Genomic DNA, 56,218 nt, shown 5'->3' on the forward strand with positions numbered 1-56,218 from the left:
GGCGAATTAGTCGCTAGGCGTAGACCCGAAACCGAGTGATCTAGCCATGGGCAGGTTGAAGGTTGAGTAACATCAACTGGAGGACCGAACCGAAATCTGTTGAAAAAGATTCGGATGACTTGTGGCTGGGGGTGAAAGGCCAATCAAACTCGGAGATAGCTGGTTCTCCCCGAAAGCTATTTAGGTAGCGCCTCGGACGAACGCCTACGGGGGTAGAGCACTGTTTGGGCTAGGGGGTCATCTCGACTTACCAACCCCATGCAAACTCCGAATACCGTAGAGTGATATCCGGGAGACACACGGCGGGTGCTAACGTCCGTCGTGAAGAGGGAAACAACCCAGACCGCCAGCTAAGGCCCCCAAGTCCATGTTAAGTGGGAAACGATGTGGGAAGGCACAGACAGCTAGGAGGTTGGCTTAGAAGCAGCCACCCTTTAAAGAAAGCGTAATAGCTCACTAGTCGAGTCGGCCTGCGCGGAAGATGTAACGGGGCTCAAACATGGCGCCGAAGCTGCGGATTCATCCAATGGATGAGTGGTAGGGGAGCGTTCTGTAAGCTGATGAAGGTGGATCGAGAGGTCTGCTGGAGGTATCAGAAGTGCGAATGCTGACATGAGTAACGATAATGCGGGTGAAAAACCCGCACGCCGGAAGACCAAGGGTTCCTGCGCAACGCTAATCGGCGCAGGGTGAGTCGGCCCCTAAGGCGAGACCGAAAGGTGTAGTCGATGGGAAATCGGTTAAAATTCCGATACTTTGTATTGCTGCGATGGGGGGACGGAGAAGGCTAGGTCAGCCTGGGATTGGTAGTCCAGGTTTAAGCCTGTAGGCAGTGTGTTTAGGCAAATCCGGACACACAATGCTGAGGGGTGATGACGAACTCTCTTTAAGAGAGTGAAGTGATTGATGCCCAGCTTCCAGGAAAAGCCTCTAAGCTTCAGGCAATACGAAACCGTACCCCAAACCGACACAGGTGGTCAGGTAGAGAATACCAAGGCGCTTGAGAGAACTCGGGTGAAGGAACTAGGCAAAATGGTGCCGTAACTTCGGGAGAAGGCACGCCGTCATGTACGTGAAGGCCCTGCGGCTGGAGCGGAAGGCGGTCGAAGATACCAGGCCCCTGCGACTGTTTATTAAAAACACAGCACTCTGCAAACACGAAAGTGGACGTATAGGGTGTGACGCCTGCCCGGTGCCGGAAGGTTAATTGATGGGGTTAGCGTAAGCGAAGCTCTTGATCGAAGCCCCGGTAAACGGCGGCCGTAACTATAACGGTCCTAAGGTAGCGAAATTCCTTGTCGGGTAAGTTCCGACCTGCACGAATGGCGTAACGATGGGGGCGCTGTCTCCACCCGAGACTCAGTGAAATTGAAATCGCTGTGAAGATGCAGTGTATCCGCGGCTAGACGGAAAGACCCCGTGAACCTTTACTATAGCTTCACAGTGGACTTTGAACCTGCTTGTGTAGGATAGGTGGGAGGCTTTGAAGCGAGGACGCCAGTTCTCGTGGAGCCATCCTTGAAATACCACCCTGGCATGTTTGAGGTTCTAACTCTGACTGGTAATCCCGGTCGAGGACACTGTGTGGTGGGTAGTTTGACTGGGGCGGTCTCCTCCAAAAGAGTAACGGAGGAGCACGAAGGTGCGCTAAGTACGGTCGGACATCGTACGGTTAGTGTAAAGGCAAAAGCGCGCTTAACTGCGAGACAAACACGTCGAGCAGGTACGAAAGTAGGTCTTAGTGATCCGGTGGTTCTGTATGGAAGGGCCATCGCTCAACGGATAAAAGGTACTCCGGGGATAACAGGCTGATACCGCCCAAGAGTTCACATCGACGGCGGTGTTTGGCACCTCGATGTCGGCTCATCACATCCTGGGGCTGAAGCCGGTCCCAAGGGTATGGCTGTTCGCCATTTAAAGTGGTACGCGAGCTGGGTTTAGAACGTCGTGAGACAGTTCGGTCCCTATCTGCCGTGGACGTTGGAGATTTGAGGAGAGTTGCTCCTAGTACGAGAGGACCGGAGTGAACGAACCGCTGGTGTTCGGGTTGTGATGCCAATCGCATTGCCCGGTAGCTATGTTCGGACGGGATAACCGCTGAAAGCATCTAAGCGGGAAGCCCCCTTCAAGATAAGATCTCCCTGAGGACTTGATCCTCCTAAAGGGCCCTTGTAGACCACGAGGTTGATAGGCTGGGTGTGTAAGCGCTGCGAGGCGTTGAGCTAACCAGTACTAATTGCCCGAGAGGCTTGACCATATAACACCGAAGTAATTTACCGGTATTGATTGAGTATAACTGCTTATCCAAGTTAAAGGTCTTCTGACCAAGCGCCAACTAGACAAGCTAGAACTAAGACAAAGCTTAACGGTTTTGCCTGATGATCATAGCGGACTGGAACCACCTGATCCCATTCCGAACTCAGAAGTGAAACAGTCCAGCGCCGATGGTAGTGTGGATTCCCATGCAAGAGTAGGTCGTCGTCAGGCTCTTAATACGAAGAACCCGTCCTCGTGACGGGTTTTTTTATGCCTGGAGTTTATGCCCAGGCCAGGCGTCAGAGCCCCTCTTACTATTCCCGTAGAGCGCTTCATCTACCACAAACAAACCCTTCAAGCTCAGTGAAAGTCCCTTGATCGCGACTCCAGTTCCTCCAGGTGCGGCGTCAGGTCCGTCAAACGATGGGCGATGACGTGCGCTACGCTCCCTTCGTCATCCTTATCGATCTCTCCGTATACCATTAGCTGTCGCGCTTTGATGAGGACGTCCATCTGCGCCATCGCTGTTTTTTTCCAAGCAATGATATTGATTGAGCCCGTTTCATCTTCCAGCGTGATAAAAGTTACTCCTGTCGAGGTTTTTGGGCGTTGCCTGTTAATGACCACGCCTGCTACATAGGTCTTGAGGCCTGCTTTTTGTGTAGTCACTTCAGCTGCCTCTATGGATCTATGGGCTGTGCAACTGGCTAGAGCGTGAGTGATATGTCTGCCCAGTGAAATTGGCGCGCGCGACGCCTCCATGATTTAGTGGTTTTGGCCTAATGGGAACTTTGTCATAATCGAAAGCTTCCTTTTTAAAAGGGAGGCTGGGAAAAGGCTTTGTGTATGAATGAGAAATTAGTCGAAATTCTTTCTGATGGAGAGTTTCATTCCGGCGTCGAGCTGGGTGAGCTTTTGGGAGTTACGCGGACTGCAGTGTGGAAGCATGTCTCGCAATTGGCGGCTTATGGTTTAAAGGTTGAATCAATTAAAGGGAAAGGGTACCGGCTTGAGCGTCCTTTGTGCCTGCTTGATGGGGTGCGGCTGCGTAATGACATAGAGGTGCGCTGGAAGGGCAAGTTGCGCGAGTTTAGCGTGGCGCATTCTGTAGGCTCCACTAACGCCGAGCTTCTTGCAAGTAGCAAGGATCTGCCTGTTGGTCTTTATGATATTCTGCTTGCTGAGAGGCAAACTGCGGGGAGGGGAAGAAGGGGTAGGGCATGGGTTAGTCCGTTTGCTCAAAATATTTATATGAGTGTGGCCGTCAGGCTCCCAGGTGGGTTTTCGGTTCTAAATGGTTTGAGTCTTGCGATTGGGGCGGCTGTTGCAGACGCTATAAAAGCTATATGCAACATACAGGTTTCCCTCAAGTGGCCAAATGATGTCTGGTATTCGGAGAGAAAATTGGCGGGTCTATTATTGGAGGTGCAGGGGGAGCAGGAAGGGCCCGTGCATGTGATCATTGGCTTGGGGGTTAATGTGCTTATGGAGTTGGAGGCAGGGAGTGCTATTGATCAGCCTTGGACGGCTTTGTCCGAAGCGTGTGAGGTAAAAGTGGAGAGGAATCAGCTATGCGTGGCTCTAGTTGACTCCATCTTGTCTTGTCTTGAATCTTATAAATCTGAGGGCTTTTCTGGTTTGAAAGGGTTGTGGGATAAGTATGATCTGCTTAAGGGGCGGAAGGTTATGGTCTCGAGCGGAGATCAGTGCTGGGGGGGCGAGTATATTGGTGTTTCCGATGAGGGGTATGCTCTTGTTCGGGGAGAAGATGGGTTGGTCAAATCTCTTGCCGGAGGGGAAATTACAGTTAGGCCGGTTGCATGAGGGAGCTTGATCTTGACGCGGGAAACTCAGGGTTAAAATGGCGTCTCGTTGAGTCGGGTCGAGTAGTTGCTCGCGGGAGTGTTGTCTATGGCGCAACTTCTATAAAGTGGAGCGTTCCTATCGAGGGGGTCGATAGAGCTCTTGTTAGTAGCGTTGCATCTGAAGAGGTTAACGACTCGCTGCGAAAACTCCTTAATGGAATTGCAAATGTATTCTGGGCGAAAACGACTTCTTCATATGGCTCGTTGGTTAACGCTTATGCGGATTATGCCTCGTTGGGGGTTGATCGGTGGTTGGCTTTAATTGCCGCTTATAGTAAGTATCCCGAAGATCTATGTGTTATTGATTGTGGTACGGCAGTAACAGTGGATTATGTGGATAGATTTGGGGTGCACAAAGGGGGCTACATTGTGCCTGGGGCTGCGCTAATGTTGCGGTCTTTAAACATGAATACGGCGGCGCTTAAAGGGAGCTATGGGTATGACTCTGAGCTCGTTCCAGGCTCCTCCACCAGGGAGTGTATTGAGAGGGGGGTGTTTTACATGCAGAAAGCATTTGTTTTAAGTATCGCTCGCAGTTGTGTTGAAAGTCGAATGGTTTGTACTGGTGGGGGTGTGAGGGCTTTACTAGAAAATGATGAGGCTTATACCTATATCGAAGACTTGGTTTTGGATGGGTTGCGAATCGTTGGTAATGGTGTTCCTGTGAATTGACTGGGGTTGAACCTGTGCGCTGGATCTTTATTTCTCTGCTTATGCTCAATGGGCTTGTTTTTGCTGTTCAATGGCTAGAACTGCAAAAACGAGAAGGGTTGGAAGAGGCTCGTAATAGGGTTGCATTATCTGAAACTGATGCCAACCGTTTAACTTTGCTTAGTGAAGTCGATGTGAAAGAGGAAAGGGCTGTCGTTGATCTCGGTATAGAAAAGAGGTCCGAAACCCTGGCTTCAAAGGACGAGAAATTTTGTCTCTTGATGGGGCCTTTCGAAGAGGATGCTCAGGCCCAAGGCTTAAGAATGGCTTTGGCAAAAAGGAGTGTTGAGTCTGTCGTATTTCCAAAGAATATTAGTTTGGCGCCTGAGTATTGGGTCTATTTAGAGCCAATGGAGAGTCGTAAAACGGCGATAATAAAGCTAAGGGAGCTTCAGGTGAGGAAGATTGATAGCTATTTGATTAGCCAGGGTGAGCTGAGAAATGGTATTTCTTTGGGTTTGTTCAAAAATGTGGACTCGGCAAACCGCTTGTTAAAGCAGAGAATCAGTGAGGGCTATGATGCTAAGATCAAGGAAGTCCCAAAGGAAAGGCTTGAGTATTGGGTGGCTACAAAAGATGAAGCGAACCTTCAAACAGTGGCGAGGGTGGATAGGGTTTTGAATGAAAGAAACTTAAACACAAATAAGAGACAAATTTTTTGTAAAAGTATTGCATCGGGTGTGGAACTTCCGTAGTATAGCGGCCTCGCGAAACAGGCGAGATGTAGAGCTGGTGTAGCTCAGTTGGTAGAGCAGCTGACTTGTAATCAGCAGGTCGGGGGTTCGATTCCGTCCACCAGCTCCATTTTTTTAGGGTTTCACCTTGTGGTGGGTGAGCCTGGTCTGGGAGGGGTTCCCGAGTGGCCAAAGGGATCAGACTGTAAATCTGACGCGCAAGCTTCGCTGGTTCGAATCCAGCCCCCTCCACCACTTATTCAAGTGCGGGCATCGTATAGTGGCTATTACCTCAGCCTTCCAAGCTGATGACGCGGGTTCGATTCCCGCTGCCCGCTCCACGCTTTGTGGTTTTGGTTTTGCTCATGTAGCTCAGTCGGTAGAGCACATCCTTGGTAAGGATGAGGTCACCGGTTCAATTCCGGTCATGAGCTCCACTAATTAATTCACTGAAGTCTCGGCTGCTGCATTTCTTTAGGGGATGGTCAAATGGCAAAAGAAAAGTTTGAGCGTAGTAAGCCTCACGTAAACGTAGGCACCATTGGTCACGTTGACCACGGTAAGACTACTTTGACAGCGGCCTTGACCCGCGTATGTTCTGAAGTTTGGGGTGGTCAGGCGGTGGCGTTTGACGGTATCGATAATGCTCCAGAAGAAAAGGCGCGTGGTATCACTATCGCGACTTCTCACGTTGAGTACGAATCCCCCATTCGTCACTATGCGCACGTTGATTGCCCTGGGCACGCTGACTATGTGAAGAACATGATCACTGGTGCGGCTCAGATGGATGGCGCTATATTGGTATGTTCCGCAGCTGACGGCCCTATGCCTCAGACTCGTGAGCACATCCTGTTGGCGCGCCAGGTTGGCGTTCCATATATCGTTGTGTTCCTGAATAAAGCGGACATGGTTGACGACGAAGAGTTGTTGGAACTGGTTGAGATGGAAGTTCGCGACCTGCTGAGCCAGTATGAGTTCCCAGGTGACGATACTCCAATCATCGTTGGTTCCGCGTTGTTGGCGCTGGAAGGTAAAGATGATAATGGCATGGGCACCAGTGCTGTTAAGAAGCTCGTTGAAACTCTGGATGCGTACATCCCAGAGCCTGAGCGTGCAATTGATAAGCCGTTCCTGATGCCGATTGAGGACGTATTCTCTATCTCTGGTCGCGGTACAGTTGTAACTGGTCGTGTAGAGCGTGGCATTATCAAAGTTGGTGAGGAAGTTGAGATTGTTGGTATCAAGGATACCACGAAGACTACCTGTACTGGCGTTGAGATGTTCCGTAAGCTGCTGGACGAAGGTCGCGCTGGTGAGAACGTTGGCGTATTGTTGCGCGGCACCAAGCGTGATGACGTAGAGCGTGGTCAAGTATTGGCTAAGCCAGGAACTATTACTCCGCATACCGTTTTTGAGTCAGAAGTATACGTGCTGAGCAAAGACGAGGGTGGCCGTCACACTCCTTTCTTCAAAGGTTATCGTCCTCAGTTCTACTTCCGTACAACGGATGTGACTGGTGCGTGCGAATTGCCAGAAGGCGTAGAGATGGTTATGCCTGGCGACAACGTAAAAATGAAAGTCAGCCTGATCGCTCCAATCGCGATGGAAGAAGGTTTGCGCTTCGCGATTCGTGAAGGCGGCCGTACAGTTGGCGCTGGTGTTGTTGCTAAAATTTTCGAGTAACCTTTTTTAAGGTAGGCCAGTAGCTCAATTGGCAGAGCGGCGGTCTCCAAAACCGCAGGTTGGGGGTTCGATTCCCTCCTGGCCTGCCACCTTAAATTTTGGGTTTGGGTGGTTATGTCTTCAAACGTAGAGAAAAGCTCTGGAGCTTTCGATAAGCTGAAGTGGCTGCTTGTTGTTGCTTTGGTTGCCGTAGGGGTTGTTGGTAACTCCTTTTACGCTGATCAGTCACTTCTTTATCGAGTGCTTGCTCTTGTTGCTTTGGCTCTAGTTGCGGGCTTTGTGGCTGTGCAAACGGAGAAAGGTAAGTCCTTTTTGGTTTTGCTAAAAGAAGCTCGAGTGGAGATAAGGAAGGTGGTTTGGCCAACCAGGCCCGAGTTGACTCAGACGACCTTGATAGTGGTTGTCTTTGTCCTTGTAGTAGCGTTGCTGCTATGGGTCATTGATTCCCTGATCAGCTGGCTTGTGTCAGGCTTAATAGGGTAGGAGAAGGCCTTTGTCTAAGCGATGGTTTGTTGTTCAAGCCTATTCCGGCTTCGAGAAGCATGTTATGCGCTCCCTTAAGGAGCGCATAGTGCTTAAAGGAATGGAGGATCAGTTTGGAGAGATCTTAGTTCCTACAGAAGAAGTTGTAGAGATGAAAGAGGGTAAGAAGCGCAAGAGTGAACGCAAATTCTACCCTGGATATGTGCTTGTTCAAATGGAAATGAATGACGATACTTGGCACTTGGTTAAGTCTACGTCTCGTGTGCTTGGTTTTATAGGTGGAACTCCTGATAAGCCTGCGCCAATAAGCGATAAAGAAGCTGAGGCAATTCTTCGTCGAGTTGAAAGTGGCGCTGATAAGCCTAAGCCAAAAACATTGTTTGAAGCTGGTGAAGTGGTTCGTGTCATTGATGGTCCTTTCGCAGATTTTAATGGCGTGGTTGAAGAAGTGGACTACGAAAAGAGTCGGGTGAAAGTGGCGGTTCTTATTTTTGGCCGTTCGACGCCAGTTGACCTGGAGTTTAGTCAGGTCGAAAAAGATTAATGTTCGCATGACGACTGCTCGCTTCGCCTTAGGTGGGGCGAGCTTTTTGTGTCTGTTCGGGGAGCACTAAGTGCGTTAAACCCATTAGGAGGAAAAATGGCTAAGAAAGTTAATGCCTATATTAAGTTGCAAGTAAAAGCCGGTCAGGCTAATCCAAGTCCCCCTGTTGGTCCTGCGTTAGGTCAGCATGGTGTAAACATCATGGAATTTTGTAAGGCGTTCAACGCCAAGACGCAAAATCTTGAGCCTGGTTTGCCGACTCCAGTTGTAATTACCGTTTATAGTGATCGTAGCTTTACGTTTATTACGAAAACTCCACCTGCTTCAGTGTTGCTTAGAAAAGCTGCTGGTATTAAGAGCGGTTCTGGCCGTCCGAATACAGAAAAGGTAGGTACAGTAAATCGTGCGCAATTAGAAGAAATTGCGAATGTTAAAATGCCTGATTTGTCTGCGGGTAGCCTCGACGCTGCTGTTCGAACTATCGCTGGCACAGCTAGAAGCATGGGTCTGAACGTAGAGGAGTAAAACGTGGCTAAGTTGACTAAGCGCCAAAAGGCGATTCGTGAAAAAGTACAAGCTGGTAAGGCGTACAGTGTAGAAGAGGCGGTAACCCTTTTAGCTGAGCTGTCCGGTTCTGTGAAATTTAAAGAATCTATTGATGTATCTGTGAACCTTGGTGTGGATGCTCGCAAATCAGACCAAGTAGTCCGTAGCTCTACTGTACTGCCAAACGGGACAGGGAAAACTGTTCGCGTTGCGGTCTTCACTCAAGGTGCAAATGCGGATAAAGCAAAAGCAGCTGGTGCTGATATCGTCGGTATGGACGATTTGGCTGAAGAAGTAAAGAAAGGCAACTTGGATTTTGATGTTGTGATCGCAACGCCGGACGCTATGCGTGTTGTTGGTCAGTTGGGTCAGATTTTGGGGCCTCGCGGTCTTATGCCTAACCCTAAAGTAGGCACTGTAACTGCTGATGTTGAAGCGGCAGTTAATAATGCTAAAGCGGGCCAGATTCGTTACAGAACAGACAAAAACGGCATCATCCATGCTCCTTTAGGTAATGTTGAGTTCTCTGCGGAGCACATCAAGCAGAACTTGGAAGCTTTGATTGCTGACCTGAAGAAAATTAAGCCTTCTTCAGCGAAAGGCGTTTACCTCAAGAAGGTAACTCTTTCATCAACAATGGGCCCAGGTCTGTTGATTGATCAGAATAGCTTGGCTGTATAAATATGAAGATTTTGGTGGTCTTTCGGCATAAGCCGTAGGCTGTCCAAGACCGCAGGCTTTTCCCGGCGTAAGCCGGGAAAATTAAAAGTTCCTGCGCAGACGGCTGATAGTAGTTTTCCTGCTTAAAAGCCGTAAACGTCTCAGTGAGACATAGTACGACTAACCGGCTTGGCCGGTACACATAGGAGAAATCCGGTGGCAATTAGACTCGAAGACAAGAAAGCGATTGTCGCTGAAGTCAATGAGACTGCCAGTAAGGCCTTGTCATTGGTGATTGCCGACTATAGAGGCGTAACCTCAAATAAGATGTCTGAACTGCGCGCTAAAGCTCGTGCAGAAAGCGTTTCTTTGAGGGTTGTGCGTAACACTCTGGCTCGCCGTGCTGTTGACGGCACCGAGTACGAGTGCGCGCGCGAAGCTTTTGTTGGCCCCACAATCTTGGCGTTTTCTATGGAAGATCCAGGAGCAGCAGCTCGTTTGCTCAAGGATTATGCAAAAGAAAACGACAAGTTTGAAATCAAGGCTCTTGCTGTTGGTGGTGAGATGCTTGGCGCTGATCAGATCGATCGTCTGGCCAAACTCCCGACAAGGGATCAGGCTCTGGCGATGTTGATGAGCGTAATGCAAGCACCTGTCACCAAGCTTGCACGTACACTAAACGAAATTCCTTCGAAAGTGACTCGTGCGGTTGCTGCAGTTCGCGACAAGAAGCAAGACGCGGCATAACGGTTTTTTATTTTTGGCTTTTAGGAGATTTTAGAAATGGCTCTGTCAAAAGACGATATCCTTAATGCAATCGCAGAAATGAGCGTAATGGACGTAGTTGCGCTTGTTGAAGCAATGGAAGAAAAATTCGGCGTTTCCGCTGCAGCAGCAATTGCAGTAGCTCCTGCTGCTGCTGGTGAAGTAGCAGCAGTTGAAGAAAAAACCGAATTTGACGTAGTTCTGCAGTCTGCAGGCGAAAAGAAAGTGAACGTGATCAAAGTGGTTCGCGGTATCACTGGTCTGGGCCTGAAAGAAGCTAAAGATCTGGTTGACGGCGCGCCTTCAACTGTTAAAGAAGCTCTTTCCAAAGACGACGCAGAAAAAGCTAAGAAAGAACTTGAAGAAGCCGGCGCTACGGTTGAACTCAAGTAAAACTTTGCTAGCTTTAGGCTATTAAAGAAGAATTCGGCTGGCGTTTATTCAACGTCAGCCGTTTTCCGTTGTGCAAGCTATAACTTTGCGACCAAAATTTCGCACGAACCGTAATAAGCATTTGCGGTTGTCGAACTCCTTCGAGCACACCAGAGTCAGTTTGAAGAAAGCTGGGGAATATCGATGACATACTCCTATACCGAGAAAAAACGAATTCGTAAAGACTTCGGAAAGCTTCCAGCAGTAATGGACGTTCCGTACCTCCTGTCCATACAGCTAGACTCCTATCATGATTTTTTACAGCAAGACGTAGCAGTCGAAGACCGGCAGGAAGTCGGCTTGCATGCTGCGTTCAAGTCGGTATTTCCAATTGTCAGCTTTTCGGGAAATGCGGCCCTAGAATATGTGAGTTACCGGCTGGGCCAGCCCGTATTTGATGTAGCTGAATGTCAGCTGCGCGGCGTTACTTATGCAGCGCCCCTAAGAGTTAAAGTTCGCTTGATTATCTACGATAAAGAGTCGTCCACCAAGGCGATTAAAGATATCAAGGAACAAGAAGTGTATATGGGAGAAGTTCCGTTGATGACTGAAAACGGGACTTTTGTTATCAATGGAACTGAGCGTGTCATCGTATCTCAGCTCCATAGATCCCCTGGCGTATTTTTTGACCACGATAAAGGCAAGACTCATTCTTCCGGTAAATTGCTTTACTCAGCGCGCATCATTCCTTATCGCGGCTCTTGGCTTGACTTTGAGTTCGATCCGAAGGACTGCGTGTTCGTTCGTATTGACCGTCGCAGGAAGCTGCCAGCGACAATCCTGCTGCGCGCACTGGGATATGCGGCTGACGAAATGCTCGAAATGTTCTTCGAGAACAGCCTATTTGAAGTAGAAGGCGGCGAATATTTCCTGGATTTGGTTCCTAGCCGTTTGCGCGGCGATATCGCTATCTTTGAAATTAAAGATGACGAAGGCAACCTTATCGTAGAAGAAGGGCGTAGGGTTACGGCCAGACATATTCGGCAAATGGAGAAGGCGGGCCTGAAGCGTCTGCGTGTTCCAAGCTCCTATCTATTAGGCAAAGTTACTGCAACTAATATTGCTGACCCGTCAACTGGGGAAGTTATTGTTGAGTGTAATACTGAGATTACTGACGACGTTATCGAGAAGATTGAAAAAGCGGGCATTAAGAGAATTGAGACGCTTTATACCAACGACTTGGATTGTGGTCCCTTCGTTTCTGATACTTTGAGAATCGATGCGACGCGTTCTCAGTTAGAGGCCTTGGTCGAAATCTATCGCATGATGCGTCCGGGGGAGCCGCCGACGAAAGAGTCTGCGGAAAATCTATTCAACAACCTTTTCTTTTCCGAAGAGCGCTATGACCTGTCCGCTGTTGGACGCATGAAGTTTAACCGTCGGTTGGGGCGTGAGGAAACTGAGGGGCTGGGTGTTCTGAGCCATTCCGACATTATTGATGTTTTGAGAACATTGATAGATATTCGTAATGGCAAAGGCGTTGTGGATGACATCGACCACCTCGGTAATCGTCGTGTTCGTTCCGTTGGCGAGATGGCTGAGAATCAGTTCCGTGTAGGGTTGGTTCGCGTTGAGCGTGCGGTGAAAGAGCGTCTGAGCATGGCTGAGTCTGAAGGGCTTATGCCTCAAGACCTGATCAACGCCAAGCCAGTTGCTGCAGCAGTAAAAGAGTTTTTCGGGTCCAGTCAGTTGTCTCAGTTTATGGATCAGAATAACCCTCTGTCTGAAGTGACGCATAAGCGTCGCGTCTCTGCGTTGGGGCCTGGTGGTTTGACACGCGAACGTGCTGGCTTTGAAGTGCGCGACGTACACCCGACTCACTATGGTCGTGTTTGTCCTATCGAGACGCCTGAAGGTCCAAACATCGGTTTGATCAACTCACTGGCGACATACGCCCGCACAAATACCTACGGCTTCTTGGAAAGCCCGTATCGTAAGGTTGTGGATGGCTTGGTGACTGACGATATTGAGTATCTGTCAGCTATTGAAGAGAGCGACTATGTCATTGCTCAGGCAAGCGCGGCAGTTGACGAAAACGGTCGCTTGATTGACGAGTTGGTAACTGTTCGTCATAAGAACGAGTTTACCGTAATGCCGCCTGAAAAAGTGACGCTGATGGATGTATCCCCCCGTCAGGTTGTATCTGTAGCTGCGTCTCTGATCCCGTTCTTGGAGCACGATGATGCTAACCGAGCATTGATGGGATCGAACATGCAGCGACAGGCTGTTCCTACGCTGAAGGCGGAAAAGCCTCTGGTTGGTACAGGTATGGAGCGTTATGTGGCCCAGGACTCCGGCGTGTGCGTGGTTGCGCGGCGCGGTGGGGTTGTTGTTAGCGTTGACGCTGCTCGTATTGTTGTTCGCGTGAGCGATGATGAAACTGAGGCCGGTGATGCTGGGGTTGATATCTACAACCTTACTAAGTACCAGCGCTCCAACCAGAATACCTGTATAAACCAGCGTTCCCTGGTGATGGAAGGTGACGAAGTTGCACGTGGTGATGTACTTGCCGATGGCCCATCTGTTGATTTGGGTGAGTTGGCTCTGGGGCAAAACATGCGTATCGCGTTTATGCCTTGGAATGGTTACAACTTCGAGGACTCCATCCTTGTTTCTGAGCGAGTCGTACAGGAAGACCGGTTCACCACGATTCATATCCAGGAACTAACATGCGTTGCAAGGGATACCAAGCTAGGGCCAGAAGAAGTCACGGCGGATATTCCCAATGTGGGCGAAAGCGCACTGGCGAAGCTGGACGATTCTGGAATTATCTATATTGGCGCGGAGGTTGAGCCGGGCGACATCCTGGTCGGCAAGGTAACGCCTAAAGGTGAAACCCAGTTGACTCCTGAAGAGAAACTGCTGCGCGCTATCTTCGGTGAGAAAGCGTCTGATGTGAAGGATACTTCCCTGCGTGTATCGACTGGTATGCGTGGAACAGTTATCGATGTGCAAGTCTTCACTCGCGATGGTGTTGAAAAAGATCAGCGCGCGAAGGAGATCGAGCAAACTGAACTGAATAAGTTCCGTAAAGACCTTAACGATGAATATAAAATTGTTGAGGGCGCAACATTCGAGCGCTTGCGGTCGGCATTACTGGGGCAATCGGTAATCGGCGGCCCTGGATTAAAGAAAGGCGACACGCTGACAGAAGTTCACTTCAACGCATTCGAGAAAGAGGAATGGTTCAAGCTGAACATGGCTGACGAGCAACTGAATGAACTGCTTGAAAAGGCGGAAGGGCAGTTGCAAGAGCGTCGCAAGAGTATCGAAGACCGCTATGAAGATAAGAAGCGCAAGCTGCAGTCAGGTGATGACTTGGCTCCGGGCGTTTTAAAAATCGTCAAGGTCTATGTTGCCGTAAAACGCCGTATCCAGCCAGGTGACAAAATGGCGGGAAGACACGGAAACAAAGGTGTTATCTCCGCGATCAAGCCAGTTGAAGATATGCCTTACGACGAGCAAGGCAATCCGGTCGACATCGTATTGAACCCGCTGGGCGTACCGTCCCGTATGAACGTGGGACAGGTTCTCGAAACTCACTTGGGTGCTGCGGCGAAGGGACTTGGCGACAAGATAAACCGTATGCTGGCGGAGCAAAAGCAGGCTGCGGAAATTCGTAAGTTCTTGCACGAGATCTATAACGGAATCGGCGGACGTAACGAAGATTTAGACTCATTGTCTGACTCTGAGGTTCTAGTGTTGGCGGCCAACCTGAAGAAAGGCGTGCCGATGGCTACACCGGTTTTCGACGGCGCCAAAGAGAAAGAGATCAAGGAGATGCTACGTCTTGCGGATATGGACGACAGCGGGCAGGTTTGGCTGTACGACGGTCGTACCGGCGAGCGCTTTGAACGTCAGGTAACTGTAGGTTACATGTACATGCTGAAGTTGAATCACTTGGTTGACGACAAAATGCATGCTCGTTCTACCGGCTCTTACAGTTTGGTTACGCAGCAGCCGTTGGGCGGTAAAGCTCAATTCGGTGGACAAAGGTTCGGGGAAATGGAGGTCTGGGCTCTGGAAGCATATGGTGCAGCGTACACGTTGCAGGAAATGCTTACTGTTAAATCCGATGACGTTAATGGTCGTACGAAGATGTACAAAAACATCGTAGACGGCGATCACCGTATGGAGCCGGGTATGCCAGAGTCCTTTAACGTATTGGTTAAAGAGATTCGCTCTTTGGGTATCGATATCGAGCTCGAGGCCAATTAATACGCGGCGTTAACCTTCACAAACATCCGCAACCAAAGAATGGGGCGGATGTTTGCTGCGAACCGAATTAACTAGGGGGCGAGAAGATCGCTTCTATTGATCAGTCAGAGGCCTTAGCCAATGAAAGATTTGCTGAACTTACTTAAAAACCAGAACTACGCTCACGAGTTTGACTCGATTCGTATTTCCTTGGCGTCGCCTGATATGATCCGTTCATGGTCATTTGGTGAAGTCAAAAAGCCTGAAACCATTAACTACAGAACTTTCAAGCCGGAAAGGGACGGCCTCTTCTGCGCCAAAATTTTCGGCCCAATCAAAGATTATGAATGTCTTTGTGGAAAATATAAGCGTCTCAAGCATAGAGGCGTTATTTGTGAGAAGTGCGGCGTAGAAGTTGCTCCGGCCAATGTTCGTCGTGAGCGTATGGGGCATATTGAATTGGCCTCGCCAGTTGCGCATATCTGGTTTTTGAAATCTCTTCCTTCGCGTATCGGCTTGCTGTTGGATATGACTCTGCGTGATATCGAACGCGTTTTGTATTTCGAGTCATTCATCGTCATTGATCCAGGCATGACTACCCTTGAAAAAGGGCAGCTGCTTTCTGATGAGCAGTATTACGAAGCTTTGGAAGAGTTCGGAGATGAATTTGACGCACGCATGGGCGCCGAAGCAATCCAAGGACTGCTGGCTGATTTGGAGTTAGAGGACGAAATTGAGCGTCTTCGTGAAGAAATTCCAAATACTAACTCCGAGACTAAAATCAAAAAGCTATCCAAGCGTTTGAAGCTTATGGAGGCTTTTGCTGAGTCCGGAAACCATCCGGAATGGATGATCCTGACTGTATTGCCAGTTCTGCCTCCTGATCTGCGTCCATTGGTGCCTCTTGACGGTGGTCGATTCGCTACAAGTGACTTGAATGATCTGTATCGTCGTGTCATCAACCGAAATAACCGTTTGAAGCGCCTATTAGAGCTGAATGCTCCAGACATCATCGTACGTAACGAGAAGCGAATGTTGCAGGAGTCTGTGGACGCACTGCTGGATAACGGTCGTCGCGGTCGTGCGATTACCGGTTCCAATAAGCGTCCGCTGAAGTCTTTGGCTGACATGATCAAAGGTAAGCAGGGCCGTTTCCGTCAGAACCTTCTTGGTAAGCGGGTTGATTACTCGGGTCGCTCCGTAATCGTCGTAGGGCCAACTTTGCGTCTGCATCAGTGTGGTTTGCCCAAGAAGATGGCGCTGGAGCTATTTAAGCCGTTTATTTTCTCCAAGCTTGAGCATCGTGGTTTGGCTACAACGATTAAAGCAGCCAAGAAGATGGTCGAGCGTGAAGAGGCTGTGGTTTGGGATATTCTGGACGAGGTTATCCGGGAACACCCTGTTATGTTGAACCGTGCGCCAACTCTTCACCGGTTGGGTATTCAAGCGTTCGAACCTGTTCTGATCGAAGGTAAAGCGATACAGTTGCATCCGTTAGTGTGTACAGCATATAACGCTGACTTTGACGGTGACCAGATGGCTGTACACGTTCCTCTGACGTTGGAAGCTCAGTTGGAAGCGCGTGCGTTGATGATGTCTACAAACAACATCCTTTCGCCTGCTAACGGGGATCCTATTATTGTTCCTTCGCAGGACGTTGTTCTTGGTCTCTACTTTATGACCAGGGAGCGAATTAATGCCAAGGGCGAGGGGATGGTGTTCTCCGATATTAAGGAGGTCCAGCGCGCCTACGGAGCTAAGAAGGTTGACCTCCAGGCGAAGGTCAAAGTTCGAATTCGCGACGTAGTCATCGACGAAGAGCGCAACAAGACTGTCACTGTGTCTGTACTTGATACGACTGTTGGTCGAGCGTTGCTATTTGATATTTTCCCTGAAGGTCTCGCGTTCTCGCTGGTTAACCAGAACATGACGAAAAAGGCGATTTCACGTTTGATTAACGCCTGCTACCGTCGAGTTGGTCTAAAGGAAACGGTCATTTTTGCTGACCAGATAATGTATACCGGCTTTTATTACGCGACTCTCTCGGGAGCATCAATTGGTGTGAACGACTTCGTTATTCCTGATGAGAAGGCGAAGATTATTGACGCTGCGGAAAATGAAGTTAAAGAGATTGAATCGCAGTTTGCTTCCGGTCTGCTAACTCAGGGCGAGAAGTACAACAAGGTTATCGATATTTGGTCGCGCGCCAACGATAAAGTCTCCAAAGCGATGATGGATCGTCTTGGGAAAGAAAAAGTCGTTAATAAGGACGGTAAAGAAGTCGATCAGGATTCCTTTAACTCCGTTTACATCATGGCTGACTCTGGCGCGCGGGGTTCTGCGGCTCAGATTCGTCAGTTGGCTGGTATGCGTGGCCTGATGGCGAAGCCCGATGGATCTATCATCGAGACGCCTATTACGGCTAACTTCCGGGAAGGTCTGAACGTTCTCCAGTACTTTATATCTACGCACGGGGCGCGGAAGGGGCTGGCGGATACAGCATTGAAAACTGCTAACTCTGGATACTTGACTCGTCGTCTGGTTGATGTCGCCCAAGATTTGGTTGTAACTGATTTGGATTGCGGTACTTCCGAAGGTCTGCTGGTTACTCCTCATATTGAAGGGGGGGATGTTGTTGTTCCTCTGGGCGATCGAGTGCTGGGGCGTGTCACAGCAAGCGATGTGTACTCCGCATCCGACAACCAGAATGTTGTTGTTCCAGCGGGAACATTGCTTGACGAGACGACTGTAGAAACGCTTGAAAAGGCTGGTGTTGACGAGATTTTGGTTCGCTCTCCTATTACTTGTGAAACCAAATATGGCGTCTGTGCAAGCTGTTATGGTCGTGATCTGGCGCGTGGCCACTTGGTTAACGTCGGTGAAGCTATTGGTGTAATCGCTGCCCAGTCCATCGGTGAGCCTGGAACTCAGCTGACGATGCGTACTTTCCACATCGGTGGTGCGGCATCGAGAGCTTCTGCAGTCGATAACATTCAAGTTAAGCATGGCGGAACTGTCCGTTTGCATAACCTTAAGCACATCGAGAGAAAGAATGGCAATCTGGTTGTTGTCTCTCGATCATCAGCTTTGGCGATTGCAGACGAAGCCGGTCGGGAAAGGGAGTGGTATAAACTTCCTTACGGCGTTGAGCTGAGCGTGAAGCAAGGACAGCAGGTTGCGGCAGGCGAAATCGTCGCCAAATGGGACCCGCATACGCACCCGATTATCACAGAGGTTGGTGGTAAAGCGATCTTTGTTGGCGTTGAAGAGGGTATTACTGTTAAGACCCAGACAGATGAAATTACAGGTCTGTCGAACATTGAGGTAATGGATCCGAAGGATCGCCCGGCTTCTGGAAAAGATATTCGTCCGATGCTGCAATTGCTGGATGCTAATGGCAAAGAGATGAAGTTCCCAGGTACTGATACGCCAGTACAGTACTTCCTGCCTCCAAACTCACTTTTCAGTTTGAAGAATGGGGATACTGTTGAAGTTGGTGATGTAATTGCGAGGATTCCGCAAGAGTCATCTAAGACACGGGACATTACAGGTGGTCTGCCACGAGTTGCCGACTTATTCGAGGCTCGTAAGCCTAAAGAGCCATCTATTCTTGCTGAAATTTCAGGGATCGTTTCGTTTGGTAAAGAAACGAAAGGGAAGAAACGTCTTGTTATTACGCCAACCGATAATACTGATCCGTTTGAGATTTTGATTCCTAAATGGCGTCAGCTAAACGTATTCGAAGGTGAGAGCGTAGAAAGAGGAGAGGTTATCTCAGACGGCCCATCTAATCCGCACGACATCTTAAGATTGTTGGGGGTTGGTGAGCTGGCCAAGTACATCATTAACGAAATTCAAGACGTATACCGTCTCCAAGGCGTTGTTATAAACGACAAGCATATTGAAGTTATCGTGCGCCAAATGATTCGTAAGGTTGATGTATTGAGCTCTGGGGATACCACTCTCATTAAAGGAGACCAGGTTGAGCTGGTAAAAGTCCTGGAGGAAAACGAGAAAGCGGAAGAAGAAACGAAGATGCCTGCGCGTTACGAGCGAGTATTGCTGGGTATAACTAAAGCATCTTTGGCGACAGAAAGCTTCATTTCCGCAGCATCGTTCCAGGAAACTACTCGCGTTTTGACCGAGGCGGCTGTAACTGGCAAGCAGGATCACTTGCGTGGTTTGAAAGAAAACGTGGTTGTAGGGCGACTGATTCCTGCTGGAACGGGTTCGGCTTACCACCAAGAGAGAAAACGCAAACGTATGCAGAAGGAAGGCGGCGTTAGCGCGGCAGATGTTGTTCAGGCGTTGAGCGCAGAACTGAATAAATAATCTGCAAGGTCGAAGGTGGCTGGTGGTTTTTTAGCCTTGGTCGCCTTGACTCGTTGATTGGGCGTCAGTACACTTGGCGCCCTTATTAGTTGGGCACTAAATATCTATCTGTTGTTAACGGAGTAAGCTTGAATGGCAACCATTAACCAATTGGTACGCAAGCCTAGAAGCCGTAAGGTCGCAAAAAGCGACGTTCCTGCGCTTCAAGGTTGTCCGCAGCGTCGCGGCGTATGTACCCGTGTATATACGACTACCCCTAAAAAGCCGAACTCAGCTTTGCGGAAAGTATGTCGTGTTCGTTTGACGAATGGCTATGAAGTAACCTCCTATATTGGTGGTGAAGGTCATAACCTGCAAGAGCATAGCGTTGTGTTGATTCGCGGAGGCCGGGTAAAAGACTTGCCAGGCGTACGCTATCACACTGTACGTGGAACTTTGGATACTGCTGGCGTAAACGATCGTAGACAAGGTCGTTCAAAATACGGCGCCAAGCGTCCGAAGTCTTGATAATAGTTGTTGGATAAGAGTAAGGCTGGCTGACTTTGAGTTATGTCAGATTTACCTGAAGACCTTTTTTATTTTTGAGGGCTTATCATGCCAAGAAGAAGAGTCGCTGCGAAGCGTGAAATCCTGCCGGACCCTAAGTTCGGAAGTAAGAAGCTGGCTAAATTTATCAACCATGTGATGGAAAGTGGTAAGAAGTCAGTGGCGGAGCGTATTGTTTATGGTGCTCTGGATATTGTGTCCAACAAAGCCAAAAAAGAGCCGATTGAAACATTTGAGCTTGCTCTGGAAAACATCCAACCTCTGGTAGAGGTTAAATCCCGTCGTGTAGGTGGCGCCACCTACCAAGTGCCCGTAGAAGTTCGTCCATCTCGTCAAATGGCGCTGTCTATGCGTTGGTTGGTTGAGTACTCCCGTAAGCGTGGTGAGAAGTCCATGGCTGCGCGCCTAGCGGCAGAGATGCTGGAGGCTGCTGAAGGTCGTGGGGCTGCTGTCAAGAAGCGTGAAGACGTCCATCGTATGGCGGAAGCTAACAAGGCTTTCTCCCATTACCGTTTTTAATATTTGGAGTAATTAATCGTGGCACGTAAAACTCCCATAGAGCGCTACCGTAATATCGGTATCTGTGCTCACGTTGATGCAGGTAAAACCACGACAACGGAGCGTGTTCTGTTTTATACCGGTCTTTCTCATAAGATTGGTGAGGTGCACGACGGCGCAGCAACAATGGACTGGATGGAGCAGGAGCAAGAGCGCGGTATTACTATTACTTCCGCGGCGACGACTTGTTTCTGGGCTGGTATGCAGCAGCAGTTTGATCAGCACCGCGTCAATATCATCGATACTCCTGGGCACGTTGACTTTACAATTGAAGTTGAGCGCTCGCTGCGTGTTTTAGACGGCGCAGTGGTTGTGCTTTGTGGCTCTTCCGGTGTTCAGCCGCAAACAGAGACTGTATGGCGTCAGGCTAACAAATACGAAGTTCCTCGCATGGTGTTCGTTAATAAAATGGACCGTGCAGGCGCTAACTTTGAGCGTGTTGTTAAGCAGTTGAAAGATCGATTGGGTGCTACCCCCGTTCCTCTTCAGATGACTATTGGTGCTGAAGACGAGTTTAAAGGTGTGGTTGACCTGGTCAAGATGAAGTCGATCATCTGGAACGAAGCCGATCAAGGTATGACCTTTGAATACCAGGATATTCCGGCTGACCTTCAGGAGAAGTGCGCTAAGCTTCGTGAGCAATTAGTTGAGGCTGCTGCTGAAGCTAATGACGACTACATGAATAAGTATCTGGAAGAAGGCGAGTTAACTGAGGAAGAAATCAAAGCTGGCATCCGTGCTCGCACCTTGGCTAACGAAATAGTTCCTGTATTGGGCGGTTCCGCATTCAAGAACAAGGGTGTTCAGGCGGTGCTTGACGCTGTTATTGAATATCTGCCTTCGCCAACAGAAGTCAAGGCGATCGAAGGTATACTGGATGACGGAGAAACTGTCGCGGTACGCAAGTCTGACGATAATGAGCCGTTTTCAGCGCTGGCGTTTAAGATTGCTACGGACCCATTCGTTGGAACGCTTACCTTTATTCGCGTTTACTCAGGTGTTCTGGAGTCAGGCACGGGTGTTTATAACCCGGTTAAGAGTAAGAAAGAGCGGATCGGTCGGATGGTGCAAATGCACTCAAACAACCGTGAAGAGATCAAGGAGGTTCGCGCTGGCGACATCGCGGCGATGATTGGTCTTAAAGATGTTACAACTGGTGATACATTGTGTGATCCGGATAACATCATTACTCTGGAGCGTATGGAATTCCCGGATCCGGTTATTTCTGTTGCAGTAGAGCCTAAGTCTAAGGCGGATCAAGAGAAAATGGGTATTGCTCTGGGCAAGTTGGCTCAGGAGGATCCATCTTTCCGTGTTAAGACTGATGAGGAGACTGGTCAGACTATTATCTCAGGAATGGGTGAGTTGCACCTTGATATTATCGTTGACCGTATGCGTCGCGAGTTCAAGGTTGAGGCGAATATTGGTAAGCCTCAAGTCGCATACCGCGAGGCTATTCGCAATACCTGTGAAATCGAAGGTAAGTTTGTTCGTCAGTCCGGTGGTCGTGGTCAGTATGGTCACGTCTGGATCAAGTTTGAGCCGCGCGCAGAAGGCGAGGGGCTGGAATTTGTGAATGAGATTGTGGGTGGTGTGGTTCCGAAGGAGTATATTCCCGCAATTCAAAAGGGTATCGAAGAGCAGATGCAAAACGGTATTCTGGCTGGCTATCCTTTGTTGGCTTTGAAGGCGACTGTTTTTGATGGATCCTACCACGACGTTGACTCTAACGAGATGGCGTTCAAAATTGCCGCCAGCATGGCTACCAAGCAGCTTGCAGGCAAGGGTGGTGCCGTACTGCTTGAGCCTATTATGAAGGTTGAGGTGGTCACTCCTGAAGAAAATATGGGTGACGTAGTGGGTGATTTGAACCGACGTCGCGGCTTGATTCAGGGTATGGATGAAAGCGTGTCTGGTAAGGTTGTGAATGCAGAGGTGCCTTTGGCTGAGATGTTTGGCTACGCCACTGATCTGCGCTCAGCAACTCAGGGTCGTGCAACATATACGATGGAGTTCGCTCAGTATGCGGAAGCTCCAAACAATGTTGCTGAAGCTATTATTAGCGCACGTAGCAAATAGTTTAATCATTCGTAGTTGAAACTTTTTAGAATAGTGATTTAGAGAGGAACTAACTGTGGCAAAAGAAAAGTTTGAACGCAGCAAGCCGCACGTAAACGTAGGCACCATTGGTCACGTTGACCACGGTAAGACTACTTTGACAGCGGCCTTGACCCGCGTATGTTCTGAAGTTTGGGGTGGTCAGGCGGTAGCGTTTGACGGTATCGATAATGCTCCAGAAGAAAAGGCGCGTGGTATTACTATCGCGACTTCTCACGTTGAGTACGAATCCCCTATTCGTCACTATGCGCACGTTGATTGCCCTGGGCACGCTGACTATGTGAAGAACATGATCACTGGTGCGGCTCAGATGGACGGCGCTATATTGGTATGTTCCGCGGCTGACGGCCCTATGCCTCAGACTCGTGAGCACATCCTGTTGGCGCGCCAGGTTGGCGTTCCATATATCGTTGTGTTCCTGAATAAAGCGGACATGGTTGACGACGAAGAGTTGTTGGAACTGGTTGAGATGGAAGTTCGCGACCTGCTGAGCCAGTACGAGTTCCCAGGTGACGATACTCCAATCATCGTTGGCTCCGCGTTGTTGGCGCTGGAAGGTAAAGATGATAATGGCATGGGCACCAGTGCTGTTAAGAAGCTGGTTGAAACTCTGGATGCGTACATCCCAGAGCCTGAGCGTGCAATTGATAAGCCGTTCCTGATGCCGATTGAAGACGTATTCTCTATCTCTGGTCGCGGTACAGTTGTAACTGGTCGTGTAGAGCGTGGCATTATCAAAGTTGGCGAGGAAGTTGAGATTGTTGGTATCAAGGATACCACGAAGACTACCTGTACTGGCGTTGAGATGTTCCGTAAGCTGCTGGACGAAGGTCGCGCTGGTGAGAACGTTGGCGTATTGTTGCGCGGCACCAAGCGTGATGACGTAGAGCGTGGTCAAGTATTGGCTAAGCCAGGAACTATTACTCCGCACACCGTTTTTGAGTCAGAAGTATACGTGCTGAGCAAAGACGAGGGTGGCCGTCACACTCCTTTCTTCAAAGGTTATCGTCCTCAGTTCTACTTCCGTACAACGGATGTAACTGGTGCGTGCGAATTGCCAGAAGGCGTAGAGATGGTTATGCCTGGCGACAACGTAAAAATGAAAGTCAGCCTGATCGCTCCAATCGCGATGGAAGAAGGTTTGCGCTTCGCGATTCGTGAAGGCGGCCGTACAGTTGGCGCTGGTGTTGTTGCTAAAATTTTCGAGTAAGACTAGCCAGTCATAAGGTAAAGGGGGAGTTTGCTCCCCCTTTTTTATTGAGCTGTTTAAAAAGTGCTCTTGACAGGAAATGGCCAGCTGCTTAAAATGCGGCTCCTTTTTGTAGGGTATGGCTGTCTTCCGTCGTTGGATTCGGAGTAAATAAATGCAAGGCCAGAAAATTAGAATCAGGCTAAAAGCGTTCGACTATCGTTTGATCGATCAGTCAACGCAAGAGATTGTTGATACGGCAAAACGTACCGGTGCGCAAGTTCGCGGGCCTATTCCTTTGCCAACCAAAAAAGAACGCTTTACGGTGTTAATCTCCCCGCACGTAAATAAAGATGCGCGCGATCAGTATGAGATTCGCACACATAAGCGTTTGTTGGATATTGTTGAGCCTACAGAAAAAACTGTAGACGCACTGATGAAGCTGGATCTTGCTGCGGGCGTTGATGTCCAAATTAGCTTAGGCTAAGCAAGATTGACGCATAATGCGTCGCTTCATTGGTGTAACACTTTTGTATGTGGCCATAGAGGGTGAAAGCCCCGTGCACTAAGAGGTGAAAAATGGCGATTGGTTTGGTCGGCCGTAAGGCTGGCATGACTCGTTTGTTTGAAGATGACGGCGCAGCCGTCCCGGTCACTGTGATTCAGGTCGAGAAAAACGTCATTGCTCAAGTTAAAAGCCTTGAGGTTGATGGTTATCGGGCAATTCAAGTGGCTTCTGGTTCAGTTAAAGCGTCGCGTGTAAATAAGCCCATGGCGGGTCATTTTGCTAAAGCTGGCGTTGAAGCTGGGCGTGTTGTTTGTGAATTTACTTTGGACGCCACTGACTCTGCTGAGTACAAGGTTGGCGACGAAGTCCCCGTCACTATCTTTGAAGTCGGACAAAAAGTTGATGTGTCCGGGCGTTCAAAGGGTAAAGGTTTTGCTGGCGTTATCAAGCGCTGGAACTTCTCTACTCAAGATGCCACTCACGGTAACTCTCTTTCTCATCGCGCTCCTGGCTCTATTGGTCAGAACCAGTCTCCTGGACGAGTGTTCAAAGGCAAGAAAATGGCTGGCCAGATGGGAAATAAAAACGTCACTGTGCAGACTCTGAAAATTGTAAGAGTCGACGAAGAGAAAGGTTTGCTTCTGATTAAGGGCGCAGTTCCTGGAGCGACCGGCGCAGACGTGGTTATCAAGCCCGCGGTTAAAGCATAAGAGGGGTGAGAGATGGAGTTAACGATTAATGGTGCGGGTAAAGGTACTGTTTCAGTATCTGACGTGGCCTTTGCAAGAGATTTTAACGAAGCTCTGGTTCACCAAGTAGTTACCGCTTATTTGGCTGGTGGCCGTCAGGGTTCAAAAGCCCAGAAGACGCGTTCCCAAGTGAGCGGCGGTGGAAAGAAACCATGGCGTCAAAAAGGTAGTGGTCGTGCTCGAGCGGGTACTATCCGTAGCCCTATCTGGAGAGGCGGCGGCAAGACTTTCGCAGCTACGCCGCTGGATCACTCTCAGAAAGTGAACAAAAAGATGTACCGCGCAGCAATGCAGTCAATTCTGTCTGAGCTTGTTAGGCAGGAGCGTTTGGTTGTTGTTGAAGAAATGGCGGTAGAAGCTCCAAAGACCAAGCAATTCAATGCGAAGTTGAAGGATCTTGGGCTGGAGAATGTATTAATAGTAGCGGATGCGGTTGATCAAAACCTGTATTTGGCTTCCCGTAACATTCCGCATGTCGATGTGTGTGACGCTGTTGCTATTAACCCTGTCAGCCTTATCGCGCATGACAAGGTTCTGGTTACTGTCTCTGCGCTTAAGAAAATTGAGGAGATGTTGGGATGAACCAAGAAAGGCTCTATAAGGTTTTGCTTGGGCCCCATATTTCGGAAAAGGCCACATTGTTAGCGGAAATCAACAATCAAGTGGTCTTCCGTGTGGCGGCCGATGCCAAAAAGCCCGAGATTAAAAAAGCGATTGAAGCTTTGTTTGATGTTAAGGTTGAGTCGGTACAGGTTGTGAATATCAAGGGCAAAACTAAACGTACCGCACGAGGTATGGGTAAGCGCAACGATATTCGTAAGGCATATGTTCGTCTTGCCTCCGGTCAATCTATCGATTTTGTAGATGTCGAGTAAGGGGGGAGCGAAAATGCCAGTTGTTAAAACTAAACCAACATCTCCCGGTCGTAGACATGTAGTGGCTGTTACGAATCCGTCACTGCATAAAGGCGCTCCTTTGGCGTCGTTGACTGAGAAAAAACGTAAGAACGGCGGACGAAACAACGCGGGTCGAATCACTGTGCGCCATCAAGGCGGCGGCCATAAGCAGTTGTATCGTGTTATCGATTTTAAACGCACTAAAGATGGCATTCCTGCTGTTGTTGAGCGCTTGGAGTATGACCCCAACCGTACCGCGCATATCGCACTGTTAAAATATGCCGACGGAGAGCGTCGTTACATTATTGCTCCTAAGGGCGTATCCGTAGGTGACGCAATCGCTTCCGGGCAAGAGGCTCCGATTCGTGTGGGAAGCTGTCTGCCCCTGAGAAATATTCCTGTAGGTTCTGTCGTTCATTGTATCGAAATGAAGCCAGGCAAAGGCGCCCAGATTGCTAGAAGCGCAGGCGCGTCGGCCCAGGTCGTTGCTCGTGAAGGCGCTTATGCAACAATCCGTTTGCGTTCTGGTGAGATGCGTAAGGTGCTTGTTGAGTGTCGCGCTACGTTGGGCGAAGTATCCAATAGCGAGAACAATCTGCGTGTATATGGAAAAGCTGGCGCCAAACGCTGGCGTGGAGTAAGACCTACCGTTCGTGGTACTGCGATGAACCCAGTTGATCACCCGCATGGTGGTGGTGAAGGGCGTAACTTCGGTAAGCACCCGGTTACTCCTTGGGGTGTTCCTACGAAGGGTTACAAAACTCGTAAGAACAAGCGTACAGACAAAATGATTGTGCGTCGTCGCAAAGCTAAGTAAGGGGGTCTCTCGTGCCACGTTCCTTAAAGAAAGGTCCATTTATTGATCTTCACCTTCTCAAGAAAGTGGAGACAGCGGTAGAAGTCAAAGACAAGAAGCCAATTAAAACTTGGTCTCGTCGTTCCACCATTTTTCCGGAAATGGTTGGCTTAACTATCGCAGTTCATAACGGTCGTCAACATGTTCCTGTCTATGTGACTGAAGACATGGTCGGCCATAAACTGGGTGAATTTGCAGCCACACGTACTTATCGCGGACACGCTGCAGACAAGAAAGCTAAACGGTAAGAGGGTATAGAGATGGAAGTAGCGGCAAAATTATTTGGTGCTCGCTTATCTGCTCAGAAAGCTCGTTTAGTTGCAGATCAGGTGCGCGGTAAGCGGGTTGAAGAAGCGTTGGACATATTGACCTTTAGTCCCAAAAAGGCTTCTAGCATTATCAAGAAGGTGCTGGAGTCAGCTATCGCCAATGCTGAGCATAATGAAGGGCTGGATGTTGATGAGCTGAAGGTGGCCACTATCTGCGTAGACGAAGGTCCTACAATGAAGCGGATTAAGCCTAGAGCGAAAGGTCGGGCGGATCGCATTTTCAAGCGGACTTGCCATATCACCGTCAAGGTAGCCGAAGAGTAGGAGATAGCAGATGGGTCAAAAGGTTAATCCAGTCGGTATTCGACTGGGGATTGTTAAAGATCACAATTCAGTCTGGTACGCAGACAAAAAGAACTATTCAGATCATTTGCTGACTGATATCAAGGTTCGCGAGTTTCTGATGAAGAGGCTTGAGAAAGCTTCCGTGAGCAAAGTCGTCATTGAGCGTCCACCTCAGAACGCCAAAATTACTATTCATACTGCTCGTCCGGGTATTGTGATCGGTAAGAAAGGTGAAGACGTTGATAGACTGCGCCAGGAAGTGGGCGAGTTGATGAAAGTGCCCGTGCACATCAACATAGAAGAGATTCGTAAGCCTGATTTGGATGCTAAGCTGGTTGCTGCCGGTGTCGCCGGCCAATTGGAGCGTCGCGTTATGTTCCGTCGTGCGATGAAGCGCGCAGTTCAGAATGCGATGCGTCAAGGCGCCAAAGGTATCAAAATTCAAGTTGGCGGCCGTTTGGGCGGTGCAGAAATTGCTCGTACCGAATGGTACCGTGAAGGTCGCGTGCCTTTGCACACTCTGCGTGCGGATATCGACTACGCTACGCACGAAGCGCATACCACTTACGGTGTGATTGGTGTGAAGGTTTGGATCTTTAAGGGCGAAATCCTGGGTGGTATCGAACAGGTTCGCGCTGAAAAGAAAGCAGCTAAAAAGAAAAGTTCTAAGTAGGGGGCAGTGAAATGTTGCAACCTAAGCGTACGAAATTCCGTAAAGTCCACAAAGGCCGCAACACTGGCTTGGCGCAACGCGGAAACAAAGTAAGTTTTGGTGAATTTGGTTTAAAAGCGACTGGACGTGGACGCATAACTGCCCGACAAATCGAAGCAGCGCGTCGTACTATGACTCGTCGTATTAAGCGTGGTGGTAAGATCTGGATTCGTATATTCCCGGATAAGCCGATTACCAAGAAACCTCTAGAAGTCCGTATGGGTAAAGGTAAAGGTCCAGTTGAATACTGGGTGGCGGAAATTGAGCCAGGCCGTATGCTGTACGAAATGGAAGGGGTAAGTGAGGAATTGGCCCGCGAGGCGTTTGCGCTTGCAGCGGCTAAACTTCCTGTCGCAACTACTTTTGTGACAAGAACGGTGATGTAAATGAAAGCTGCAGAATTGAGAAACAAAACTCAGGAAGAGCTCAGTAATGAACTGATCTCTTTGTTGAAAGAGCAATTCAACTTGCGGATGCGCAAGGCGACGGGCCAATTAAATCAAGTCCATCTTCTGCGTAAAGTGCGTCGCGACATTGCTCGTGTCAAGACAGTCTTAAATCAGAAGGCAGGTGAGTGATATGACCGCGAACGAGAAAAGCGTGCGCACTGAGACCGGCAAGGTCGTCAGTGACAAAATGGACAAGTCTATAGTGGTCCTGGTAGAGCGTCGCGTGAAGCATCCCCTGTACGGCAAGTATGTTAAGCGCTCAAGCAAGCTTCATGCTCATGACGAGAACAATGAGTGTCGCATTGGCGATACCGTTCAGGTTCAAGAGTCTCGTCCTCTTTCCAAGACTAAGTCGTGGAAGCTTGTGAACATTGTTGAGCGGGCCGAAAAAGTCTAGTCAAGCAAAGCTGTTAGGTGGAGATAACCGATGATTCAGACGCAAACCGTGCTTGACGTGGCCGACAACAGCGGAGCCCGTCGAGTAATGTGTATTAAAGTGCTGGGTGGTTCACATCGTCGTTACGCAAGTATCGGCGACGTGATTAAAGTTTCTGTTAAAGAAGCGATTCCCCGCGGAAAGGTAAAGAAAGGTCAGGTTCTTAAAGCTGTCGTAGTGCGTACCCGAAAGGGCGTGCGTAGACAGGATGGTTCCTTGATTCGTTTTGATGGCAATGCCGCTGTTCTTTTGAACAACCAGGAACAGCCCATCGGTACTCGTATTTTCGGACCGGTGACTCGGGAACTGCGTGGCGAGAAATTTATGAAAATTATCTCGCTGGCCCCGGAAGTGCTATAGGAGTCAGACCAAATATGAACAAGATCAGAAAAGGCGACGAAGTTGTCGTCATAGCAGGCAGAGATAAAGGGAAGCGCGGTAAAGTAAATCGCGTCCAGAAAGACGGTAAGCTGGTTGTCAGCGGCGTCAATATGGTTAAGCGTCATACCAAGCCAAACCCTATGTTGGGTACTGCTGGCGGCATCGTCGAGAAAGAGGCGCCCATTCAAGCTTCAAACGTGGCGATCTTTAATTCAGCCACCGATAAGCCTGATCGTATTGGCTTTAAGATTCTTGAAGACGGTAAGAAAGTGCGCATCTTCAAGTCGACAAACGAACTTGTCGATAACTAAAGGTTAGGTGGTTGATTATGCCAAAGTATAAAGAGGTATATCAGAAAGAGGTTATTCCTGCGCTGATGAAGGAAATGTCCTACAGCAGCGTTATGCAGGTGCCTCGTATTGAGAAGATTACCCTTAACATGGGTGTCGGCGAAGCTCTTGGCGATAAAAAGCAGATCGAAGCGGCGGCAGCGGACTTGGAAGCTATTACCGGTCAGAAGGTTGTAGTAACCAAAGCGCGTAAATCCGTAGCTGGCTTTAAAATCCGTCAAGGTTTTCCTATCGGTTGCAAAGTTACTTTGCGTGGTGATCGTATGTGGGAATTCTTTGAGCGTCTTGTTGATGTAGCTATCCCTCGTGTACGTGACTTCCGTGGTTTGAACCAGAAGTCATTCGACGGACGTGGAAACTACTCTATGGGCGTGAAAGAGCAGATTATCTTCCCGGAGATCGATTACGATAAGATCGATAAAGTCCGCGGAATGGATATCACCATCACGACCTCCGCAAACACTGACGATGAAGGCAGAGCGTTGCTTAACGCGTTCAGCTTCCCGTTCAGAAAATAAGGTGAACTGATATGGCAAAAGTTGGAATGCGCGAGCGCGAGCTCAAGCGTGAAAAAACCGTAGCGAAGTACGCTGAGAAGCGCGCTGCGTTGAAGGCCATTATTGCAAATCCGAATGTCTCTGATGAAGAGCGTTGGGAAGCGCAGATGAAGTTGCAGAAGCTGCCGAGAGACGCTAGTCCTTCAAGACTGCGCAATCGCTGCCAAGTAACTGGCCGTCCGCATGCGGTATTGAGAAAGTTCCGTCTGTCCCGAATTAAACTTCGCGAAGCCGCAATGCGTGGTGATGTGCCTGGTTTGAAAAAGGCAAGCTGGTAACGCTCGACCGTTGGTAAGCGTCTTTCGGCCGTTAGGCCGAAAGCGCTGCACAACTAAAATGTTTGGAGCTATTAAATGAGTATGCAAGATACCTTGGCGGATATGTTCACCCGTATCCGTAACGCACAGATGGCGGAAAAAGAAACTGTGCGTATGCCCTCCTCAAAGATGAAGGTCGCTGTGGCCAACGTCTTGAAAGAAGAAGGCTTTATCACTGACTTTCAAGCTAGTGAAGAAGCAAAGCCTGTTCTTGAGATTACACTGAAGTATTACCAAGGCGCTCCGGTTATTGAGAATATTAGCCGAGTGAGCCGTCCAGGTCTGCGCCAGTACAAAGCCGCTAATGACCTGCCTACCGTAAATGGTGGTTTAGGTATCGCGATCGTATCCACTTCCAAAGGCGTTATGACTGATAGAGCAGCTCGTAAAGCCGGCGTTGGTGGTGAAGTTATTTGTACCGTCTTCTAGGAGTGAATCATGTCTAGGGTAGCAAAAAATCCAGTACAGATTCCCGCTGGCGTAGAGGTTAAGTTCGACGGTCGGCTGGTTAATATCAAGGGCGGTAAAGGCGCTCTTTCTTTGTCTGTTCATCCTTCGGTTGAAGTAAAGCAGGAAGATGACGCATTGACGTTCGGTCCAAAAGAAGGCTCCAACCAAGCGCGTGCTTTGGCTGGAACCACTCGTGCGTTGGTCAACAACATGGTTCTCGGCGTTACTCAAGGTTTTGAGCGCAAATTAGAACTGATCGGCGTAGGTTACAGAGCGCAGGCTCAAGGCAAGGCGATCAACCTGACTCTTGGCTTTTCTCACCCTGTAGTATTCGAAATTCCTGAGGGAATTACAGCTGAGACTCCCACCCAAACTGAAATTGTGATTCGTGGTATCGATAAGCAAAAAGTTGGGCAGGTTGCTGCTGAAATCCGTAGTATCAGACCGCCTGAACCATATAAAGGAAAGGGTGTTCGCTACTCCGGCGAGCAAGTTCGAGTTAAAGAAGCTAAGAAGAAGTAGGGCGCGGCTATGAGTGACAAAAAGATTTCTCGGTTACGTCGGGCTAAGAAAACCCGTTATAAAATTCGTGAACTCGGTGTCGACAGATTGAGCATCAATCGGACGCCGCGTCATATCTACGCGCAAATTATCAGCGCGGATGGAAGCAAGGTTTTGGCTACTGCTTCCACTTTGGATAAAGATTTGCGTGCAGGCGCTACCGGCAACGTAGAAGCTGCAGGTAAAGTTGGCGCAATGATCGCGGAAAGAGCTAAGGCTGCAGGCATTACCAAAGTGGCTTTTGACCGTTCCGGCTTCAAGTACCATGGTCGTGTAAAAGCGTTAGCTGATGCTGCGCGGGAAAACGGACTCGAGTTTTAAGAGGTTGAATATATGACAAATAACGAGCAACAAAAAGGAGCAGAGCTCCAGGAGAAGCTTGTTCAGGTCAACCGCGTGGCTAAGGTTGTTAAAGGTGGTCGTATTTTCGGCTTCACAGCTTTGACCGTAGTTGGCGATGGGAACGGTAAAGTAGGTTTTGGTCGTGGTAAAGCGCGTGAAGTGCCTGTTGCGATTCAGAAAGCTATGGACGCCGCCCGTAAGAACATGATTACCGTAACCTTGAATGGCAATACCTTGCAGTATCCAGTCAAGGCGCGTCATGGGTCCGCTAAAGTCTTTATGCAGCCTGCTTCTGAAGGTACCGGTATTATCGCTGGTGGCGCAATGCGCGCTGTATTAGAAGTAGCTGGCGTACAGAACGTATTGGCTAAGTGTTACGGCTCAACCAACCCTGTTAACGTTGTTCGCGCCACGTTCGAAGGCTTAAAAGCCATGCAAGCTCCTGAGGAGATTGCGGCTAAGCGTGGTAAGACTGTGGAAGAGATTCTGGGGTAAGTCATGGCCAATGCAGCAAAGACTATTAAGGTAACTCTGGTAAAGAGTACTATCGGAATCCTGCCTAAGCACAAGGACTGCGTTCGCGGCTTGGGTTTGAGAAAAATTAATCATACTGTGGAAGTAGAAGATACTGCTGCTGTAAGAGGTATGATTAACAAGGTTAACTATCTAGTGAAGGTGGAAGGAGAGTAATATGAAAATGAATACTCTCAAGCCAGCTGAAGGTTCCAAACAGTCCCCGAAAAGGTTGGGCCGTGGAATTGGTAGCGGGCTGGGTAAAACCGGTGGCCGTGGCCACAAAGGTCAAACTTCCCGCTCTGGCGGAACTATCAGACCAGGCTTTGAAGGCGGTCAACAGCCTTTGCAGCGTCGTCTGCCCAAGTTCGGCTTCACCTCTAGGGTTGGCCGTTTCTCTGAAGAAGTTAGACTGAGTGAAATCGACACCCTTGGTACTGATGTTATCGATTTGGCGGCTTTAAAAGCGGCTAGCATCGTTGCTCAACAGGCTAAGCAGGTCAAGGTTATTCTGTCCGGAGAGATTACCCGTGCGGTGACTGTTAAAGGACTGAAAGTGACCAAAGGCGCGCAAGAAGCAATCCAAGCCGCAGGTGGCAAAGTCGAGGAATAAATGGCCAAACTAAACGCATTACCCGCAGGTGCAGGTAAAGGCCTCGCCGAGCTTCGTGCTCGGCTTTGGTTCGTACTGTTGGCGATACTTGTATATCGAGTTGGCGCCCACATACCTGTACCAGGAATTAATCCCGATAGACTCGCGGCGCTCTTTGATCAGAATCAGGGCACTATCTTGAGCTTGTTTAATATGTTTTCAGGGGGAGCCCTGGAGCGTATGAGTATCTTTGCTCTGGGTATCATGCCTTATATTTCTGCATCGATCATTATGCAGTTGTTGACTGTTGTCAGTCCGCAACTGGAGCAACTGAAGAAAGAGGGAGAAGCGGGTAGGCGCAAAATCAGCCAGTACACTAGGTACGGTACAGTGCTGCTTGCGACTATACAGGCGTTTGGTATTTCCGTCGGTCTGGCGAATCAAGGTGTAACCTTTACAACTGGACCGAGCTTCTTCTTTGTCGCTGTCGTTACCTTCGTTTGTGGCGCAGTGTTTTTGATGTGGGTAGGCGAGCAAATTACTGAAAGGGGAATTGGTAACGGTATTTCGTTGCTGATTTTCGCAGGTATAGTTGCGGGCTTGCCTGGTGCGGTCGGTCAGACATTCGAGCAAGCGCGGCTTGGTGAGTTGAGTGTACTGACATTAATAGCTGTTGCGATTTTCGCGGTTGCAATTATTGCGTTCGTGGTTTTCATGGAGCGCGGGCAACGCCGTATCACTATCAACTACGCGCGTCGTCAACAAGGGCGTAAGGTATACGCTCAGCAAAGCAGCCATCTTCCCTTGAAAGTGAATATGGCTGGTGTGATTCCTCCTATATTCGCCTCTAGTATTCTTTTGTTCCCAGCATCTTTGGGGCAATGGTTTGGCAAAGGTGAAGGAATGGAGTGGTTACAGGTTGTTTCGCAGGCGCTTGGTCCAAGCCAACCGCTATACATTATTCTGTTTGCGATAGCAGTTGTATTCTTCTGCTTCTTTTATACAGCATTAATGTATAACCCCAAGGAAGTTGCCGACAATTTAAAGCGCTCCGGCGCATTTGTTCCGGGTATTCGTCCTGGGGAAAACACTGCTAAGTATATTGATGGCGTTCTTACCCGCTTAACTGTGTTTGGCGCCTTATATATTGCAGCTGTGGCTATATTGCCACAGTTTTTAGTGGTGTCCTGGAATGTTCCATTCTATTTTGGTGGAACTTCCTTATTAATTGTCGTTGTTGTTGTCATGGACTTCATGGCCCAGGTTCAGTCACATCTCATGTCGCATCAGTATGAGTCGCTCATGAAGAAGTCTAACCTGAAAAATTACGGCAAGAGCGGTTTGGTCCGATAGTCGAGCAAGTTTTAAAGTAATCGGCGTGAGACTGGAGAATAGCAATGAAAGTTAGAGCATCTGTAAAGAAAATGTGTCGTGGGTGCAAAATTATCCGTCGTAATGGCGCGGTAATGGTAATCTGCAGCACAGAACCAAGACACAAACAGAAACAAGGCTAATATTTAGCACTGTTGCTTGATTTGTATACACGAAGGCGCTATCATTCTGCGCCTTTTAATTTGTTGGTAATTATTACCAATAACATTTATGCGGAGTAAGATGGATGGCACGTATAGCGGGTGTCAATATCCCCGATAACAAGCACACAGAAGTGTCCCTGACCTATATTTATGGGATCGGGCGCACCACTTCACGTGGCCTTTGTGAGAGAACTGGCATTAGCCCTCAAGCCAAGGTTAAAGACCTTTCTGAGGAGCAGCTGGACGTACTAAGGAACGAAATCGCCAAGATTGTTGTTGAAGGCGATTTGCGTCGTGAAGTGCAAATGAACATTAAACGGCTGAAGGATCTCGGCTGCTATCGCGGTTTACGTCACCGTCATAGCTTGCCGGTACGAGGGCAGCGCACTAAGACAAATGCGCGCACCCGCAAAGGTCCTCGTAAGCCTATTCGTAAATAAGTATCAGGAATAGAGCATGGCAAAACCAGGTACACGTACCCGTAAAAAGGTGAAAAAGACCGTTGTTGACGGCGTAGCGCATATCCACGCTTCATTCAACAACACTATCGTAACCATTACCGACCGTCAGGGTAACGCACTTAGCTGGGCGACTTCTGGTGGTTCCGGATTCCGTGGTTCCAGAAAGAGCACACCTTTTGCTGCGCAGGTAGCAGCTGAAAGAGCCGGTAATGCGGCTGCTGAATACGGCCTAAAAAACCTAGATGTTTTGGTTAAAGGACCTGGACCCGGTCGCGAGTCCGCAATTCGTGCATTGAACGCATGTGGGTATAAGATCACTAACATCACTGATGTTACTCCGATCCCACATAACGGATGCCGTCCTCCCAAAAAGCGTCGAGTTTAAAGAGGAAGAAGTCTAATGGCTCGTTATATTGGACCGAAATGTAAGTTGTCTCGCCGCGAAGGCACAGACCTATTTTTGAAGAGTGGAGCTCGCGCACTTGATAGCAAGTGCAACATGGAGACCGCTCCTGGGCAACATGGCCAACGTCGTGGTCGTCTTTCCGACTATGGTCTACAGTTGCGTGAGAAGCAAAAAGTACGTCGTATGTACGGAGTTCTGGAAAAGCAATTCCGTAACTACTATAAAGAAGCAGCCCGCATTAAAGGCGCTACAGGCGAGAACCTGCTCCAGTTGTTAGAGCGTCGTCTGGATAATGTTGTATACCGTATGGGATTCGGCTCCACCCGCTCCGAAGCCCGTCAGTTGGTGTCACACAAGGCGATTCTGGTAAATGGTAAGGCTGTAAATATTCCGTCCTATCAGGTCAAGCCTGGCGATGTAGTAAGCATTCGCGAGAAATCAAAGAATCAGCTTCGCATTAAAGGCTCACTTGAGTTAGCCGCACAGCGCGCAACTCTTGAGTGGATTGAAGTTGATGCTGCGAAGATGTCTGGAACCTTCAAGTCAGTTCCTGAGCGTACTGATCTGTCTCCAGATATTAACGAAAACCTGATTGTGGAGCTCTACTCTAAGTAAGGCCAGCAACTAATTTAGCCAGTAGGGGCGTCTATGCAGCGTTCATTAAACGAATTTCTTACACCTCGTACTATAGAGGTGAATCAAATCAATGCGACTCACGCAAAGGTGACCCTGGAACCGCTCGAACGCGGTTTCGGGCATACTTTAGGAAGTGCATTACGCCGCATTTTGCTGTCTTCAATGCCGGGTTGCGCTGTCGTCGAAGTTGAGATCGACGGCGTTCTTCACGAGTACAGCACCGTTGAAGGTGTGCAGGAAGATGTGATTGAGATTCTTCTGAACTTGAAGAATCTCGCCATCAAGATGCACAACCGCGATGAAGCAACGTTGTCCCTGAACAAGAAGGGCGCTGGTCCAGTATTGGCTAGCGATATCCAACTTGATCATGATGTTGAGATTGCGAACCCAGACATGGTCATTTGCAATCTTAACTCAAATGGCGACGTTAAGATGAAACTGAAAGTGGCTCGTGGGCGTGGTTATGAGCCTGCGGATCAGCGGAATTCAGCTGACGATGAGACAAGAGCAATTGGAAGATTGCAGCTTGATTCTTCTTTCAGTCCTGTGCTCCGTGTTGCTTATAACGTTGAAAGCGCTCGGGTTGAGCAACGTACCGATTTGGACAAGTTGGTTATCGACTTGGAAACAAACGGCACGATTGATCCTGAGGAAGCAATCCGTAGGGCAGCGACAATTCTGCAACAGCAGCTTGCTGTCTTTGTAGATTTTGATCAGCAAAATGAGCCAGAAAAAGTTGAAGAGCAAGAAGAAATCGATCCGATTCTTCTGCGGCCGGTTGATGATTTAGAACTGACTGTGCGTTCAGCGAACTGCTTAAAAGCTGAGAACATCTACTATATCGGTGATCTCATTCAACGCACTGAGGTGGAGCTTCTGAAGACTCCTAACCTAGGCAAGAAATCATTAACCGAAATTAAAGACGTGCTTGCTTCACGCGGCTTGTCTTTAGGTATGCGTCTTGAAAACTGGCCACCCGCCAGCATTCGGGGCGATGATCGGGTATTAGGCGGCTAATGCGCGCCAACAGTGTAGTTGAAGGATAAAGAAGATGCGTCATCGTAAAAGTGGTCGTAAATTTAACCGGACTAGCGCGCATCGCAAGTCGATGTTCCGGAATATGGCGGCATCGTTGGTAGAGCATGAGCTGATCAAAACCACGGTGCCCAAAGCGAAAGAACTGAGAAGAGTGGCTGAGCCGCTGATCACGTTGGCTAAAAGTGATTCTGTAGCTAACCGCCGTCTCGCTTTCTCACGTCTGAGAAGCAGAGAAGCAGTGACCAAACTATTCGAAGAGATTGGTCCTCGTTACAAAGATCGCCCTGGTGGTTATCTGCGTATTCTCAAGTGCGGTCTGAGACCGGGTGACAGTGCTCCAATGGCTTTTGTCGAGCTGGTGGACCGTCCGGTAGTTGAAGCCGAAGGCGACAACGAAGAGTAAGATCTTCTCGGATATTAAAAAGCCGCTTTTAGCGGCTTTTTTTATGCGAAAATGAAGGCTAGGCCTTTTCTTAGATAAAGGAGCTTCGATTGGTCGCTGCTCCCGTATCATTCTCTGCAGCTAGCTTTCCAGAATACGTTTCAAGAAATGAGCAGTGTGAGACATCTCATTGTCTTTAACGCTTTCTGGCGCGCCTTCGGCGATAATTAATCCGCCCCGGCTTCCTCCTTCTGGGCCAAGATCGATGATCCAATCCGCTGTTTTAATAACATCAAGGTTGTGCTCAATTACAACAATGGTGTTACCGTGGTCGCGCAGGCGATGCAGTACTTTAAGTAGCTGATCAATGTCATAGAAATGCAGGCCTGTTGTAGGTTCGTCGAGAATATATAAGGTCTTGCCTGTATCCCTCTTGGAGAGTTCCCGTGAAAGCTTGACGCGTTGGGCTTCGCCTCCCGATAACGTCACGGCGCTTTGACCGAGGCGGATATAAGAGAGGCCAACATCAATCAATGTCTGCAGCTTTTTGGCAATTGCTGGAATCGCGTCGAAGAATTCCCGGGCATCTTCAACTGTCATCTCTAACACGTCATGTATTGATTTGCCTTTGTAGGTGACTTCTAGAGTTTCACGATTATAGCGTTTACCTTTGCACACATCGCAGGGGACATAGAGGTCGGGCAGAAAGTGCATTTCTACTTTGATGACTCCGTCACCCTGACAGGCTTCACAGCGTCCCCCACGTACGTTAAAGCTGAACCTTCCCGGTTTATAGCCGCGAGATCTTGCTTCTTGAGTCGCTGCGAAAAGCTCTCTTATTGGTGTGAATATGCCTGTATAGGTCGCAGGGTTGGATCTTGGAGTACGTCCTATTGGGCTTTGGTCGATATCAATAACTTTATCGAAATGATCCAAGCCTTCAATTGATTCATAGGGCTCGGCGGTGAGAGTGGTCGCCATGTTGAGCTTGGTGGCGGCGATTGGATAGAGCGTACTATTGATCAGCGTGGACTTACCTGATCCTGACACCCCGGTGATACATGTAAACAGTCCTACAGGGACTTTTAGCGTGACGGACTGCAGGTTGTTCCCGGTAGCCCCGGTAATAATGAGCTGTTTGTCTGGATCCGGCTGGACTCTTTGTTCCGGTACAGCAATGCATCGCGTTCCTTTCAGATATTGGCCGGTGATGGATTTATCACTATCCATAACTTGTTCGGGAGAACCTTGAGCGACTATTTCTCCGCCGTGGACTCCGGCGCCAGGCCCAATATCTACGACATAGTCCGCCATACGGATGGCGTCTTCATCATGCTCAACCACGATGACGGTGTTACCAAGGTCCCGTAGGTGCGTCAATGTGGCCAATAGGCGGTCATTGTCTCGCTGGTGCAGACCGATGGACGGCTCATCAAGCACATACATGACGCCAACGAGTCCTGCGCCTATCTGACTGGCTAATCTGATGCGCTGGGCCTCTCCTCCGGAAAGAGTCTCTGCGCTGCGATCCAGCGTCAGATAATCTAATCCGACGTTAACGAGAAATTGTAGACGTAGCTGGATTTCTTTAACGATCTTCGCCGCAATCTCACCTTTACGGCCAGGCAGAGACAAATGATGAAAGAAGCTGGATGCATCGCCGATGGCCATGCTAGATGTGTCCGGCAGGCTCTTATTGTCGATAAACACATGACGAGAAGAGCGTTTTAGTCGGCTGCCGTGGCAATCCGGGCAAGACTTCTGGGTGAGGAACTTGGACAGCTCGTCTCGCACCATTTGCGAGTCTGTTTCTCGGTAACGACGTTCAATATTGGGCAATATGCCTTCGAATGGGTGCTCTCTGAAGACAATGTCTCCGCGGCTATTCACATATTTGAATTTGATATCGGTGCGCCCGCTGCCTTTTAGTAGCGCATTTTGGAAAGATTCAGGAAGCGCTTCAAAAGGTGTTTCAATGTCGACGTCATAGTGGTCTGCAAGGCTGGTCAGCATTTGAAAGTAGAACACGCTGCGCCTGTCCCATCCTTTGATAGCGCCTTCAGCCAATGTCAGTTCTGGACGCTCTACAAGCTTCTCTGGATCGAAATACTGTTTTACGCCAAGTCCGTCACAGCTTGGACAGGCGCCGGCTGGATTATTAAAGGAGAAAACTCTTGGTTCCAGTTCGCTGACACTGTATCCACATTCAGGACAGGCGAATAGTGCTGAAAAGATCAGTTCTTCGCCGTCTCCGTCCATTGGCGCGGCGATGACGACGCCTTCAGCCAACTCAATGCAGGTTTCGATAGACTCGGCCAATCGGGTCTGAATATCTGCTCGTATCTTGAGCCGATCGACGACAACCTCAATGGTGTGTTTACGCTTCTTATCTAATTGGGGAATGTCGTCGAGGTCAGTTACGATGCCATCAATACGCGCGCGAATGAAGCCTTGCGCACGCAGCCCCTCAATCACATGCAGATGCTCGCCTTTGCGGTTGCGTATCACCGGCGCCAACAGCATCCACTTGCTGTCCTGAGGCAACTCAAGGATTCGGTCGACCATCTGACTGACCGTTTGGGCTTCGAGAACGATGTCGTGATCAGGGCAGCGAGGCTCTCCAGCGCGTGCGAACAACAGGCGCAGGTAATCATAGATTTCTGTAATGGTGCCGACAGTAGAGCGCGGGTTATGAGAGGTGGACTTCTGCTCGATGGAAATAGCGGGTGAAAGGCCCTCTATATGGTCAACGTCCGGCTTCTCCATCATGGACAGGAACTGTCTGGCGTAAGTGGACAGCGATTCCACATAGCGCCGCTGTCCCTCCGCGTAAAGCGTATCAAAAGCCAGGGATGACTTGCCTGAGCCTGATAGCCCGGTAATGACGATGAGCTTGTCTCTCGGCAAGTCCAGGTCGACATTCTTAAGATTGTGAGTTCGGGCTCCGCGGACTTGGATCGTGTCCATAAAATACTTTTCACCTCCGGAATTTACAGCCGGTCATTATATAAGTACGGAAACAGGATGGGCAAAGCGACAGCGAATCGATTAATAAGTGGCTGGTCAAATGCTACAATGTGCGCTTTTTGATGGACTGGTACGGTAGTTAAATGCAAAAGACGCAGAGGTTTATGCCCCAGGAGCGCCGCGCTGTCTCGGCGCTGGCTTCGTTATACGCCATGCGAATGCTTGGGCTGTTTATGGTGCTGCCGGTTTTCATGGTGTTGGGCAGAGAGCTTGAGGGCGCAACCCCAGCGCTACTGGGTCTCGCCATAGGCGTCTATGGCTTGAGCCAGGCTGTCATGCAGGTGCCTTTTGGGGCGTTGTCTGATCGTTTTGGTCGAAAGAAGCTGATCTTGATCGGTTTGGGGTTATTCTGCCTTGGCAGTGTCGTGGCTGCATTAAGCGATCATATCTATGGCGTTATATTTGGTCGTCTGTTGCAAGGAGCGGGAGCTATCGCCAGTGTATTGATGGCGCTGCTCAGTGATTTGACGCAGGAAGAGAATCGCACCAAGGCCATGGCGACCGTGGGAATGACGATTGGGCTGTCATTTGCGTTGGCGCTGGTTTTAGGACCACTGATTTCGGGCTTTGCGGGATTATCTGGACTGTTTTGGGCGACGGCGTGTATGGCGTTGTCAGGAGTGGTTTTGTTGTATAAAGTGCCGACCCCGTTACAGCAGCGGCGTAACCTGGAAACGATAGTTCTTGGCTCCGCCTTGCGGGATGCCTTTCAGCATAAAGAGCTGATGCGCCTGAATTGGGGGATATTCTCGCTCCATATGATATTGACGGCGATGTTCGTCGCAATGCCGGTTACATTGGCGGATAAATTTAATATGGCCGCGGATCGACATGGCTGGTTTTATCTGGCGGTGATGGGCGGGGCTTTTGTATTCATGATTCCGCTGATCATCATCGGTGAGAAGAAGCGGCTTTTGCGGCAGGTTTTCATTGGAGCGGTCTGGTTATTGGCGGCCGCACTCATGATTGTAATGAAAGCGGGGAACGACTTTATCGGGTTTACCCTGGCTGTATTCGGCTTTTTCTTGGCTTTCAACTTCTTGGAAGCGACTTTGCCCTCTTTGGTCAGCAAGGTGGCGCCTGCGGGAATGCGGGGAACAGCGATGGGGGTGTACTCCAGCTCGCAGTTCTTCGGCGCCTTTCTAGGGGGCGTCCTAGGTGGACTGGCCTACCAGAAGTTTGGTTTGATGGGGGTGTATGGTCTTTGTACAGTGATGGCGGTAGTATGGGGCGGAGTGTCCCTGTTCATGCCTGATCCTCCCTATACAGCGAGTTATGTGCTGTCGCTGCAACCGTTTAATGTGGACGCAGCGGATAAGATAGCGCAGGAACTGACGCAAATTCATGGTGTTGAAGACGTCACTCTGGTGATTGAAGAACACTTGGCGTATTTAAAGATTGATAGACAGCGCTTTGATGAGAAAGCGCTGGTAAATTACCCTCTCACCGCCCAGGTTGAGGGATAACGTTTGGAGAGCGATATGGCGCGTGGTGTAAATAAAGTAATTCTAATTGGTAATTTGGGTAGCGATCCGGAAACACGTTATACCCCCTCCGGCAGCGCGATTTCCAACCTGAGGTTGGCGACTGACGAGAGTTATAAAGACAAGCAGACGGGACAACTGGTGCCCCGTACGGAATGGCATCGGGTTGTGCTGTTCGGCAAGTTGGCGGAGATCGCCGCACAGTACTTGAAAAAAGGCTCCAAAGTATATATTGAAGGTCGCCTGCAAACGCGCAAATGGCAGGACCAGTCTGGACAGGATCGTTACAGCACAGAAATTGTTGTAGACATGCAAGGCCAGATGCAGATGCTCGACAGTCGCAGTGGCGGCGGTGGTATGGATAACTCGCAAGGTTACAACGACGGCTGGCAGCAATCCGCTCCTTCCGGCGATAACTATGGTGGCGCTCCAGCTGCTGCGCCTGCGGGTAATTATGGCGGCGCTCCTTCGAACAATTACGGCGGCGCCCCCAACAATAACTATGGCGCGTCCAGCGGCGGTTATTCCGCCCCGAATCAGGCGCAACAACGCCCGCAACAGCCTCAGCAACCAAAACCGCCCATGCCAGAGCCTATGGACGACTTTGACGACGATATTCCCTTCTGAACCGGAAGCTAAAGAATATTTAAGATATAGAGCTGTGACAGCCTGACTTGAAAGCCCCATTATTTTGGGGCTTTTTTGTTTTTGCGTCTGGGTGAGGAGAATCAGGGCCATGAAAATCGCAGTATTATTCGGCGGCACGAGCGAGGAGCGGGACGTCTCAATCGCCAGCGCCGCGCAAATTATTCCGACGCTGCGTAGTCTGGGGCATGAAGTGTTTTCTGTGGATACCGCCACTGGGCAGTTATCTGCAGCGGAGGAGGTGCGACTACTGCAAGCCGGTGTGGCTCCAGAGCCTCCGTCTACTTCAGTTATCGCCGATGTGCGCGGGCGAGCCATTGCTTTGTCTGCGGAGGCTTTCAATATCCGTGACGTTGATGTCGTTTTTCTAGCGTTGCATGGCGGCGCCGGAGAAGACGGGCGGATTCAGGCGATGCTAAATCTTGCAGGCCTGGCGTATACCGGCAGCAATCATATTGCGAGCGCGGCGGCTATGGACAAGGACCTGAGTAAGCGCTTATTTCGGGCCGCGGGCGTACCCACGCCGGATTGGCTGATGGCGCCGGCAAGCAGCGATGAGGTCGCGAAGAAATTAGGTTGGCCTGTGGTGGTCAAACCCAGCAAGCAAGGCTCCACCGTCGGTTTAAGTGTAGTGCGTGAAGAAGCTGAACTGGCGGGGGCGATAGCGCTTGCAAGTGAATACGACGATGAAGTCATGATTGAAAAGTTCGTTCCCGGACGAGAATTCACGGTTGGGATATTGGAGGGGAAAGCATTGCCGGTTGGCGAAATTATCGCGCCTAACGAGATCTTCGATTACCAAGCCAAGTATCAGGTGGGCGGCGCCCGTGAAATATTCCCTGCGGATATTTCCGAGGCTGACGCCGTCGTCATGCAGGAAATTGCATTGCGGGCTCATGCGGCGCTGAAGCTGGGCGTGTACAGCCGGATCGACTTTCGTATGGAAGATAACGGCGCTCTGTGGTGCCTGGAAGGGAATTCGTTGCCGGGGATGACAGCGAGCAGTCTATTGCCGCAAGCGGCGAGGGCCGCCGGAATTGAGTTTCCTGAACTTCTGGAGCGAATCTGCCGCGGCGCTGTGACCTGATGTCTAGCAGGTGGCCGAATATGAGCCGCTGAACAGGGGCTGTGGCGAATTCAGAGGAGGGCGTGCGGCCAAATCCATCGTTATATTGTGCCATAATGCTGAAGACAGGCCGTCAAGGCGTGACGGCCTTATTAGAAAAATTAACGGCAAAAAACAAGGGAGTAGGATATGACTACAATTTTGGATATTGCAAAAAAGGACTTTGAGACCGGCACGGAATATCAAGTGGAATTGATCACCAAGGAAGGCTCAAAAAATGGTAAGCCTTCGCCATGTCTGGAAGTATGGGAAAGAGCGCGAGGGACGCGTACGATTCTGGGTAGAGTCTTTCAGATTGATATGGAAGAAGCGCTTTATCATGCCTCCAAAAATGGCGCTGAAGAAGTCCTCATCGGTAAACGCGGTAAAGATGACGACGCTTTTTCAGAAGGTAAGATTGTGCTCGAAGGCGGCGCCCCCGCGAAACTGATGTTGGCGCTGAAAGTCACATCTTCACCTACCCCGGAAGTGAAAGAAGCAGCTTATCCCTGGTAAGTCAGCTCGCGTCCTCAAGGCGAAGCGGTGTAGTCTGACGCTTCGCTACCCCCTGTAAATCTCCCCTACCTCTGATGTGACTGAATCCAATGCAAATCCACCAACTCACTGGATTCCGCCAATAAATCTCCCTCATGAGAATACAGTTGAATCATGAAAGGGCGACCCGCCAGTACATCCTGAGCAGTTTTCACATCGGTGTGATAGCCATCGTTATTGGCTTTATCGGCTAGCGCGGTAATGAGGATGGCGCGCTCATTTTCCCAGTCGAAGCCCGCCAACGTTTTCAACTGCTCACGAAAAATCTGACCGTCGCTTTGCGCCGCGACCAATACCGCATACTCAATTGGGAATGCTTCCCCGTAACAAGTATGAATGTCTTGCCGCAGACTGGTGATTCGGTACTCGCAAGAGGATGCGTCGTAAAAGCGGACAGGTTGATAGTACGTGGCGCAACCCAGAATGCTGGCGTTCAAGGCGATGGCCAGCGCCAGCTTTATTATGCTTCTCATATTGTCTTTCCTTGGTGTGGTTTAAGGCCTCCTGTCGCATCGTTGTTGCTGTGCGACAGGTATGCTTTTTATTGGCTATTTTAGCGTTGCATATCTTTATAAAAGAAGACTGTGACTCACTCGCTGCAACATACCCTGATGAATTTATTGCTGTTTGTTGGAATATGGTTACAGCCGGCGCTACACCCCCCGTTTTTACAAACCGTTTCTTTTTTGATCAGTTTCATCCTTATATGATGCCCTCGCCAAATGTCCGTGTTCAGGTAGTTGCGGGCGATGGATTGCATGTTTGCCGGTCAGTCCGGCGCTGAAGTTATGGGATGAACTATGTTGTTGCGAACTTATCAGTGGTCTGTCGCTCTGATGCGGTCAGGCGTCATGGCGGCCAGATTATTATTAGCGGCTCTATTTTTGACTCTATGTGCTTGTGGCGGCGGTGGCGGAGGAAGTACAGGTAGCGGCGCCGACTCAAATGGGGAGATTGTGGATACCCAAACCGATCCCACGGCCAGCATAGATTCAGATAACCCGGAGCCAACAGGCAGTGTGGATAGTGATGCCGGTCAGGACGACATCATCGACGATCCTGGTGAGCCTGAGTCACCTAAAACCTACGAACTTGCCGGTATCTATTGCAGCTGTGGTCCGACTACCAGCACCACCTCCTCGGTGTTTAATAATATCGATGAAGCGGCTTATCTGGATGGCGTATTGGTGCGCATTCCCTGGGCGGAAATGGAGCCATCTCCCGGCGTCTATGATTGGACATTGCTGGACCAGCAGTTGGCCAAAGCCAAGGCGCAGGGGTTGCATGTCACCTTCGCGCTGTTGAATGGATATGCTGCGCCGGCCTGGCTGGAATCCGAAGGCGCGGACATGCTGGATTACATCTTTCGCAGGGACATTCCCCGGCGTCTGCCGATTCCCTGGGATGAAACCTATCTGCATTACCTGACAAAATTTATTGCGGCCTTGGGCGCTCGCTATAGCGGCGAGGAGGCATTGCAATTGGTGCATATGACCAACTCCACTACCAATGGCTTTGAAATGCAGTACTTTTTTGACGCTCAGGCGGAAGCGGACTTCTATGCGAAAGGATACAGCGAGTCTGCGTTAGTAAGCTCTTGGAAGCGAATTCTGGATGCATACAGCCAAGCTTTTGACGACACTCGTCTGGATCTGGATGTGCATCCGGTATTGGGTTCGCCGACTGTGGCGGAGCAGGTTGTCGCCTATGGGCAGGCCTCCATTGGCGCGCGCTTTGGCGTATTTGCGGCTTGGTGGAGTCGTCGCAATGCGGAGGTTGCGTACCCGGAAATGTATAGCCTGCTGTTGTCCGGCGCTGCGTCCAGCTTTGCCGGCGTGCAATTGGTCGGCACGGCCTCAACCCGGGCTTATAACGAAATTACCCGGGAAGACTTGATCGACGCCATCAAGTTCGCGCTGCAATCGGGCATTTACTATATCGAAGTCTGGAATCAGGACTTATTGAATACGGATATATCGCCTCAAATGGGCGGCTTTCACACCAGTGTGAACAATGCGGTCAAGTAAGCGGCGAACCCGGAGGCTCTGCCTCCGGGACCTGTATTGGAATTAGCTGGGAACGGCGTTCAGGGTACGGGTGTGAGCGCTTTCCGGCAGCAATATTTTCAGCGGCGGCATGGCGTCTATCTTGGCGGCGACATCGCCGTAAATCAGCTGCAGTCCTTCAATGATGCGTGAAGGCTGGTCCACCCAGGAGGAATTGCGACGCTTTAGTTCGAACGGCTCCTCGCACTGGAAAAACTCCAGCACTTTGTCGATAGTCGAACCCAGGCTCTCGTACTTAATCAAAATAGTCGGGTGTTTGGGGGACAGATTACTGACCCAGTTATCAAACTGGCGCTCGATATTGAACTCATCCACGCCTCTTTCCAAATACTCTTCCAGCGTCATGCCGCGCAGCGAACGCGCCGGAGTAGGGCTGTTCACGTTCATGGCTTTCGCGTGCATGTCCTGATAATTGCGGCGAAACAATGAGAGCACAGCGTCGTAAGGATTGCCGAACATGTAACCGAGTCGAATATCGACTTCATCGTCATACACGGCGGGCGTATAGGCGTGTTCGCGGATGGTTTTATCGGAGATGGAGCCGATATGGCGCGCCAGAGCAGTGGAGCCGACGCCGCCCATTGAGCACATGGCGCAGCGCACGGCGGCCTTTTTACGGAACAGTTTCACTCGGGAGAGGAGTTGCGGTATGTCCAACATAATCGTGTCCTTGTCAGTGGTTGTGAGTTCCAGTTCAGGCGGCGGTTTCGCCGAATATCGCGTCTTCCACGATACCGCAGATAATGTGTCCGATCATGATGTGGCATTCCTGAATTCTTGGCGTATGCATGGAGGGAACGTTGATGACGTGCTCCGCCAGGTCCTGCACTTTGCCGCCGGAACCAGCGAAGGCGGCGGTGATCAGGTCCATTTCCTTGGCGCTTTCCAGGGCGACCAGAATATTCTTGGAATTACCGGACGTAGTGATGCCGATGAACAGGTCGCCGGGTTTGGCGTTGGCCTCCACCTGGCGTGCGAAAACCCGTTCGTAGCCGTAATCATTGCCGATGGCCGTCAGCATGGAGGTATCTGTCGTCACCGCCAGCGCCGGCAGACCGGGACGATCGAATTCAAAGCGGCTGACGAATTCCGCCGCGATATGCTGCGCGTCCGCCGCGCTGCCGCCATTTCCCGCCAGGATAACCTTGTTGCCCCTTTTATAAACCTCCACGCAGACCTGACCCAGACGGAGCACTTTCTCCATCAGCGCCTCGTCTGCGAGCAGGCGTTGTTTGACTGCAATCGAATCTCTGATGCGTTCTTTTACATAGTCCATGTCAATGTTCATTGGTCATCCTCCTGGTTGTCCGGGCTCAATCACTGAGCGCGGAAAGGGTTGCTTCCCGCTGTGGAAAGAACTGCTCTGTGTGGGCGCATAAAAAGTCGTAGTCTTCGGGTATGCCGATATCGATAAACGGACCGGCTTTGGTGTAGGCGTATAAACCTCCGCCCACCAGCGCCGGAAAGGCGGTTTGTTCGAAGGAAAACGCGCCTTGTTGGGGACAATGTTTATGTAAGAACTCGGCGCTGAGGAAATAGACGCCGGCGTTGATCAGGCCAGGGCCGGCATTCGGCTTTTTCTCCTCAATCATAATCACTTTGCCGCTGTGCTTGTGTACGGTGAGCTTACCGTAGCGAGAGCAGTCGGGTTGCAGCGCGGCCAGCATGCCGTTGGTGAACTCACTGCGATAGACGGAGGAAATAAAGTCCTGTAAGTCGGTGTGACAGAAGCTGTCTCCATTGAGCACCAGATAGTAAGGCGCAGGATGTTGCTCCGCCGCCATACGAATCGCGCCGCCGGTGCCCATGGGCGCTTCCTCGATCACGAACTTCAGGCGCTGGGTGGCGCGGGGGTGTTCTTCGAAATGGCGGACGATGTGCTCGCTTTTATAGCCGAGAGACAGCACGATATCCTGGATATTCTGGCGCTCCAGCTGATCCAGCAGCAGCTCCAAAAATGGGCGATCAGCCACCGGCGCCATGGGTTTGGGCAGATCTGCAACCCGCGAGCGCAGCCGGGCGCCTTTACCGCCGGCAAGAATGATGCAACGTACATGCGTTGCTCTAGCTTCCATGTTCATTTCATTCCCCTTGTTTATTTCTGCCATAAAAAGAGTCTGGCGTCGTAACTCTCGTCCACCACGCGCATGCTGCGCTGGACGAATTGCAAGGTGTCCGCGTCGATGACCAGCGTCATCGCATTCCAGGGGGAGGCCACCAACCAGACCCGATTATTCTGGTTCAGTACGTCCTGTAGCTCCCTGTCGCTGCGCAGCACCACCGTGCCCAGGAATTTGTCCCGATAGAAGGGCGAGTCCAGGTTACGGTCGTAGACGATCTTGCGATCGGTAATGGTTTGCAGGAAATAATCCGGCGTAATGCCGGAATACAGCTTGGTTGGCATCGGCGCCATGCTGATGACTTTATCGCCTTCGCGATAGCCCTGTTTCAATGTGGCGGACACCTTGCGGTAATCCACGCCGGCGAAACCGTCCCGGTAATCCGAGCGAAATCCCAGATGTCCCAGGTTGCCGATGCTATAGAAATGGATCAGATTGGAGTTCATCGACATCACCGCCATCAATAAGAGCGCTGCAAGATTGAAACTGGCGATCGCCGTCGCTGCGGGGGCTTTCACCCGGGCGGTGAGGCGCGTTACGTCTTTTATCAGAAACGTCAAAATGGCGCCGACGCTGATAATGAAAAACGGGTAGATAAAAAACACATAGTGGGCGTTGTAAAACAGCAAAAAGTTGCTGAGACACAGAAGCGTAATAAGGAACACCAGATAATAAAAACGCAGTGTCGGACGCTTCCACGCGTAGTAAACGCCGAGAAGATATACGGCTCCGGTGATGAGATGCGTTTCCATGCCAAAGAAATTGATGAAGTAAAACCCCGGCTCCCAACTGTCTTTCAGAAAACCTAACTGCGGCAGACTGACATCGCCTTTGCCGGAGCCCAGCATCAGGTGCGGCTGTTGCAGCGCCACCCGGCGCACGCCTTGTGCGACCAGGGTTAAAATCACTAGCAGATACATTACCCAGAGATTGCGTTGGAAGATCCAGGTCAGATTGTCCCGTTTGAATATAAGCACGATGACGGCCATGACTGGGAGCAGGAACCCAGAGCCTTCCCAGCTCAGATAGGTCACGGTGAACAGCGCCCAGACTAATAACGCGAAACGCAAACGAACCCGTTCCTGCTGTAACAGATGGTAGACCGCCGTGGCGGTGAGCAAAGTGAAGAACTGCGTCTGCGCCGGGTGAAATGCGTTCTGCGACCAGTAAATGGACCAGGTTGAAAGGCTGTATAAGAGCCCGGCGATAATCGCCGCCGCCAAGCCAAATCGGCGCAGGCTGATCCAGAAAATCAGACCCAATACGCCAGTGGAGAATAGCAGCGCCGGCAGACGTAGGGTGAACTCGGAAAAGCCGCCCAACTTGACCGATAGCGCTAAAAAGTAAGGCACCAGTTCGTAAGTGGCCAGCGGTACTTCCATGGTGCTGACGTAGATATAGGGATAGCCCTTATCCAACACACCTTCTACAAAACTGGCGATAGTGGCTTCATCAATGGTAAGCGCGCGCGCCTCCAGGCCGCCTACGCGCAAACTGAAAGAGAGAGCAATCAGCGCGGTGGCGATCAGCATGATCACCGGAAAGGAATTAGCCTTGGCGCGCATTAGCGGCCATTTCATCCATTGCGACCCGGCGCGGCTGTTCATAGGCTTTCCTCCAGGATTCTAGAGGGAGCGCCCGCGGCGCCAGTATAAGCGGCGGCGCCGTTAATGTGACTGGTTGCAAAGCGTGCTGAGCGCAACTGCAGGGCGCACAAGGCCTGCCCCAGAAGCGCAGCGCCGAACAGCGCGGTGACCACGCCTAAATTAAACAGGCTGTTAGTAAGCAGACGCGCGTCCAGGGCGAGGGCGCACAGCAAGGCGCCGCTGCAGGTGACGGAGGTGAGTAACAGGTTTATCGCTGTGACAAGGCGGGGCAAACTTCCCAGCGCCAACAACAGAGCTGTGCTGGTGAGAATGTTGAGCAACAGCCAGATTGCGCACCATTTCAGCGCGCGCAGGATCAATTCGGGGTAACGGGTTTGCCGCATAACCTCCAGGCTGGGGTCTTCGAAACGGATCAGCGCGCTTTCTGCTGACTCCGTCGATATCTGGCGGATGTGCGGCGTATAGGCTGGGCTCTCATAGTTCGCCGGCGCATCCGTAGCGCTGACTGGGCTGACGCGCCAGTCTATGCCGGGAAAGCTGATGAAGCGATCGTCGCCGGTCTGCACGATCGCCTGTAACCCCATTCCCAGCGCCGGGTCGCAATCCGCGAACACCTCAATTTGATTGACAGGCGCAGTACGCAGGGGCTGGAACACATTGATGACTTTGATTTGCGGGTAGTCGCTGGCGTAGTCGCCCAGGCGGCGTTGATTGACGTTAACCTTGAAGGCGCCGTTGCATTGCGCCATCAACCAGGCGTTTTGCAGCGCGGTGCGGGAGAAGGGCAAGGTCAGCACAAAACGGGCTTCCGACGCTTTGTCGCCGGCGCCGCTGCGCCAGATCGGCTGCAGCGCGCTGGTGCGGCTCCACAGAAAATAGCCGTAATCCACATTGCCGCTGATGGCGGGCGGTTTTAGCTCGCTGGCTAAATGCGGCGCCCGCCAGTCCGCGTCATAAAAACCGTATTGATACCAAATCCGGGCGTCGGCGCCGCCATTGGCGGGGGTAAAGGACGCTTTCCAGGCGTTGTCGCTGACTAGCCGCTGTTCTTGCCCCTGGCTGTCTTGCACGCGCAGGGAAAGTATCATCGCCGGCGCGCCGCCGAGGGTGGACTTTTCCACCCGAACGGCGATGACGTTTTTACCGGGGCGTAGGTATGACTCCACCGCGCCCAGCCAGATTGGCTCAGACGTGGCGGCGGATTTCACCGCGATTTCCACGCCATTGATATAGAGTTTGTAATTCTCCGTTCCCGCGAGCTTCAAGAAGGCTTTGTAGGGCGCGGCGCGCACGATGAATATTTTGCGGAAATAGCTGACGGCGCGGGCGTCTGGCGCGGTGATCCACTGGGCTCCGTCCCAATTCAAGCGCACGCCTTGCCGGTTCTTCAGCTCCAGTGCGTAGGTGGTCATCAGTCCCAGCAACAGGGAGAACGCCAGCAACGCCGGAAAGATTTTGCGGCTCGCCTGCAGTCCCTGTCGCGCGCTTCGCCACAGCATGGTCATGACCCACTCAGCCCGCGCACAGCGCGCAGATTGCGCACGCTGTCCGCATCAATGGAAAGCTGGAACGACTGCCGCGCCTGATCTACTTTACCCATCATCATCAGGCATTCTCCCTGGGTCGCCAGCAGGTCGGCGCGCAGGCTGGAGCCTTGAATTCGTTCGAGCGAAGCGGAAACGCTGGACAGGCAGCTTTCCGGCACGCCCTGGCGGATATAGGCGAGACTGGCCATCGCCCGCAGGGTGTCGCTTTCAGGATAGACCCTCAGCATTTCCTGCAACGCCAGCAAGGCCTCATCCCATTGTTCGTGACGGTAGTTACGACTGATGACCCGGTCAGTCAGGATGGTGAGACGGCGTTTGGTATGGTGCGCCACATAAGGAAAGAACTCATCTTCGCGGCGGTGTTGCAGGGCCGTATGCAGCGTGTCCAGCGCTTCCTGGCGCTTGCCTGCGGTTTCCAACTGCGCCGATTGATAGAGCGCGGCGGCGGGGTTTTCCGGTTTGAACACTATGGCGTTCAATTGTGAGAAAAGCCGGCTGGCCTGCTCGGAGTAAGTCAGCAGGGGATCGAGCTTGAAAGCGATGACCATGGCGCCAAATGCGGACGCCGGATTACCCTCAGTCAGACGCCACTGCGCGTCCTGCCTGTATTTCGCCGCCTGCATGGGCGCATAGAGCGTCAACGCCAGCGGGGTGGCCAGTATGAGCAGCGCAATGGGATAGAAGCGCAGGCGCGCCTTGGACAACGTCATCATGAAGAGAATGGCCGCGGCGCCAGTGGATATATACCAACCCCATTCCAGACACAGAAAGGCCAGCTCCAGGCGGCCGCCCAATGAATCAAAGTTGGCGGTGTCGGGCAGGGCGATGGCCTGGCCCTTATTCGGCGTGAAGAAGGAATTGAAGAAACGCTTCAGCGTGCGATAGTCCTCAATATTGTCGGCGTAGGTTGGCAAGGTATGGAGGTCGAGGGCGACGAGGTAACCGGGAACGCACACCAGGAACGCCAGGGCGAAGGCGGCGCTCGTCAAAGCGAGATTCGGTTTATTGAAATGGACGCTGATCGCCAGCAAAGGCGCGGCGATCAAAAGTAATAAGACGGGGCCCAGCATATCGGGATGCGACAGCGCCATGGACGCGGCGTACTGGACGCCTGACTCGCCGCCGGCGAAGGGCAGGTTGATCCAGGGAGCCAGGAACGCGCCCAGCATCGCCAGAATCAGACTTGCCTGTACCCCCGCCTGCATCTTCATGGACTTACTGCGCTCCTTTACCGGCTGGGCGACGCTTGAGCAACGCCGTCAGGAAAGCCAGCTCGCGCTGATCCAGCGTTTTGCTGACCAGGATCAGAAGCAGGTAGGCGACGGCGAACAGCAGTGACGCCAGGATAAACTGCAGCAGACCCGGGGAAGCGAAAGCCGCGTTCACCGCGTAGCCCGCCAGCGATGACGCCAGTAACGGCTTGTAAGACATGCGCACCCATTGCACCGGCACGGACTGGCGATACAGGAACCAGAGCGAGCCGGCGATAAACAAGGCTTCCGCCGTCACCGTACCCACCGCCGCGCCAAAGGCGTGCAGATGTGGAATCAGCAGGACATCCAGGATGGCGTTGGTGGCCAGGGTGGCGACGGAGATTAGCGTGAACAGGCGTTGCCGGCCCATGGCTGAATACACGTAAATCATGATGGAGGAGGGGAAGATAAAGAATATCGCCACCGCTAGCGCTTGCAGGATATGGGCGGAAGAAGCGAACTCCGGCGTATACATCAATCCAATGATGTCCTCGGCGAAGACGAAGACATAAGCCACGATGGGCAGCGACAGGATGGCGTAAAATTTCAGCACCTGATTGAGAAAGCGGCTGAATTCCGCTTTATCGCCAAGCGCCAGACGGGCCAGCTTGGGATAGATCGGGATGGACAGCGTGAACGGCAGCATCTCAATGATCTGTATCACCCGATAGGCGGCGTTGAACAGGCCCAGGGCGAGCGGCGCGGCCATCGCTTTCAGGATTAGGGTGTCCACATGTAGAGTGGCGCGACGGCACATCATGGACAGTCCGATAGGGACAGACTCAAACAGCACGTATTTCCACAGGCCGGGATCAAAGCGCCAGGGAATGCGCTTGAAAACCGCCAGGCTGCAAGCGTAAAACAGCAGAAACTGACAGACATTCGCCAGCAAATAGTAACCGCACAGCGCGAGGATGCCGGGGTCGTGGTCGCGCCAGTACAAGGTGAGCGCCAACAGAATCACTTTATGTATGACGAAAATGGCGGCGTTGAATTCCATGCGCTCGAAGGCGCGAAACAGCGCGCCATAGATCACGCTGTGAAACACGATCAAAGCGGCGACCGTCATGATAAAAAGACTCAGCCCGAAATTGCGATCCTCCAAAACCAGCAGACAGACGATGGCGGTGGGCGCGGTGGCGACCAGGGTGACTACCCAGGCCAGCAGGCGCACGTTGCCGAAGAAATACTTGTATTGCTCCGCTTTCTGCGCGATTTCCCGCACCAACAGGTTGGTGACGCCCATGTCGGTGACCAGTTGCAACAAGCCGACAAATGCGAGAATGAAGGCGAAGTCGCCGAAAGATTCCGGTCCCAGGGTACGGGCGATCAACACGATGACATAAATGTTGAGCAGCGCGCCCACGCCCTCGCCAAGCAGGGTGGCGATGATATTGCGGAAAATCTTCTTGTTCGAAGACATTGATTAATCTCCCTCTACGGAGCAGGACCATCGCGCGCCCGGCGTCAGCCGGAATTGCAGCAGCCACAGCTTGGCGTAGGCGTCCAATTTGCCCAGCTCAATTTGTCGGATATCGGAACGGGATTCGATCACCTCACTGACGCCCACCTTGCCCAGTCGAAACAGCTCCTGGTTCTTCTCCAACTCGGATCTGGCGCGTTCCAGGGCGCTAAGCGAGTTCTTCAGGGTCAGTAATTGCTGTTGATAGTCCCGATAATTTTGCAGGGTGACGATGCGCTGATTCGCCCTGATCAGATCCAACTGCCTCTGTTCTTTTTCCACCTGCAGCGCCCAGTAGCGGGACTTGCCGCTGGCGCGAAAGGTGTCCTGCAACTTCACCTCAAGACTGACTCCTACGGTGGCGAGATGTTTGCTCTCACCGAAGTCCTCGTCCGCCACGCCCCGTACGGAGCCGCTCAAGCCGAAGGCGACGCCGTTATCGTGGCGCGCCTGATCATACTGGCGACGGGTGATGGCGAGTTGGGTCTGTTGCAGAATCACGTCAATGCTGCTGTTTTCCGCAGCCTCGACGAGGGTTTTCAGATCCCCTGCGGGAGGCAGGGAATCCAGTTTGAAGTCCGGCGTCGGCATGGCGTCGGCGGTCTGCGCCAGGAACGCGAACTTCTGGCTTAGATAATCACGGTTATTCGCCGTCTGTTGCAGCTCGCCCTCCAGCTCGGCGACGGCGCCTTCCGCTTCCAGCAGGTCTGAGCGCTCGATCAGACGGGCGCGGGCGGCATTGCGCGCAATGTCCAATTGCGACTGGGCGTCCGCCAACAGTTCCCGCAGCAGAACTTCCTGTTGCTGCGCCTGTTGCAGCGACACCAGCACATCCACCAGTTCCAGCAGGCTTTCCTGAAACAGCTTCTGATGCTTGGCGGTTTCATATTCGATGCGCTGTCGCAGAATCGCGGCGTCATCGGTTTCCTGTCCCACCCAGCGGCTATTGCGATAGATCGGCGCATCCAGCGCCACCTTGGCCTGGTTCACAAATCCGGAGCGGCGTCCGCTGACGGAGGTTTCATTGTCTGAGTCGATGAAAGCGCTCTGATTCTGCTCGAAAGCGAAGTTCCCCACGGATTCGCCTTCGTAGTACTGTGGACCTGCGCTCAGGGTCAGTTCTGGATACCACGCCTGGCCTGACGTGTATTCAAACTCTTTGCGCAAGGAGGCGATTTCCAGTCGCTGCACCTGCAATTGCGGGCTGGCGCGGCACATTTTATTCAACAGGGCCTTAAACTCGGGGCGGTCTTCAAAGCCATGACAAACTCCCGCACTCAACGTCATACAGACGCCGGCGGCGAGTGATAGCGACAACCTGGCTGATATCATGAATTCCTTATCCTTTTACCTTATCTCCGGCTTTCAGACTCTGTTGTCCCGCCACTACGATTTCGTCACCCACATGCAGTCCTGCAACGATTTCCACATAGCCGTCGCCGGAGATGCCTACTTTCACCGGGGTCAATTCCGCCGCGCCGGACTCGCTGACCCGAAACACCACGGCGTCGTCATCAAAGCGATTGATCAGGGCGATGGAGGGAATGCGCACGGTGTTTTTGTTCTGCTCCAGATACACCGTGCCGGTCATGCCGGGCTTCACGATCAGCTCAGGGTTAGCGGCCTGCACGTAGACCCGTGCGGCGCCCTGACTTTCATCCAACTCGGGGTCAACCCGATAGATCGTTCCGTGCAGGGTGGTGTTGGTGAAGGCGGACAGGCGAATATCCACCGCTTTGCCCAGGGAAAAGTTACCCAGCTCTTTTTCCGGCAGCAGAATCTTGAACAGAATCGGATCGATGGAATTGATGACCAGCGCTTCCTCGCCTTTCTTGATATAGACGCCAGGAAAGCTTTTTACCTCGCTGACGACGCCGGAGATGGGCGAGGACACTTGCGTTTGCTTAAGCTCCTGGCTGGCGTTGTTCAGCTGATGAGTGGCTTCGGCGAGGCTGCTTTGCGATTGGGTGAAGTTGAGAAATGCGGTCTTATACTGTTCCTGGGAGACGTATTCGCCTTCCAGCAGGCTCTTCATTTCACTGAGGTT

At 51.0% G+C, this 56,218-nt stretch carries 61 protein-coding genes, 5 tRNA genes and 2 rRNA genes (2 of these 68 running past the window's edge); 56 read left to right on the forward strand and 12 right to left on the reverse strand.

All coding sequences use genetic code 11. The features are described from left to right. Positions 1–2,257: ribosomal RNA gene (locus O5O45_RS29040) — 23S ribosomal RNA — on the forward strand; it begins 634 nt to the left of the window's first position. A gap of 117 nt (positions 2,258–2,374) precedes the next feature. Beyond that, positions 2,375–2,487 (forward strand): 5S ribosomal RNA (rrf, locus tag O5O45_RS29045). Positions 2,488–2,616: 129 nt separating this feature from the next. Here the strand turns inward: rrf and O5O45_RS29050 are convergent. Beyond that, complete coding sequence (locus O5O45_RS29050; protein ID WP_305902776.1) at positions 2,617–2,925, reverse strand: OB-fold nucleic acid binding domain-containing protein; 309 nt, start codon at positions 2,923–2,925, stop codon at positions 2,617–2,619. Positions 2,926–3,102: 177 nt separating this feature from the next. On the opposite strand from O5O45_RS29050, the gene O5O45_RS29055 reads away from it, so the two are divergent. From O5O45_RS29055 to rplQ, 49 genes are all read left to right on the forward strand, one after another. Beyond that, entirely contained in the window at positions 3,103–4,080 is a 978-nt protein-coding gene (locus tag O5O45_RS29055; RefSeq protein WP_305902777.1) for a biotin--[acetyl-CoA-carboxylase] ligase, read from the forward strand. Then, a complete protein-coding gene (locus O5O45_RS29060) occupies positions 4,077–4,793 on the forward strand; it encodes a type III pantothenate kinase (protein ID WP_305902778.1) in 717 nt (238 codons plus the stop codon). The genes O5O45_RS29055 and O5O45_RS29060 overlap by 4 nt, the downstream gene beginning before the upstream one ends. Before the next feature lie 14 nt (positions 4,794–4,807). Next, positions 4,808–5,527 (forward strand): hypothetical protein, encoded by a 720-nt coding sequence (locus O5O45_RS29065; RefSeq protein WP_305902779.1) that lies wholly within the window; start codon positions 4,808–4,810, stop codon positions 5,525–5,527. 33 nt (positions 5,528–5,560) lie between these two features. Next, positions 5,561–5,636: transfer RNA gene (locus O5O45_RS29070), tRNA-Thr, on the forward strand. Between the two features lie 41 nt (positions 5,637–5,677). Beyond that, positions 5,678–5,761 (forward strand) — tRNA-Tyr (locus O5O45_RS29075). Positions 5,762–5,772: 11 nt separating this feature from the next. Then, positions 5,773–5,847: transfer RNA gene (locus O5O45_RS29080), tRNA-Gly, on the forward strand. Positions 5,848–5,867: 20 nt separating this feature from the next. Further along, positions 5,868–5,943, forward strand: a tRNA-Thr gene (locus O5O45_RS29085). A 52-nt stretch (positions 5,944–5,995) separates the two neighbouring features. Further along, entirely contained in the window at positions 5,996–7,189 is a 1,194-nt protein-coding gene (tuf, locus tag O5O45_RS29090; RefSeq protein WP_305902780.1) for an elongation factor Tu, read from the forward strand. Positions 7,190–7,202: 13 nt separating this feature from the next. Further along, a tRNA-Trp gene (locus O5O45_RS29095) sits at positions 7,203–7,278 on the forward strand. 25 nt (positions 7,279–7,303) lie between these two features. Then, positions 7,304–7,672 (forward strand): preprotein translocase subunit SecE, encoded by a 369-nt coding sequence (secE, locus tag O5O45_RS29100; RefSeq protein ID WP_305902781.1) that lies wholly within the window; start codon positions 7,304–7,306, stop codon positions 7,670–7,672. Between the two features lie 10 nt (positions 7,673–7,682). Further along, the gene (gene nusG, locus O5O45_RS29105) at positions 7,683–8,216 is read left to right on the forward strand and encodes a transcription termination/antitermination protein NusG (RefSeq protein ID WP_305902782.1); all 534 of its coding nucleotides are present in this window, start codon (positions 7,683–7,685) and stop codon (positions 8,214–8,216) included. Between the two features lie 96 nt (positions 8,217–8,312). After that, positions 8,313–8,741: a 50S ribosomal protein L11 gene (rplK, locus tag O5O45_RS29110; protein ID WP_011399931.1), complete on the forward strand. Its 429-nt coding sequence runs from the start codon at positions 8,313–8,315 to the stop codon at positions 8,739–8,741. A 3-nt stretch (positions 8,742–8,744) separates the two neighbouring features. Beyond that, positions 8,745–9,443, forward strand: coding sequence for a 50S ribosomal protein L1 (gene rplA, locus O5O45_RS29115; RefSeq protein WP_305902783.1), 699 nt, complete (start codon positions 8,745–8,747; stop codon positions 9,441–9,443). 195 nt (positions 9,444–9,638) lie between these two features. After that, positions 9,639–10,169: a 50S ribosomal protein L10 gene (gene rplJ, locus O5O45_RS29120; protein ID WP_305902784.1), complete on the forward strand. Its 531-nt coding sequence runs from the start codon at positions 9,639–9,641 to the stop codon at positions 10,167–10,169. Between the two features lie 36 nt (positions 10,170–10,205). Then, entirely contained in the window at positions 10,206–10,580 is a 375-nt protein-coding gene (gene rplL, locus O5O45_RS29125) for a 50S ribosomal protein L7/L12 (protein WP_305902785.1), read from the forward strand. A gap of 183 nt (positions 10,581–10,763) precedes the next feature. Then, positions 10,764–14,837, forward strand: coding sequence for a DNA-directed RNA polymerase subunit beta (rpoB, locus tag O5O45_RS29130; RefSeq protein WP_305902786.1), 4,074 nt, complete (start codon positions 10,764–10,766; stop codon positions 14,835–14,837). Between the two features lie 120 nt (positions 14,838–14,957). Continuing rightward, on the forward strand, positions 14,958–19,148 hold the full coding sequence (rpoC, locus tag O5O45_RS29135; RefSeq protein WP_305902787.1) for a DNA-directed RNA polymerase subunit beta': 4,191 nt from the start codon (positions 14,958–14,960) through the stop codon (positions 19,146–19,148). A gap of 132 nt (positions 19,149–19,280) precedes the next feature. After that, the gene (rpsL, locus tag O5O45_RS29140) at positions 19,281–19,655 is read left to right on the forward strand and encodes a 30S ribosomal protein S12 (RefSeq protein WP_127973663.1); all 375 of its coding nucleotides are present in this window, start codon (positions 19,281–19,283) and stop codon (positions 19,653–19,655) included. An 87-nt stretch (positions 19,656–19,742) separates the two neighbouring features. After that, on the forward strand, positions 19,743–20,213 hold the full coding sequence (gene rpsG, locus O5O45_RS29145; RefSeq protein ID WP_011399924.1) for a 30S ribosomal protein S7: 471 nt from the start codon (positions 19,743–19,745) through the stop codon (positions 20,211–20,213). Positions 20,214–20,231: 18 nt separating this feature from the next. Next, positions 20,232–22,331, forward strand: a complete 2,100-nt coding sequence (gene fusA / locus O5O45_RS29150) for an elongation factor G (protein ID WP_305902788.1) — start codon at positions 20,232–20,234, stop codon at positions 22,329–22,331. 55 nt (positions 22,332–22,386) lie between these two features. Further along, a complete protein-coding gene (tuf, locus tag O5O45_RS29155; protein ID WP_305902780.1) occupies positions 22,387–23,580 on the forward strand; it encodes an elongation factor Tu in 1,194 nt (397 codons plus the stop codon). Positions 23,581–23,734: 154 nt separating this feature from the next. Beyond that, positions 23,735–24,046: a 30S ribosomal protein S10 gene (gene rpsJ, locus O5O45_RS29160; protein ID WP_011399921.1), complete on the forward strand. Its 312-nt coding sequence runs from the start codon at positions 23,735–23,737 to the stop codon at positions 24,044–24,046. A gap of 92 nt (positions 24,047–24,138) precedes the next feature. After that, a complete protein-coding gene (rplC, locus tag O5O45_RS29165; RefSeq protein WP_305902789.1) occupies positions 24,139–24,777 on the forward strand; it encodes a 50S ribosomal protein L3 in 639 nt (212 codons plus the stop codon). A 12-nt stretch (positions 24,778–24,789) separates the two neighbouring features. Continuing rightward, the gene (rplD, locus tag O5O45_RS29170) at positions 24,790–25,398 is read left to right on the forward strand and encodes a 50S ribosomal protein L4 (RefSeq protein ID WP_011399919.1); all 609 of its coding nucleotides are present in this window, start codon (positions 24,790–24,792) and stop codon (positions 25,396–25,398) included. Further along, positions 25,395–25,691, forward strand: coding sequence for a 50S ribosomal protein L23 (gene rplW, locus O5O45_RS29175; protein WP_305902790.1), 297 nt, complete (start codon positions 25,395–25,397; stop codon positions 25,689–25,691). Before rplD ends, rplW begins: the two co-directional genes overlap by 4 nt. A 13-nt stretch (positions 25,692–25,704) precedes the next feature. Next, positions 25,705–26,529, forward strand: a complete 825-nt coding sequence (rplB, locus tag O5O45_RS29180; protein WP_011399917.1) for a 50S ribosomal protein L2 — start codon at positions 25,705–25,707, stop codon at positions 26,527–26,529. 11 nt (positions 26,530–26,540) lie between these two features. Beyond that, positions 26,541–26,816, forward strand: coding sequence for a 30S ribosomal protein S19 (gene rpsS, locus O5O45_RS29185; protein WP_011399916.1), 276 nt, complete (start codon positions 26,541–26,543; stop codon positions 26,814–26,816). Between the two features lie 12 nt (positions 26,817–26,828). After that, entirely contained in the window at positions 26,829–27,161 is a 333-nt protein-coding gene (gene rplV, locus O5O45_RS29190) for a 50S ribosomal protein L22 (RefSeq protein WP_011399915.1), read from the forward strand. A 10-nt stretch (positions 27,162–27,171) separates the two neighbouring features. Beyond that, complete coding sequence (gene rpsC / locus O5O45_RS29195; RefSeq protein WP_305902791.1) at positions 27,172–27,855, forward strand: 30S ribosomal protein S3; 684 nt, start codon at positions 27,172–27,174, stop codon at positions 27,853–27,855. An 11-nt stretch (positions 27,856–27,866) separates the two neighbouring features. Next, on the forward strand, positions 27,867–28,280 hold the full coding sequence (rplP, locus tag O5O45_RS29200) for a 50S ribosomal protein L16 (RefSeq protein WP_127973656.1): 414 nt from the start codon (positions 27,867–27,869) through the stop codon (positions 28,278–28,280). Next, a complete protein-coding gene (rpmC, locus tag O5O45_RS29205; protein WP_127973655.1) occupies positions 28,281–28,472 on the forward strand; it encodes a 50S ribosomal protein L29 in 192 nt (63 codons plus the stop codon). 1 nt (position 28,473) lies between these two features. After that, on the forward strand, positions 28,474–28,740 hold the full coding sequence (rpsQ, locus tag O5O45_RS29210; protein ID WP_011399911.1) for a 30S ribosomal protein S17: 267 nt from the start codon (positions 28,474–28,476) through the stop codon (positions 28,738–28,740). A 30-nt stretch (positions 28,741–28,770) separates the two neighbouring features. Further along, entirely contained in the window at positions 28,771–29,139 is a 369-nt protein-coding gene (rplN, locus tag O5O45_RS29215) for a 50S ribosomal protein L14 (RefSeq protein WP_011399910.1), read from the forward strand. 14 nt (positions 29,140–29,153) lie between these two features. Beyond that, a complete protein-coding gene (gene rplX, locus O5O45_RS29220) occupies positions 29,154–29,471 on the forward strand; it encodes a 50S ribosomal protein L24 (protein WP_011399909.1) in 318 nt (105 codons plus the stop codon). A gap of 17 nt (positions 29,472–29,488) precedes the next feature. Continuing rightward, positions 29,489–30,028, forward strand: a complete 540-nt coding sequence (gene rplE, locus O5O45_RS29225; protein ID WP_011399908.1) for a 50S ribosomal protein L5 — start codon at positions 29,489–29,491, stop codon at positions 30,026–30,028. Between the two features lie 11 nt (positions 30,029–30,039). Continuing rightward, positions 30,040–30,345, forward strand: a complete 306-nt coding sequence (gene rpsN / locus O5O45_RS29230) for a 30S ribosomal protein S14 (protein WP_011399907.1) — start codon at positions 30,040–30,042, stop codon at positions 30,343–30,345. 75 nt (positions 30,346–30,420) lie between these two features. Continuing rightward, on the forward strand, positions 30,421–30,813 hold the full coding sequence (rpsH, locus tag O5O45_RS29235; protein WP_305902792.1) for a 30S ribosomal protein S8: 393 nt from the start codon (positions 30,421–30,423) through the stop codon (positions 30,811–30,813). Between the two features lie 9 nt (positions 30,814–30,822). After that, entirely contained in the window at positions 30,823–31,356 is a 534-nt protein-coding gene (rplF, locus tag O5O45_RS29240; RefSeq protein ID WP_305902793.1) for a 50S ribosomal protein L6, read from the forward strand. A gap of 9 nt (positions 31,357–31,365) precedes the next feature. Beyond that, a complete protein-coding gene (gene rplR, locus O5O45_RS29245) occupies positions 31,366–31,716 on the forward strand; it encodes a 50S ribosomal protein L18 (protein WP_011399904.1) in 351 nt (116 codons plus the stop codon). Positions 31,717–31,728: 12 nt separating this feature from the next. After that, positions 31,729–32,232, forward strand: coding sequence for a 30S ribosomal protein S5 (rpsE, locus tag O5O45_RS29250; RefSeq protein WP_011399903.1), 504 nt, complete (start codon positions 31,729–31,731; stop codon positions 32,230–32,232). 3 nt (positions 32,233–32,235) lie between these two features. After that, a complete protein-coding gene (rpmD, locus tag O5O45_RS29255) occupies positions 32,236–32,427 on the forward strand; it encodes a 50S ribosomal protein L30 (RefSeq protein WP_011399902.1) in 192 nt (63 codons plus the stop codon). Between the two features lies 1 nt (position 32,428). Next, on the forward strand, positions 32,429–32,863 hold the full coding sequence (gene rplO / locus O5O45_RS29260) for a 50S ribosomal protein L15 (RefSeq protein ID WP_305902794.1): 435 nt from the start codon (positions 32,429–32,431) through the stop codon (positions 32,861–32,863). Next, the gene (secY, locus tag O5O45_RS29265) at positions 32,864–34,195 is read left to right on the forward strand and encodes a preprotein translocase subunit SecY (RefSeq protein WP_305902795.1); all 1,332 of its coding nucleotides are present in this window, start codon (positions 32,864–32,866) and stop codon (positions 34,193–34,195) included. It abuts the gene before it with no gap. A gap of 44 nt (positions 34,196–34,239) precedes the next feature. Next, a complete protein-coding gene (gene rpmJ / locus O5O45_RS29270; RefSeq protein WP_011399899.1) occupies positions 34,240–34,356 on the forward strand; it encodes a 50S ribosomal protein L36 in 117 nt (38 codons plus the stop codon). 104 nt (positions 34,357–34,460) lie between these two features. Continuing rightward, positions 34,461–34,817 carry a 30S ribosomal protein S13 gene (rpsM, locus tag O5O45_RS29275; RefSeq protein WP_305902796.1) on the forward strand — a complete coding sequence of 119 codons (357 nt, stop codon included), beginning with the start codon at positions 34,461–34,463 and terminating at the stop codon, positions 34,815–34,817. 16 nt (positions 34,818–34,833) lie between these two features. Then, positions 34,834–35,223, forward strand: a complete 390-nt coding sequence (rpsK, locus tag O5O45_RS29280; protein ID WP_011399897.1) for a 30S ribosomal protein S11 — start codon at positions 34,834–34,836, stop codon at positions 35,221–35,223. A gap of 15 nt (positions 35,224–35,238) precedes the next feature. Beyond that, the gene (gene rpsD / locus O5O45_RS29285) at positions 35,239–35,859 is read left to right on the forward strand and encodes a 30S ribosomal protein S4 (protein WP_011399896.1); all 621 of its coding nucleotides are present in this window, start codon (positions 35,239–35,241) and stop codon (positions 35,857–35,859) included. 33 nt (positions 35,860–35,892) lie between these two features. Continuing rightward, complete coding sequence (locus O5O45_RS29290) at positions 35,893–36,897, forward strand: DNA-directed RNA polymerase subunit alpha (RefSeq protein ID WP_011399895.1); 1,005 nt, start codon at positions 35,893–35,895, stop codon at positions 36,895–36,897. A 34-nt stretch (positions 36,898–36,931) separates the two neighbouring features. After that, complete coding sequence (gene rplQ, locus O5O45_RS29295) at positions 36,932–37,321, forward strand: 50S ribosomal protein L17 (protein WP_305902797.1); 390 nt, start codon at positions 36,932–36,934, stop codon at positions 37,319–37,321. Positions 37,322–37,441: 120 nt separating this feature from the next. Here rplQ and uvrA read toward each other — a convergent pair whose 3' ends face one another. Then, entirely contained in the window at positions 37,442–40,267 is a 2,826-nt protein-coding gene (uvrA, locus tag O5O45_RS29300; protein ID WP_305902798.1) for an excinuclease ABC subunit UvrA, read from the reverse strand. Positions 40,268–40,410: 143 nt separating this feature from the next. Here uvrA and O5O45_RS29305 point away from each other — a divergent pair, with 143 nt between their 5' ends. The 4 genes from O5O45_RS29305 to O5O45_RS29320 all read left to right on the forward strand — a co-directional run bounded on the left by O5O45_RS29305 (position 40,411) and on the right by O5O45_RS29320 (position 44,077). After that, entirely contained in the window at positions 40,411–41,793 is a 1,383-nt protein-coding gene (locus O5O45_RS29305; protein ID WP_305902799.1) for an MFS transporter, read from the forward strand. Positions 41,794–41,808: 15 nt separating this feature from the next. Next, complete coding sequence (gene ssb, locus O5O45_RS29310; protein ID WP_305902800.1) at positions 41,809–42,438, forward strand: single-stranded DNA-binding protein; 630 nt, start codon at positions 41,809–41,811, stop codon at positions 42,436–42,438. A 109-nt stretch (positions 42,439–42,547) separates the two neighbouring features. After that, the gene (locus O5O45_RS29315) at positions 42,548–43,543 is read left to right on the forward strand and encodes a D-alanine--D-alanine ligase family protein (protein WP_305902801.1); all 996 of its coding nucleotides are present in this window, start codon (positions 42,548–42,550) and stop codon (positions 43,541–43,543) included. A 168-nt stretch (positions 43,544–43,711) separates the two neighbouring features. Beyond that, a complete protein-coding gene (locus O5O45_RS29320; protein ID WP_216737720.1) occupies positions 43,712–44,077 on the forward strand; it encodes a hypothetical protein in 366 nt (121 codons plus the stop codon). A 65-nt stretch (positions 44,078–44,142) separates the two neighbouring features. Here the strand turns inward: O5O45_RS29320 and O5O45_RS29325 are convergent, their stop codons facing one another. Beyond that, a complete protein-coding gene (locus O5O45_RS29325) occupies positions 44,143–44,589 on the reverse strand; it encodes a hypothetical protein (RefSeq protein WP_305902802.1) in 447 nt (148 codons plus the stop codon). Positions 44,590–45,072: 483 nt separating this feature from the next. Between O5O45_RS29325 and O5O45_RS29330 the strand changes: the two genes are divergently transcribed. Further along, positions 45,073–46,143 carry a beta-galactosidase gene (locus O5O45_RS29330; protein WP_305902803.1) on the forward strand — a complete coding sequence of 357 codons (1,071 nt, stop codon included), beginning with the start codon at positions 45,073–45,075 and terminating at the stop codon, positions 46,141–46,143. Between the two features lie 42 nt (positions 46,144–46,185). On the opposite strand, the gene O5O45_RS29335 is transcribed toward O5O45_RS29330, so the two are convergent. The 9 genes in view from O5O45_RS29335 to O5O45_RS29375 are tightly spaced (at most 34 nt apart) and all read right to left on the reverse strand, a layout consistent with a single transcriptional unit that may run on beyond the window. After that, positions 46,186–46,842, reverse strand: coding sequence for a hypothetical protein (locus tag O5O45_RS29335; protein WP_305902804.1), 657 nt, complete (start codon positions 46,840–46,842; stop codon positions 46,186–46,188). 34 nt (positions 46,843–46,876) lie between these two features. Continuing rightward, positions 46,877–47,470 (reverse strand): D-sedoheptulose-7-phosphate isomerase, encoded by a 594-nt coding sequence (locus tag O5O45_RS29340; RefSeq protein ID WP_305902805.1) that lies wholly within the window; start codon positions 47,468–47,470, stop codon positions 46,877–46,879. Between the two features lie 25 nt (positions 47,471–47,495). Beyond that, positions 47,496–48,257: a nucleotidyltransferase family protein gene (locus tag O5O45_RS29345; RefSeq protein ID WP_305902806.1), complete on the reverse strand. Its 762-nt coding sequence runs from the start codon at positions 48,255–48,257 to the stop codon at positions 47,496–47,498. Between the two features lie 20 nt (positions 48,258–48,277). Continuing rightward, positions 48,278–49,909 (reverse strand): glycosyltransferase family 39 protein, encoded by a 1,632-nt coding sequence (locus O5O45_RS29350; protein WP_305902807.1) that lies wholly within the window; start codon positions 49,907–49,909, stop codon positions 48,278–48,280. Then, a complete protein-coding gene (locus O5O45_RS29355) occupies positions 49,906–51,408 on the reverse strand; it encodes a hypothetical protein (protein WP_305902808.1) in 1,503 nt (500 codons plus the stop codon). The genes O5O45_RS29350 and O5O45_RS29355 overlap by 4 nt, the downstream gene beginning before the upstream one ends. A 2-nt stretch (positions 51,409–51,410) precedes the next feature. Then, a complete protein-coding gene (locus tag O5O45_RS29360) occupies positions 51,411–52,667 on the reverse strand; it encodes a tetratricopeptide repeat protein (protein WP_305902809.1) in 1,257 nt (418 codons plus the stop codon). Positions 52,668–52,671: 4 nt separating this feature from the next. Then, positions 52,672–54,132: a flippase gene (locus O5O45_RS29365; RefSeq protein ID WP_305902810.1), complete on the reverse strand. Its 1,461-nt coding sequence runs from the start codon at positions 54,130–54,132 to the stop codon at positions 52,672–52,674. Between the two features lie 3 nt (positions 54,133–54,135). Next, positions 54,136–55,503 carry a TolC family protein gene (locus tag O5O45_RS29370; RefSeq protein WP_305902811.1) on the reverse strand — a complete coding sequence of 456 codons (1,368 nt, stop codon included), beginning with the start codon at positions 55,501–55,503 and terminating at the stop codon, positions 54,136–54,138. 7 nt (positions 55,504–55,510) lie between these two features. Beyond that, a protein-coding gene (locus O5O45_RS29375) for an efflux RND transporter periplasmic adaptor subunit (RefSeq protein WP_305902812.1) crosses the window boundary here: on the reverse strand, positions 55,511–56,218 show its 3' portion. The gene runs 414 nt beyond the window's last position; only the last 708 of its 1,122 coding nucleotides appear in the window; its start codon lies beyond the right edge, outside the window; it ends in the stop codon at positions 55,511–55,513.

This window comes from Hahella sp. HNIBRBA332, from assembly GCF_030719035.1.
In the GTDB taxonomy this organism is placed as follows: Bacteria; Pseudomonadota; Gammaproteobacteria; order Pseudomonadales; family Oleiphilaceae; genus Hahella.

Bases quoted from the DNA above. Each gene is read 5' to 3' on its own strand.
- O5O45_RS29055 (WP_305902777.1), top strand. From the start codon at position 3,103: ATGAATGAGAAATTAGTCGAAATTCTTTCTGATGGAGAGTTTCATTCC.
- O5O45_RS29060 (WP_305902778.1), top strand. From the start codon at position 4,077: ATGAGGGAGCTTGATCTTGACGCGGGAAACTCAGGGTTAAAATGGCGT.
- tuf (WP_305902780.1), top strand. From the start codon at position 5,996: ATGGCAAAAGAAAAGTTTGAGCGTAGTAAGCCTCACGTAAACGTAGGC.
- secE (WP_305902781.1), top strand. From the start codon at position 7,304: ATGTCTTCAAACGTAGAGAAAAGCTCTGGAGCTTTCGATAAGCTGAAG.
- rplK (WP_011399931.1), top strand. From the start codon at position 8,313: ATGGCTAAGAAAGTTAATGCCTATATTAAGTTGCAAGTAAAAGCCGGT.
- rplL (WP_305902785.1), top strand. From the start codon at position 10,206: ATGGCTCTGTCAAAAGACGATATCCTTAATGCAATCGCAGAAATGAGC.
- rpoB (WP_305902786.1), top strand. From the start codon at position 10,764: ATGACATACTCCTATACCGAGAAAAAACGAATTCGTAAAGACTTCGGA.
- rpoC (WP_305902787.1), top strand. From the start codon at position 14,958: ATGAAAGATTTGCTGAACTTACTTAAAAACCAGAACTACGCTCACGAG.
- rpsL (WP_127973663.1), top strand. From the start codon at position 19,281: ATGGCAACCATTAACCAATTGGTACGCAAGCCTAGAAGCCGTAAGGTC.
- rpsG (WP_011399924.1), top strand. From the start codon at position 19,743: ATGCCAAGAAGAAGAGTCGCTGCGAAGCGTGAAATCCTGCCGGACCCT.
- rpsJ (WP_011399921.1), top strand. From the start codon at position 23,735: ATGCAAGGCCAGAAAATTAGAATCAGGCTAAAAGCGTTCGACTATCGT.
- rplC (WP_305902789.1), top strand. From the start codon at position 24,139: ATGGCGATTGGTTTGGTCGGCCGTAAGGCTGGCATGACTCGTTTGTTT.
- rplD (WP_011399919.1), top strand. From the start codon at position 24,790: ATGGAGTTAACGATTAATGGTGCGGGTAAAGGTACTGTTTCAGTATCT.
- rplW (WP_305902790.1), top strand. From the start codon at position 25,395: ATGAACCAAGAAAGGCTCTATAAGGTTTTGCTTGGGCCCCATATTTCG.
- rplB (WP_011399917.1), top strand. From the start codon at position 25,705: ATGCCAGTTGTTAAAACTAAACCAACATCTCCCGGTCGTAGACATGTA.
- rplV (WP_011399915.1), top strand. From the start codon at position 26,829: ATGGAAGTAGCGGCAAAATTATTTGGTGCTCGCTTATCTGCTCAGAAA.
- rpsC (WP_305902791.1), top strand. From the start codon at position 27,172: ATGGGTCAAAAGGTTAATCCAGTCGGTATTCGACTGGGGATTGTTAAA.
- rplP (WP_127973656.1), top strand. From the start codon at position 27,867: ATGTTGCAACCTAAGCGTACGAAATTCCGTAAAGTCCACAAAGGCCGC.
- rpmC (WP_127973655.1), top strand. From the start codon at position 28,281: ATGAAAGCTGCAGAATTGAGAAACAAAACTCAGGAAGAGCTCAGTAAT.
- rpsQ (WP_011399911.1), top strand. From the start codon at position 28,474: ATGACCGCGAACGAGAAAAGCGTGCGCACTGAGACCGGCAAGGTCGTC.
- rplN (WP_011399910.1), top strand. From the start codon at position 28,771: ATGATTCAGACGCAAACCGTGCTTGACGTGGCCGACAACAGCGGAGCC.
- rplX (WP_011399909.1), top strand. From the start codon at position 29,154: ATGAACAAGATCAGAAAAGGCGACGAAGTTGTCGTCATAGCAGGCAGA.
- rplE (WP_011399908.1), top strand. From the start codon at position 29,489: ATGCCAAAGTATAAAGAGGTATATCAGAAAGAGGTTATTCCTGCGCTG.
- rpsN (WP_011399907.1), top strand. From the start codon at position 30,040: ATGGCAAAAGTTGGAATGCGCGAGCGCGAGCTCAAGCGTGAAAAAACC.
- rpsH (WP_305902792.1), top strand. From the start codon at position 30,421: ATGAGTATGCAAGATACCTTGGCGGATATGTTCACCCGTATCCGTAAC.
- rplF (WP_305902793.1), top strand. From the start codon at position 30,823: ATGTCTAGGGTAGCAAAAAATCCAGTACAGATTCCCGCTGGCGTAGAG.
- rplR (WP_011399904.1), top strand. From the start codon at position 31,366: ATGAGTGACAAAAAGATTTCTCGGTTACGTCGGGCTAAGAAAACCCGT.
- rpsE (WP_011399903.1), top strand. From the start codon at position 31,729: ATGACAAATAACGAGCAACAAAAAGGAGCAGAGCTCCAGGAGAAGCTT.
- rpmD (WP_011399902.1), top strand. From the start codon at position 32,236: ATGGCCAATGCAGCAAAGACTATTAAGGTAACTCTGGTAAAGAGTACT.
- rplO (WP_305902794.1), top strand. From the start codon at position 32,429: ATGAAAATGAATACTCTCAAGCCAGCTGAAGGTTCCAAACAGTCCCCG.
- secY (WP_305902795.1), top strand. From the start codon at position 32,864: ATGGCCAAACTAAACGCATTACCCGCAGGTGCAGGTAAAGGCCTCGCC.
- rpmJ (WP_011399899.1), top strand. From the start codon at position 34,240: ATGAAAGTTAGAGCATCTGTAAAGAAAATGTGTCGTGGGTGCAAAATT.
- rpsM (WP_305902796.1), top strand. From the start codon at position 34,461: ATGGCACGTATAGCGGGTGTCAATATCCCCGATAACAAGCACACAGAA.
- rpsK (WP_011399897.1), top strand. From the start codon at position 34,834: ATGGCAAAACCAGGTACACGTACCCGTAAAAAGGTGAAAAAGACCGTT.
- rpsD (WP_011399896.1), top strand. From the start codon at position 35,239: ATGGCTCGTTATATTGGACCGAAATGTAAGTTGTCTCGCCGCGAAGGC.
- O5O45_RS29290 (WP_011399895.1), top strand. From the start codon at position 35,893: ATGCAGCGTTCATTAAACGAATTTCTTACACCTCGTACTATAGAGGTG.
- rplQ (WP_305902797.1), top strand. From the start codon at position 36,932: ATGCGTCATCGTAAAAGTGGTCGTAAATTTAACCGGACTAGCGCGCAT.
- uvrA (WP_305902798.1), bottom strand. From the start codon at position 40,267: ATGGACACGATCCAAGTCCGCGGAGCCCGAACTCACAATCTTAAGAAT.
- O5O45_RS29305 (WP_305902799.1), top strand. From the start codon at position 40,411: ATGCAAAAGACGCAGAGGTTTATGCCCCAGGAGCGCCGCGCTGTCTCG.
- ssb (WP_305902800.1), top strand. From the start codon at position 41,809: ATGGCGCGTGGTGTAAATAAAGTAATTCTAATTGGTAATTTGGGTAGC.
- O5O45_RS29315 (WP_305902801.1), top strand. From the start codon at position 42,548: ATGAAAATCGCAGTATTATTCGGCGGCACGAGCGAGGAGCGGGACGTC.
- O5O45_RS29320 (WP_216737720.1), top strand. From the start codon at position 43,712: ATGACTACAATTTTGGATATTGCAAAAAAGGACTTTGAGACCGGCACG.
- O5O45_RS29325 (WP_305902802.1), bottom strand. From the start codon at position 44,589: ATGAGAAGCATAATAAAGCTGGCGCTGGCCATCGCCTTGAACGCCAGC.
- O5O45_RS29335 (WP_305902804.1), bottom strand. From the start codon at position 46,842: ATGTTGGACATACCGCAACTCCTCTCCCGAGTGAAACTGTTCCGTAAA.
- O5O45_RS29340 (WP_305902805.1), bottom strand. From the start codon at position 47,470: ATGAACATTGACATGGACTATGTAAAAGAACGCATCAGAGATTCGATT.
- O5O45_RS29345 (WP_305902806.1), bottom strand. From the start codon at position 48,257: ATGGAAGCTAGAGCAACGCATGTACGTTGCATCATTCTTGCCGGCGGT.
- O5O45_RS29350 (WP_305902807.1), bottom strand. From the start codon at position 49,909: ATGAACAGCCGCGCCGGGTCGCAATGGATGAAATGGCCGCTAATGCGC.
- O5O45_RS29355 (WP_305902808.1), bottom strand. From the start codon at position 51,408: ATGCTGTGGCGAAGCGCGCGACAGGGACTGCAGGCGAGCCGCAAAATC.
- O5O45_RS29360 (WP_305902809.1), bottom strand. From the start codon at position 52,667: ATGAAGATGCAGGCGGGGGTACAGGCAAGTCTGATTCTGGCGATGCTG.
- O5O45_RS29365 (WP_305902810.1), bottom strand. From the start codon at position 54,132: ATGTCTTCGAACAAGAAGATTTTCCGCAATATCATCGCCACCCTGCTT.
- O5O45_RS29370 (WP_305902811.1), bottom strand. From the start codon at position 55,503: ATGATATCAGCCAGGTTGTCGCTATCACTCGCCGCCGGCGTCTGTATG.